The sequence below is a fragment of the Streptomyces sp. NPDC050738 genome (assembly GCF_040654175.1).
GTDB lineage: Bacteria > Actinomycetota > Actinomycetes > Streptomycetales > Streptomycetaceae > Streptomyces.
Genome location: NZ_JBFAHN010000005.1, coordinates 1 through 56,876, shown reverse-complemented (window position 1 = coordinate 56,876; position 56,876 = coordinate 1). Strand labels below are relative to the sequence as shown.

The following is a 56,876-nucleotide window of genomic DNA, read 5'->3' as shown; positions in this document are numbered from 1 at the left end:
CGTAGAAGAGCACGAACCCGGCCCAGATCCCGTCGTGCCCGGACGCCACGTGCATCGTCGCCCACGACGGGTTCTGCCAGAGCAGAAAGAGCCCCGTCGGCACCATCAGGACGGCGGCGAAGAGCAAGGTCAGCGCCAGATAGGGGTTGGCCGCCCGGCTGCGCGTCCGTACCCCCTCGCCGTGCACCGACCGTTCCCACCACTGCAGTTGGCGCCCCGCGGAGAGCGCGAAGGTCGCACCGACGGCGTACGCCCAGAAGAGCGCGGCCTGGATCTGGATCATGTGGCCCCCAGGGTCAGGCCGGTGGTGGTGATCGAGTCGGAGGTGGCCAGCGCCTGGTCGGCGCTGACGTCCGTCAGGAAGACGAACGGCGGCACCACGGGCGGCACAGGGAGCCCGTCCGGGGTGAAGGTCAGACAGACGATCCCTTCGATGCAGCCGCTGAACTTGGTGAGATAGAGCGTCACATGACCGCTCAGCTCCAGCGTGTCCGCCCCGAGGGCCATCTCGTCCCCGCCGTCATGGGTGGTGAGGCGGTAGTCGGTGAGCGAGGCGGAGTTCATCTTCAGCACCATGACCTTGACCGGGCCGCCCGCGCTGGGCACCTCCCGTACGCCCGCGAGCAGAAAGCCGTCGGGGGCGAAGAGCGTGGTGGTGATGGTCGGGGTGCTGCGCGGCACGACCACCGTGCCCGGCTCCGGCGCCTGCCTGCCGGGGGAGCCGAGCGCCGCCAGCAGGACGACGGGCAGCGCGGCCGCGAGCGTACGACTGCCGTGCCGGTCGGGCAGCGTTTCCTTCGCCCGTACGGGATTCCAGGAGAAGCCCATCGCGCTGCCCGCGATGCCCAGCCCCATGCCGAGCAGGAATCCGCCCAGATTGGTCGCCGCGAACGAGAGGACCGACAGGATGAGGGCGTTGATCGAGACGTAGTGGCGGGTGTGCGGCAGGAACCACAGGAAGGCCCCCGCGACCATCAGCGCGAGACCGATGCCGATCGCCGCGATCCCGCCGAGCCCCAGGCTGACCAGGATGGTCAGTGGCGAGAGCGGGACCAGGAGCAGTTCCAGGCCGCCGAGGATCAGCAGCAGTCCGGCCCAGAAGGGCCGGGTGCGCCGCCATGCCCGCACCTCGTGTCTGACGTCGGGCAGCGGAAGACGATCGTCCAACCACCCCATCGTCAGAAGCACTTCTTGCCGTTGAGGCTCACATCGACCTTGAGCCCCTTCAGATGGAAGTTCCCTCCGGTGGCCGACCAGGCATGGGACTTGACGCCGTCGACCTCGATGTCACCGGCCTGCAGGCCGAATTTCCCGGGCTCGCCCTTGACGCCGGGGACCGCGTCGAGGGTGGAGGCGTCCCGGCCGATCTGCGCCGTACCGAAGTGGGCGTCGCCGACCAGGTCCTCGCCGTCGATGACGAGACTGCTGGCGGTGACCTGGCCGGCATCCCCGCCCGCGGTCAGCTTGAAGACCACGGTGCCCACCGGGGTCTTCACCTCGGCCGCCTGACAGATGTCGGAGAGCGTGGCGTTGCCGATGCCCAGCAGGGCCACCGGATGGCCCTTGCCGTCGACGGCCCGGTCCGTCTGGACGTACGACGAGAGGCCGGTGCTGGTGAGTTTCCCCGACGAGACCTGAAAGCTGGTGCCGGAGACGGCGAAGGACGCGGCGAGCGCACCCTGGGCCATGACGGACGCCATGACGCCGACCGCGAGGATCGCGGGGACGGCGACGACGGCGGTCTTCTTCCATGAGGTACGGCCCTCGGGTAACGGCCGTTTGGCTGCGCTCACTTGGTCCTCCCGTACGTCTGCCATACTGCGGGAATCCTGAGGCAGTGGGAGACTAGGGCCGAATTTGAATAATAGTCAACAGCGCGGAACGACCGAGCGATCCCAGGTTCGACGCGCCGAACTCATCGCGACCGGGCGGAAGTTGTTCGCCGACACCTCGTACGACGCGCTCTCCATGGACGACATCGCCAAGCACGCGAGCGTCGCGAAAGGGTTGATCTACTACTACTTCAAGAGCAAACGCGGGTACTACCTGGCCATCGTCGAGGATTCCGTCGCCGAACTGGTGGCCGGTGCGGCCGGCCACACGGACCTGCCGCGCGCCGAGCGCGTGCACCGCACCATCGACGGCTATCTGGCCTACGCGCAGCACCACCAGGCGGCCTACCGCACCATCGTCACCGGGGGCGTGGGCTTCGACACCCAGGTGATCGCGATCCGCGACGCGGTGCGCGAGGAGCTGATCGCCACCATCGCCATGGGCGCGTACGGACGCCGGGAGATCCCGCTGCTCGCCCGTCTCGCGCTGCGCGGCTGGCTGAACACGGTCGAGAGCGTGACGCTCGACTGGCTGGGCCACCAGGAGCTGGAGCGCGACACGATCCGCGAACTGCTGGTGCGGATGCTGCGCAAGACGCTCGATGCGATCGGGGAGTTCGTCCCCGAATGCCCGGCCCCGCCACCGGCCGGAACATAGTGCGAGAGGTGGGGGAGCCGCCGGGCTCCCCCACCCCAAGTGTCATGCGGTGGCGGTCAGTTGACGGACTTGATCAGTTCGCCGTTGGAGGTGTCACCGCTGAGCTCCCAGAGGAAGGTCCCGCCGAGACCCTGCTGGTTCTTGTAGCTCATCTTTCCCGCGATCGTCGCCGGGGTGTCGTAACTCCACCAGTTGGAACCGCACTTGGCGTATGCGGTCCCGGCGATCGTACCCGTGGCGGGGCAGCTGGACTTGAGCACCTTGTAGTCCTCGATGCCCTGCTCGTACGTCCCGGGGGCCGGCCCCGTCGCCGTACCGCCCGGAGCGTCCTGGGTCACACCGGTCCAGCCGCGGCCGTAGAAGCCGATGCCGAGCAGCAGTTTGTCCGAAGGGACGCCGAGCGACTTGAGCTTGGTGATCGCCGCGTCGCTGTTGAAGCCTGCCTTGGGGATCCCCGTGTACGAGGTCAGCGGGGAGTGCGGTGCGGTCGGGCCCTGGGCGTCCCAGGCGCCGAAGAAGTCGTACGTCATGGGGTTGTACCAGTCGACGTACTGAGCGCCACCCGCGTAGTCGGCGGCCTCCAGCTTGCCTCCGGCCGAGGCGTCCGCCGTGATCGCGGCGGTGACCAGGCTGGAACTGCCGAACTTCGAACGCAGCGCGGACAGAACGTTCTTGATGGCCGCGGCGCCGCTGGTGTCACAGGAGAGGCCGCAGGCGTTGGGGTACTCCCAGTCGATGTCGATGCCGTCGAAGACATCGGCCCAGCGCGGGTCCTCGACGAGGTCGTAGCAGGACTGGGCGAAGGCGGCCGGGTTCTGGGCTGCCTGGCCGAAGCCGCCGGACCAGGTCCAGCCGCCGAAGGACCAGATCACCTTGAGACCGGGGTGGAGCTTCTTGAGCTTGCGGAGCTGGTTGAAGTTGCCGGCGACGGGCTGGTCCCAGGTGTCGGCGACGCCGTCGACGCTGCCGGACGCGTCGTACGTCTTCTGGTAGTCGGCGTAGGCGTCGCCGATCGCGCACTTGCCGCCGGTGACATTGCCGAAGGCGTAGTTGATGTGCGTGAGTTTGGCGGCGGAACCCGACGTCTCGATGTTCTTGACGTGGTAATTGCGCTGGTAGACGTCCCAGTCGGCGAAATATCCGACGACCTTGCTGCCAGCCGCGGCGGTCTGTGCCGTCTGTGCGGTCCGTGTCTGCGTGGCCTCTTCGCCGGCCGAGGCGCTGTGCGCCCCGAACAGCAGAGTCGCGCCGAGCACGCCCGTACAGGCTGCGGCGATGAACGCCCTGAAGCGGGCGCGGGAACGGTGTGGTCCGAACATCGTGTCACCTCGTGGGGGAGGGGAGCGTGGGGGGATGGTGCCGTAGACCCTTATTTGACATGAACGCGCAAGGCGCTCGGGGTGAACGGTAGAAGGACTAGACCAGTGCGGTCAATGGTTCGGACCAATTCCGGCCCGTGACGGGAGTCCGCCGATCGGGCATACTCAAGCCGCCACAGCCGCTCTGGTCAGCCTCTTCCGCGATCCGGAAGGGCAGCATCGGTTGCAGGCCGAGACCCGGCGGCGCCGCCACACCCTGGCCGCGCGTACGCCGCAGCGCCCGACAGGGAGGAGAGCGTCGACATGCCCGACCGCGCCCCGCAGTTGGTGGACCGTCAGTTGCCCACCGAGGAGTCCCGGGACCTCATCGCCCTCGTGCGAGACATGGTCCAGCGCGAGATCGCACCCGGAGCGTCCGCCGAGGAGGAGGCCGGGCACTTCCCGCGCGAGATCTTCACGCTGCTCTCCGAGTCCGGACTGCTCGGACTTCCCTACGACAGCGAGTTCGGGGGCGGTGACCAGCCCTACGAGGTCTACCTCCAGGTGCTCGAAGAGCTCGCATCGGCCCGCCTGACCATCGGCCTCGGCGTCAGCGTCCACTCCCTCGCCTGCCACGCCCTGGCCGGCTACGGCACCAAAGAACAGCAGGCCGCCCACCTCCCCGCCATGCTCGGCGGCGGACTGCTCGGCGCCTACTGCCTCTCCGAGCCCGCCTCGGGCTCGGACGCGGCCTCACTGCGTACGAAAGCCGTGCGCGACGGAGCGGACTGGGTGCTCACCGGCACCAAGGCCTGGATCACCCACGGCGGATACGCCGACTTCTACACGGTCCTCGCCCGGACCGGCGCCGAGGGGCCCCGCGGCATCACGGCCTTCCTCGTCTCCGGTGACGCCGAGGGGCTGAACGCCGCCGCGCCCGAGAAGAAGATGGGCATGAAGGGCTCGCCCACCGCCCAGCTGAACTTCGACGGAGTCCGGGTCTCCGACTCCCGCCGGCTCGGCGAGGAGGGCCAGGGCTTCGCCATCGCGCTCTCCGCGCTCGACTCCGGCCGGCTCGGCATCGCCGCCTGTGCCGTCGGCGTCGCCCAGGCGGCCCTGGACGAGGCGGTCGCGTACGCCACGGGCAGGCAGCAGTTCGGCCGCCCCATCGCGGACTTCCAGGGGCTGCGCTTCATGCTCGCCGACATGGCCACCAGGATCGAGGCCGGCCGGGCGCTCTATCTGGCCGCCGCACGGCTGCGCGACGCGGGGCGGCCCTTCTCCCGGCAGGCCGCCATGGCCAAGCTCTTCTGCACGGACACGGCGATGCAGGTGACCGTCGACGCGGTCCAGGTGCTCGGGGGGTACGGCTACACCGTGGACTTCCCCGTCGAGCGCTATATGCGCGAGGCCAAGGTGCTGCAGATCGTCGAGGGCACCAATCAGATCCAGCGGATGGTCATCGCCCGCCACCTTGCGGGTCCCGAGACCCACTGACCTGGTGGGACCAGGCGGGGAACGCCGTGAGCCGCGACCACTCCCGGTCGCGGCGCCCCGGCAGGGTTCTGCCGTCGGTCTCCCAGCGGTGGACGATGCTCTGGTAGATCGGCGTCGCCGAGGAGAGCGGAATCGATTCTTCCGTTACGGGGGCGGTAAGGAGACGGCGCCGCCCGGTGCCGGCCGTGAAGTGCACAGGGGTCATACCGGGCAAACGCTCGATGGAGCGTCCAGGTCACGGCTTCCGCGGCTTCGCGGCTCTGGCTCCGGGTGAGGTTTCTGACGTACCGTCAACTTCCTTGCCGCCCAGGAGGTACGCCGTGACCGTGGACCGACCCGTTGCGCTCGACGAATACCCCATCCACCAGGCGCCTTTGTCGATGAAGCATGTCGCCACAGGTGACCGGAACGCCTACGACCGCTGCATCTTCCATGTCTTCGACCACGAAGGCAGGGCGCTGCTCATCGTCGGATTGGGTGTCTATCCGAACACAGGAGTGATCGACGCCTATGCGACGCTGAGGCGCGGAGACCAACTCCTCGCCGTACGGGCCTCCGACGCCCTCACCGACGACCGGATGAACCTCGCCGTGGGCCCCCTGCGGATCACCGTCGACGAGCCGCTGCGCCGGCTGACCCTGCACTGCGACGCCGACCCCGGCGATCCGGACTCCCTCGCGTTCGACATCGAGTGGAGCGCGGACTTCCCGGCCGTCTGGGAGCCCCACCACGTCCAACGCCGGGGCGAGCGGCTGATGCTGGAGGGCCGCCGCTACGTCCAGGCGGGCAGTTGTACGGGGACGATCCGCGCCGGCGGCGAGGAGATCCAGCTTGCCGCGGGGGAGTGGACCGGTACCAGGGACCGCAGTTGGGGGGTGCGGCCCATCCCCGGCGAGGAGGGCGGCCGTGCGGCCGAGGACCACCGCCCCGAGGGCTTCCACTGGCTCTGGATCCCGGTCCGCTTCGCCGACCGCTTCCTCATGGTCATCGCCCAGGAGGACGCCGACGGCTACCGGACGCTGAACGAGGCACTCCTCGTACGCGACGCACTGCCCGATGCCCAACTCGGCTGGCCCCGCGCCGACATCGCCTACCGCCCCGGCACCCGCCACCCCGAGCGCGCCGTGATCCACCTGACCGACCCGGCGGGCAAACCCATGGAGCTGGGCGTCGAAATCCTCTGCTCCTCACCCCTCGCGGTCGGTGCCGGCTACCCGCCCGCCGCCGACTGGCAGCACGGCACCTGGCAGGGGCGCGGCTGGACCGACCGGCGCGGGTACGACCTCTCCGACCCGGCGGCCCACCCCATGGCGGCCTTCGGCGTCACGGACCACGCGGCCCGCTTCACCCTCGACGGGCAGACCGGCCACGGCATCTTCGAGCACGGCAGTTTCGGCCGCCACGACCCGAGCGGATTCACCGGGTACGACTCGGTCGCCCCCTGACGCCCGTCCCTCACCCCCTGAAGCCCCGCGAGCGAGGAGCACCGCCATGACCACGGCACCCCGCCCCCGCACCACCACCCGCGATCCGCAGGAGCTCGGCCGCCGGCTGACGGCCTGGTTCTCCGGGCCGCTGCCGGGCGCACGCCTCGAAGGCATCACCGTCCCGGACTCCAACGGCATGTCCAGCGAGACGCTCCTCTTCGACCTGGTCCATCCCGATGCGCCGGTACGGGCCTGCGTGCTGCGCCTGGCCGCCGACCCGGCCGCGTACACGGTCTTCCCGTCGTACGACATGGAGCGCCAGCACCGCGTCATGCGTCTCGTCGCCGAGCACACCGACATACCGGTGCCGCTCGTGCGCTGGCTCGAAACGGATCCCGGGCCCCTCGGCGCGCCGTTCTTCGTGATGGACCGGGCCGATGGCCGGGTCCCGCCGGACGTCATGCCGTACACGTACGAAGGGAACTGGCTCCACGAGGCGACGGACGGCGAACGCGCCCACCTGGAGCGCGAGACGGTCTCCGTGCTCGCCCGGCTGCACAGCCAATTCCCGCCGAAGGAAGCCGAGTTCCTGCTTCCGGAGGGCTCGGGGAGTCCGCTGCGGCGCCATGTGGCGGCACAACGGGCCTACTACGCCTGGGTGGTGAAGGGCTTCGCACCCTCACCGCTCATCGAGAGCGCCTTCGACTGGCTCGAGGCGCACTGGCCGGACGACGAAGGGCCGGCGGTCCTCGGCTGGGGCGACGCCAGGATCGGCAACATCATCTACGACGGCTTCGACCCCGCCGCCGTACTCGACTGGGAGATGGCGGCCTGCGGCCCGCGCGAACTCGACCTCGGCTGGGCCGTCTATCTGCACCGCTTCTTCCAGGACCTCACCGAATCGTTCGGCCAGAGCGGCCTGCCGCAGTTCCTGCGCCGCGAGAACATCGAGCGCGAGTACGCCACGCTCACCGGCCACACGCCCCGCGACATGGAGTTCCACACGCTCTACGCGGCCCTGCGGCACGCGATCGTGATGCTCAGAATCGCCTACCGCCAGGTCCACTTCGGTGAGGTCGAGGTGCCGGAGAACCCGGACCTGATGATCCTGCACCAGGCCACTCTGGAGGCCATGGTGCACGGAACGTACTGGTGATCAGGCGGCGCGCCGCATCTGCGGAACCCTCATCGGACGCGAGCCCGGACCGCCCACGTGCGAGAAGGGCTGCGTACGCCAGTCGAGCCCCTGAGGGAGCGTCAACAGCAGCGCGGTGTCCTGCTCCTGGACCTCCAGGGTCTCGTCAGCGGGCTTGGCGTCCGCGGCCGGACGGCCGGTCCCCGTGCACGCCGTGAGCCCGAACGGGTTCCACGGGCTGGCGCAGAGCGCGTGCTGGGGCAGGACGTCCTCGTCCGCCAGCAGCGCGATCGGCTGCGCGCAGTCCGGGCAGATGACCCGGAACATCTCAAAAGTGTCGTACGCGTCCAGCTCGGTGTCCGCATCGGTGTCGATGCCGGCGGATGCGAAGGATGCGGCGGGATCAACGGATTTCAGGTTCTGCATGGAGACTCCCCCTTGGGTGGGCCGACCAGGCGCAGTGGCCTCGACCACAGCAAGCACTTCCCGTCAGGCCCGCGCGGTAACCGCTTCACCCGTACGGACACGGCCACAAACCTGTGGCGTTCGTCACATGCCCGCCGTAGGTGCCCCTTCCGGGTTGCCGCCGACTGTGCCGGAAGCGACCCGGGGCCATAGGTTGATCCGCATGGAGGAGCTGGATCGTCAGATTGTGGAGCTGCTCGTCAAGGACGGGCGGATGAGCTACACCGACCTGGGCAAGGCCACCGGCCTGTCCACCTCGGCGGTGCATCAGCGCGTCCGCAGGCTGGAGCAGCGCGGAGTGATCCGCGGTTACGCCGCGGTCGTCGACCCGGAAGCCGTCGGCCTGCCGCTCACCGCGTTCATTTCGGCGAAGCCCTTCGACCCCAGCGCTCCGGACGACATCGCGGAGCGGCTCGCCGGCGTCGCCGAGATCGAGGCGTGCCACAGCGTCGCGGGCGACGAGAACTACATCCTCAAGGTCCGCGTCCCCACCCCGCTCGCCCTGGAGCACCTGCTGACCCGGATCCGTTCCCTGGCGGGCGTCTCCACCCGTACGACCGTCGTCCTCTCCACGCCGTACGAAGCCCGCCCGCCGCACATCTGACCCCCGGTACGGACCATGGGCGCGCAGGCGCGAGACTGGACCCCATGACCGAGCGCACCGCCTCCCAGGCCGACCACCGCACCGTGCTGCTGCGCGGTGGAGACATCCACAGCCCCGCCGACCCCTTCGCCACCGCGATGGTCGTCGAGCGCGGCCATGTCGCCTGGGTCGGTTCCGAAGGAGCGGCGGACGCTTTCGCCGGCGGTGTCGACGAGACGGTCGACCTCGAAGGGGCCCTGGTGACCCCGGCGTTCACGGACGCACATGTGCACACGACCGCCACCGGCCTCGCGCTGACCGGCCTGGATCTGTCCCGGGCCCGGACGGCGGCCGAGGCGCTCGCTCTCGTACGGACCCATGCGACGGCCCGTCCCGGCGACAAGGTCCTGCTCGGCCACGGCTGGGACGCCGCCCGCTGGACCGGCGAGCAGTCGCTGTCCCGCCGGGCGCTCGACGAGGCGTCGGGCGGCCGTCCGCTCTATCTGCCCCGGATCGACGTCCACTCCGCGGTGGTCTCCACCGCCCTCCTCGACCTGGTGCCGGGCGTCACCGAGCTCGCCGGCTACCGCCCGGACGCTCCGCTCACCGGAGCCGCCCACCACGCCGTGCGCGCCGCCGCGCATGCAGCGGTCACCCCGGTGCAGCGCACCGAGGCGCAGCGCGCCGCGCTCGCCCACGCCGCCTCGCTCGGCATCGGGGCGCTCCATGAGTGCGGGGGCCCCGAGATCTCCGACGAGGACGATTTCACCTCACTGCTGAAGCTCGCCGCCGACGAGGCGGGGCCGAGGGTCTTCGGCTATTGGGCCGAGGAGATTGCACACGCCAAGGATGCCGAGCGCATTCGTGAACTGGGTGCGATCGGCGCCGCCGGCGACCTTTTCGTCGACGGCTCCCTCGGCTCGCACACCGCCTGCCTCCATGAGTCCTACGCCGACGCCCTGCACACCGGCACGGCCCACCTCGACGCACACGCCGTCGCCGCCCATGTCGTCGCCTGCACCGAGGCGGGTCTCCAGGCCGGCTTCCACGCCATCGGCGACGCCGCCGTCACCGCTGTCGTCGACGGGGTGCGCGCCGCCTCGGAGAAGGTCGGCCTGGCCCGGATCCGCGCGGCCCGCCACCGCGTCGAGCACGCCGAGATGCTCACCCCCGAGACGATCGCCGCTTTCGCCGAACTGGGCCTGACCGCCTCGGTCCAGCCCGCCTTCGACGCGGCCTGGGGCGGCGAGAGCGGCATGTACGCCGACCGCCTCGGCGCCGACCGGGCCCGCACCCTCAATCCGTACGCCGCCCTGCTGCGCGCCGGAGTCCCCCTCGCCTTCGGCTCGGACAGCCCCGTCACCCCGCTCGACCCCTGGGGCACCGTGCGCGCCGCCGCCTTCCACCGCACGCCCGAGCACCGGGTCTCGGCTCGCGCCGCGTTCACCGCCCACACGCGCGGCGGCTGGCGGGCGATCGGCAGGGACGACGCGGGTGTGCTCGTACCCGGTGCTCCCGCCGACTACGCGGTCTGGCGTACGTCCGAACTGGTCGTCCAGGCACCCGACGACCGGGTCTCCCGCTGGTCCACCGACCCCCGTTCCGGCACCCCGGGGCTGCCCGACCTGACCCCGGGAGCCGAACTCCCGGTCTGCCTGCGGACCGTGGTGTTCGGACAAACGGTCTTCGTAAGGCCGAACGAGTGACATCGGGACATTTCGTACCGCCGATCGACTTCTGGCGGGCTCTCCGGTCACCTGCGGATCTTCCGTACTGACCTGGTGATTTGGGCCAACACCGCAGGTAGCGCGACTGTTGACAGAAAGCGGTCACCGGCGGGTAGGTTCGGCCGAGTCCACCACAGGACGTCCGGCCGGCAAACCTCCACGCAGTCGTCGAACGCCGCTGGGTCATGGGGTGGTGTGCCGGACCGGCGCACCGTCACCGGGAACCAGGTTCAGCGCCCGCGCCTCGGGGGCGAGGGAAGGTTTCGGCAAGGCCGGATGGTGGGACCCGGGTGGGGCCCGGGGTTCAGTAGACAACGGCTCTCGGTCGACCCGCAGCCAGCGGGTCCCAGGTCGGCCCGAAGGACGCCGGGCCCCGATCCGCAGTACCCCGATCCACACTCCACGCGGCGCAAGCGAGCGTCGGCGGCGGCCTCCGGATGTGCGCTCGATATGGTGGTGCATCAGCGCATGGACAGTAAGGGGCAGCAGTGAACGACGGCGGTCAGCGGCGATACGGTCCGCTCGGCAAGGCCTTGGTCATCATCCCGACCTACAACGAGGCCGAGAACATCAAGCCGATCGTTGCCCGGGTCCGTGCCGCGGTGCCGGACGCGGAGGTGCTGGTCGCCGACGACAACAGCCCCGACGGCACCGGCAAGATCGTGGACGAGATCGTCGCGGGCGACCCCCAGGTCCACGTACTGCACCGCAAGGGCAAGGAAGGCCTCGGCGCCGCCTATCTCGCGGGCTTCCAGTGGGGCATCGACCACGGCTTCGGCGTTCTCGTCGAGATGGACGCGGACGGCTCGCACCAGCCCGAGGAACTGCCCCGGCTGCTCACCGCCCTGAAGGGCGCGGACCTCGTGCTCGGCTCGCGCTGGGTGCCGGGCGGCCGCACGGTCAACTGGCCCAAGTACCGGCAGTTCATCTCCCGGGGCGGCAGCACGTACTCCCGGCTGCTCCTCGGCGTATCGATCCGCGACGTCACCGGCGGCTTCCGTGCCTTCCGCAAGGAGACCCTCGAAGGGCTCGGCCTCGACGAGGTCGCCTCCCAGGGGTACTGCTTCCAGGTCGACCTCGCCCGCCGCTCGGTCGAGGCGGGCTTCCATGTCGTCGAGGTTCCGATCACCTTCGTGGAGCGCGAGATCGGCGACTCCAAGATGAGCAAGGACATCGTCGTCGAGGCGCTGTGGCGCGTCACGGTCTGGGGCGTCGGCGCCCGTGCGGGAAAGCTGCTCGGCCGCAAGCCGTCCTGATCTCCCGCTTACGCCGTCGCGGCGCGCGTCCAGGCACACTGGGAGCATGACGACCGGCGCACCGCCCCCGACAGTTCCCAAGCGCTCACGCGCCCGCACGATCGTGCCTCTCGCCATCGCCGTGTGGCTGGTGCTCGAGATCTGGCTGCTGACCGTCGTGGCGAGTGTCACGAGCGGACTCACCGTTCTGCTGCTTCTGGTGGGCGGCTTCGTACTGGGCGCCGCCGTGATCAAGCGAGCGGGCCGCAGGGCCTTCAGGAGCCTCACCGAGACGCTCAAGGAGCAGCAGTCGGGGGCCGCGCCCCCGGCGGGCGGCAACGGCGCGGAGAGCGGCGGCAACGGCTTTTTGATGCTGGCCGGTCTGCTGCTGATGATTCCGGGGTTCGTCTCCGACGCGGCCGGGCTGCTGTGCCTGCTGCCGCCCGTGCGCTCCCTGCTCAGCCGCTTCACCGAGCGCTCACTGCAGCGCCGGATGAACGCCGCGGCGCCGGGCACCCTGGGCGGCGCCTTCCAGCAGGCGCGCATGCACCGCCCCGACGGCAAGGTCGTCCAGGGCGAGGTCATCAGGGAGGACCGCCCCGGCCCCCGCCGGGACGAGGGCCCCCGCCCGCCCCTCACCTCCTGACACAGCAAGAGCCGCCGGCCTCCACACACCCTGAAGTGTGTGGAGGCCGGCGGCTCTTGTGCGTGCTGTTGTTCGCGAACGCCTCGGCGTTACGCGGACTTGCGGCTGTCCCGCGGGTGCACTGCGATGTTCATGGCACCGGAGCGAAGGACGGCCAGCCTCTCGGCCAGCACCTCCTCGAGCTCCTCGCGGGTGCGCCGCTCCATGAGCATGTCCCAATGCGTACGCGCAGGCTTGCCCTTCTTCTCCTCAGGGCCGTCCCCGTCTACCAGGAGTGCCATGGCGCCGCATGCCTTGCACTCCCACTCCGGCGGAATGTCCGCCTCTACAGAGAACGGCATCTCAAAGCGATGTCCGTTCTCGCATGCGTACTCCACCGCCTGGCGCGGGGCCAGGTCGATGCCGCGGTCGGTCTCGTAGCTGGTCACCACGAGGCGCGTACCGCGGAGAGCTCGCTCACTCATGAATCGTGCCTCCCGGGCTTGTCGCCCACAGGACAGGTGTCGCTGTCGTCGTCATCCGGTCAACGTCCGGTCGCCGGTAAAGATTCCCGTTGCCGGTCATGCGTCGCCCGTCGTGCCGCCCCTTGTTGTACCCACCAGTGCCCGCTTTGTCACATCTGATCGAAGATGTCACCCTGCGTCTTGGCGTAATCACCACGCAGTAACGGTCCGCCTGGCAGACCAAAGGCGTACACTAGCGGCCTTTTACTTCAAGGTCTAAATCCGGTCCGGCACGGCGTTTCCCGCAGCCGCCACCGCCTGCCTCACGGGTACCCGCGCAAGCAGGAAGAAACCGAGCAGGAAGAAGACCACGAGCGAGATGATCGCGTCCCGGTAGCTGCCCGTCAGCTGGTACGCCAGACCGAACACCAGCGGCCCCAGCCAGCTCAGGCCGCGGTCGCTCATCTCGTACGCGGAGAAGTACTCGGCCTCCTTCCCCTGCGGCACCAGGTGGGAGAACAGCGACCGGGAAAGTGCCTGGCTGCCGCCCAGCACCGTCCCGATCGCGGCGGCGAGGAGAAAGAACCAGACGGGCGCACCCGCGGGGAGGAAATATCCCGCGGCCAGAATCAGCGCCCAGACGGCGAGTGAGCCCAGGATCGTGTTCTTCGCGCCGTACGTACGGGCCATTCTGCCCATGCCGAGCGCCCCGGCCACGGCGAGCACCTGCACGATCAGGACAGCGGTGATCAGCGTCGTCTGGTCGAGACCGAGTTCCTCGGAGCCGAAGATCGACGCTTGCGAAATCACCGTCTGGACGCCGTCGTTGTAGACCAGATAGGCGAGCAGGAAGGAGAGCGTCAGCGGATGGCGCCGCATGTCCCGCAGTGTCGCCACGAGTTGCCGCCATCCGGCTCCCACCGCACCCGCGCCGTCGGCCCGCTCCACCCGCCGGTCGCGGAGCCTGCGCAGCGGGACGAGTGTGAAGGCGCCCCACCACACCCCGGCCGAGGCGAGACAGATCCGTACCGCCGCGGCCTCGGAGATGCCGAAGCTGTCGTGGCCCGAGTACAGGATCAGATTGAGGACCAGCACGAACGCACCCGCGGTGTAGCCGAAGGCCCAGCCGCGCGAGGAGACCGCGTCGCGTTCCTCGGGTCCGGCGATCTGGGGGAGATAGGCGTTGTACAGCACCATCGAGACCGAGAGCGACGCATTGGCGACGATCAGCAGGAACGCGCCGAGGAGATAGCGGTCGCCGTCCAGGAAGAACATTCCGGTCGTGGCGATCGCACCGGTGTACGCGGCGACGGCCAGCAGCGGCTTCTTGCGGCCGCTGCGGTCCGCCGCGGCGCCCGCCAGGGGCATCACCAGGATGGCCACGACGACCGAGAGGGAGACCGCGTACGCGAAAACCGAGCCGGCCCGCACCGGAATGCCCAGCGGATGGACGAAGCCTTCCGCGTCCGCGGCGGTCTTGGCCACGGAGGTGAGATACGGCCCGAGGAAGACGGTGAGCACGCTCGTCGAATAGACGGAGCAGGCGAAGTCGTAGAAATACCAGCCGTGTTGCTCGCGTCTGCGGGCGCCGCCGACCGCCGTGCTCCCCACCGCCCGCGCGGTCTTTTCCGCCTCCGTGCTCAACTGGCGCCCCCGTCTCTCAGATCCACGCTCCCCGCTCGGTGAGTACCGTGCGCAAAGTCTCGAGCTGATCGGTCATGATGCCATCCACGCCCAGGTCGAGAAGCCGGTGCATCCGGTCGGGGTCGTTGACCGTCCAGACGTGGACCTGCAGTTGGCGGGCGTGCGCGGCCCGTACGAAGTGCCGGTCGACCACCCTGATTCCGTTGTGGGACTCCGGCACCTGGGCGCTGACGGCGCTGCCCCGCAGGGGCGCGGGCAGACCGTAGGAGCGCAGCCGCAGCGCGAGGATTCCGCTCATGCCGTACGAGGTGGCCAGGCGAGGGCCCGCGAGGCGCTGCGCCCTGGCGACCCTGCTCTCGGAGAAGGAGCCGACGCAGACCCGGTCCCAGGCATCGGTCCTGCGGATCAGTGCGATGAGAGGGGCGAGCGCGGACTCGGTCTTGAGGTCCACGTTCCAGCGGGCCGCGGGGAACTCTTCGAGGAGCTCCTCGAAGAGCGGAAGCGGCGCGTGGCCTGCCACCCTGGCACGACTGACCTCGCTCCAGGGGAGCTCGGAGATCAGGCCGCCCGCGTCCGTCACCCGGTCCAGAGTCGCGTCGTGGAAGGCGACGAGCCGGCCATCCGCCGTGGTGTGCACATCCGTCTCGAAGTAGCGGAACCCCGCTTCGGCGGCGCGCCTGAAAGCGGTCGCGGTGTTCTCCAGGCCGTCCGCCGCCCCGCCGCGGTGGGCGAACGGGATGGGCGCGTCATGGTCGAGGTAGGAGTGGCGTGTGCGGGTCACCGGCGCAGTATGGCTCAGCTGTGTGTCCCGGACCTGAAGCGGTGGGCCCGCTTGTCCGGCTGGGGGTCCGGGGGTGATCCCCCGGGCTGATGCAGCGCCTGCTCCGGTGTACCGCCGGCGACGACCGTGCTGCCTTCGTCCGGCGCCGGAACGGCGAAGACGCGCAGGAAGAACTGGGCCAGTGGACCGATCGCCAGGGCGTACGCGACCGTGCCCACCCCCAGGGTCCCGCCGAGCAGGAACCCCGAGACCACGACGGCCACTTCCAGGGCGGTGCGTACCTGCCGTACCGACCGGCCGGTGATCCGGTTGAGGGCGGTCATCAGGCCGTCGCGGGGGCCGGGGCCGAAGCGGGCGGAGATGTAGAGGCCGGTCGCGACGCCGTTGAGCACGATCCCCGCGACCGTCAGCGCGATACGGGCGGCAAGGCCGTGGGTCTCGGGGAGCAGGGCGAGGGTGGCGTCGATCGCGATGCCGATGGCGAAGACATTGGAGACCGTGCCGAGCCCTGGGCGCTGTCTGAGCGGGATCCAGAGCAGCAGCACCGCGGCTCCGACGATGATCGCGATCTCACCCATGGTCAGGCCCGTCAGCTCGGCCAGCCCCTGGTGCAGCACACCCCAGGGCTCGAGACCGAGACCGCCGCGCACCAGCAGCGCCGAGCTCGCCCCGTAGAGGGCCAGGCCGACATAGAGCTGCAGCAGGCGCCGGGTGAGATTCCTGGACATGGCGTGCCCCCGTGTAGTGATAGTGGACCGATGCATGACACTCTGTGGCTTGGAATCAGATGCCAACCATGGCCAATTCGGGGAAGGTGGACTGAAATCCATGGCTCAGTGGACTTCAGCGGTCGGACCGGCTCAGCTGGCCCGCCAGCTCAACGCCCAGCAGTCCCGCCCCGCCGGGCCCGGAACCCGCAAGCCCCCCGCCTACCGGGCGCTCGCCGACGGCATCCGGCTCCTCGTCCTGGAGGGTCGCGTCCCCGTCGCCGCCCGGCTCCCCGCCGAGCGCGAACTGGCCCTGGCGCTCGCCGTGAGCCGCACCACCGTGGCCGCAGCCTACGAGGCGCTGCGCGCCGAGGGCTTCCTGGAGTCGCGCCGGGGCGCCGGCAGCTGGACGGCGGTGCCCGCGGGCAACCCGCTGCCCGCGCGCGGCCTGGAACCGCTGCCGCCCGAAGCCCTCGGCTCGATGATCGACCTCGGCTGCGCCGCCCTGACCGCGCCCGAACCCTGGCTCACCCGGGCCGTACAAGGCGCCCTGGAAGACCTCCCTCCGTACGCGCACACGCACGGCGACTACCCGGCAGGGCTGCCCGCGCTGCGCCAGATGCTCGCCGACCGCTACACCGCACGCGGCATCCCGACGATGCCCGAGCAGATCATGGTCACCACCGGAGCGATGGGCGCCATCGACGCGATCTGTCACCTCTTCGCGGGCCGGGGCGAGCGGATCGCGGTCGAGTCGCCTTCGTACGCCAACATCCTGCAGCTCATGCGGGAGGCCGGATCGCGTCTGGTGCCCGTCGCGATGGCCGAGGGGCTCGGCGGCTGGGACCTGGGGCGGTGGCGCCAGGTGCTGCGTGATGCCGCGCCGCGCCTCGCCTACGTCGTGGCCGACTTCCACAATCCCACCGGCGCGCTCGCCGACGAGGACCAGCGGCGTCAGCTGGTGGAGGCCGCGCGGTCGGCCGGCACGGTCCTGATCGCCGACGAGACCATGACCGAACTCCGCCTCGACGCGGACGTCGACATGCCGCGCCCCGTCTGCGCCTTCGACCCGGCGGGCTCCACCGTGCTGACCGTCGGCTCGGCGAGCAAGGCCTTCTGGGCGGGCATGCGCATCGGGTGGGTACGGGCGGCGCCGGACGTGATCCGCAGTCTGGTGGCGGCCCGGGCCTACGCCGACCTGGGCACCCCCGTACTGGAGCAGCTCGCCATCAACTGGCTGATGAGCACCGGGGGCTGGGAGGAGGCGGTCGCCATCCGCTGCGCGCAGGCGCGGGAGAACAGGGACTCTCTCGTCGCCGCGGTGCGCAGGGAGCTGCCCAGCTGGGAGTTCGACGTCCCGAACGGCGGTCTGACCCTGTGGGTGCGGACCGGCGGGCTCTCCGGATCCCGGCTGGCCGAAGTCGGCGAGCGGGTGGGGGTACGGGTCCCCTCGGGGCCCCGTTTCGGTGTCGACGGGGCCTTCGAGGGTTACGTACGGCTGCCGTTCACGGTCGGCGGCCCGGTGGCCGACGAGGCCGCCCTGCGGCTGGCGGCGGCCGCGAGGCTGGTCGAGACCGGTGCGGGCACCGGTGCCGAGTCCCCGCGGACCTTCGTCGCCTGACTCAGTTCTCGGCCGCCGCGGCTTCCACGGGCGCCGAGTCCAGCGGGACCTGGCGCTGCGGGAGCAGATCGAGCACCGCCTGGCGGTGTGCCTCGCTGGTGGCGTCGTCGAACGGATCCGGCGTGGCCGGGACCTGGAGGCGGAGCACAGGACCTGTGCCCAGGCGGGCATAGCCCCGGCCGGGCGGGACGGCCGCGGCGGGCGTGGTGTGCGGCGGGGCGCCGAGCACCGCCTCCACCTGCTCGGGCGAGGCCTGGCCGAGCACCACCCGGGCGCGGGTGTGCTGGCGTACGGGGTCGCTGAGCGTGTCCAGGGTGTCGAACTGCTCGGCCACGACCACGGTGACGTTGGCCGCCCTGCCGTGCCGCAGGGGGACCTGCAGCAGCTGCTGCGGATCGGTGCGTCCGTCGGCGGCGGCGAGGTGGCCGAAGATGCTGGGCCGGTCGAGGAGGATCCAGAGTGGGCGTCTGGTGTCCTCGGGAACGGCGTGACCCGCCTGCCTGGCCCGGTTGGCCGAGATCAGCCGGCGCTCGGTCTCGTGCGCGGCCCATTCCAGGGTGGCCAGGGCTCCGGCCAGACCGCACTCGACGGCCAGGACGCCGCTGCGTCCGGTGAGGCAGGCGTACTCGCCCGTACCGCTGCCCTCGATGATCAGCACGTCGCCGTAGCGCAGCGTCTGCAGCGCGATCGACCGCATCAGCGACGTGGTGCCGCTGCCGGGCTCGCCGACGACCAGCAGATGAGGCTCCGTCGAGCGTGCTCCCGTACGCCAGACGACCGGCGGCGCGTCGAAGGTCTCCTCGCCGTCCGTCACCGGGACGGTGCGCTGCACCGCGCCCGCGTCGGTGAACCCGAGAACCGTTTCTCCGGGGGTGGTGACGAAGGGCTGGGCGGCGATCGAGGTGGACAGGGCGGGCAGCACGCTCATGACGAGGTGGTTGCCCTCCTCGTCCCAGGCGAAGTGGTATTCGCGGCCGCGCCCCGACTTGGCGTGCAGGAGCTGCTCGATCCGGGCGCGGGAGGCGGCTTCGCCGTCGGGGAAGTACGCGGGGTACTTCACGTGCAGCGTGCTGATCCGCCCGTCCTCGTCGAATTCATAGTCGCTGAAGGCCTTGTCCCACTCGCCGCCGTGGGCGAAGAGCGGAGCGGGGTCCTCCGGCACCGAGAAGTACGGCACCAGGGCCTCGTAGAGGGACTGCAGGCGCCCGGTCTCCGCCTCGTCGGGACCGGTCTGCACCGGGACGCGTTCCCGGCCCTTCCAGGCGGCCGCGGCCATCACCGTGATCAGGGCCAGCAGTGGCCCGTACGGGATGAGCGCGACCACCAGGACGCAGGCGGCGGCCAGGAACAGCGCGGGACCGCGCCGCTCCTTGGGCAGGGACGCCCATTTCTGCCGCCCGCCGGCTACCAGTTTCCGCAGACCACGACTGATCGTGATCAGCGGATGCAGGACGTCGGTGGCGCTGTCGGCGGCCGTTCGCGCAATCTCGCGGCTGCGGGTGATCGAGGCACTGCTGCTGCTCAGAATGCGGGGGAGTGGTCGCCGGGCCACGTCTGTCTCCAGGGGTGATGGGGGTGGTGGGGAGAGGTCAGAACTTGATCCCGCCCAAGAGGCTGGCGAGGCTCGCGCCTCCGGCCTTGATGCTCGGGGCGATGGCGGTGCCCGCGAGGTAGAAACCGAAGAGGGCGCAGACGAGCGCGTGTGACGCCTTGAGTCCGTCTTTCCTGAAAAAGAGGAAGACGATGATTCCGAGCAGCACCACGCCTGAGATCGACAGGATCATGAGGGGTTCTCCTGGTTGTGGGGACAGTCACCATGAGTTCTTCCAGGCTCACAGAAAGTATCTATGCGATAAAAGGTGCAAATGGGTGGTTTTGCGAGAATTTCACTGGACTGGAGTACGTCGGTCCGCCACTCGGGCGGATGGTGTGCTGCTGGTCACGACGGTGATCACGGTCGCGGTGATCTTTGCCACCGCCGGGCCGGGTCATGTCCTCCGGCGGGCAGTACCCTGGCGATTCACTCGTACGGCTGTGATGTCGTGCTCAGCAGAGAGGCGGTCCGTCCGATGGGCGAGGCACCGGATCCCGAGGTCATCGAGCTGGCGACGAAGGTCTTCGACCTGGCGCGCCGGGGCGAGGCCGAGCCGCTCGCCGCGTATGTGGACGCGGGAGTTCCGGCCAACCTCTGCAACGACCGGGGGGACTCGCTCGTGATGCTCGCCGCCTACCACGGCCATGCCGCCGCGGTGGAGGCCCTGCTGGCGCGTGGCGCGGATGCGGACCGGGCCAACGACCGCGGGCAGACCCCGCTCGCCGGTGCCGTCTTCAAGGGTGAGGACGCGGTGATCCGCGCACTGCTCGCCGGTGGCGCGGATCCGGCGGCCGGAACACCGTCCGCGCTGGATACCGCGCGGATGTTCGGGAAGACGGAGCTGGTGGAGCTGTTCAGCGCCTCATGAGAGCGCTGCACGTAAATGTGGTCGCGGCGGTCAATACGGCTGGGTCATCATGACGTCGCGGGCCCGATTCGGGCCACCGACGAGAGGCAGGAAGATGGTCTACACCAAGCAAGAGACGGCGGGCAGCCGAGCATGTTGTCGCGCGGCCAGGTAATCCACGATTTCCGGTTGCGTCGACAGCTTGATGTGAGGCTTCTTCCATGTTTGATCCAGTCATAGCGCCGAGCGGCACGTTGCTCGGTCTCCTCCAGAGGGGCCGGGGCGACGGCACGCTGCACGCGCTCGCAGCGCCCCGCGCGGAAGCGCTGGCGGCTCTGAACCACTGTGTCGTGAGCGATCCCCGCCACGACTGGCAGGTCGAGAACCGCTCTCTGTACTACGCCCGCCTGTATCTGGATCTCGACGGCGGGCTCGAAGAGATCGCACTGCACCTCTTCGGCGCCGAGGACCTGCTCGACGGCGAGGACACCAGGACCGGACTCGCGCTCGCCGTGCTCGGGCACCTTGCCTCGTACGGCAGGAACGACGCCCTGGGGCTGCTGCGGCGCTACGCCGCGACCGGCGCCAATTGGGCCTGGGCTCTCGACGAACTTGCCCTGCGCGACGACGACGCGGGGCTGCGCGCCCTGGCCGCGCCCGTCCTGGCCAGATACCCCCGTACCCCCGAGGGCGAGGCCGAACTGGCCGCCGCCGTACGGGACTCCTTCGAGCCCCGCCCCTGGCGGCTGTGGGCGCAGGATCCGCGGGAGTCGGTCGGGACGCGCGTGCGGGCGGCGCAGGAGCAGGGCTCCTTCGACCGATGGCAGCGGCAGATGCGACCGACCGGGCCGAGGCCCGGCTGGAGCGTCCAGGCCGTCTTCGACTGGGCGCAGCAGGGGCTCGACCGCGGCACGGAGCTGCATCTGCCCGCGGCGCGGTGCCTGACCGCCGTCGCGGGGCCCGAGGACCGGGCCTCGATCGTGGAGGCCGCACGCGGTGGCACGGACGGGGCGCGCGGCGCTTCGCTGCACTACCTCGCCGAGTCGCGGGACCCCGTCGTACTCGATCTCATCGAAGGCGCCGTCAACACCGGAAGCCGTACCGTCGCCGAAGCTGCCGTGTCCGCCTTCGAGCGGATGTGCGGCGAGGATGCCGTGGACCGGGCGCGCGGCTGGGTCCACCGGCCCGATGCCCTTGGCGGCTCCGCCGCAGGGGTGCTCGCCTGCCGGGGCGGCGCGCAGGACGCCATGCTGGTGCTCGGTGCGCTGCGGGAGACCGTACGGGCCGACGGTCCCGACGCGCCGCTGCTCTGGACGCTCGTCGACGGCGCGGGGCGGCTCGGCATCGCCTGTGCCGCACCCGTACTGCGCCATGTGTACCGGGAGACCGCCTCCTCGCACCTGCGCGGCAACGCGGCCCGTGCGCTCGCCTCCACCGATCCGTCCTTCGGCTCCGGCTTCGCGGTCGAGTGCCTGTGGGACTGTGAGGAGACGACCAGGGAAGTGGCCGCGCACCATGCCGAGACCGGTGATGTACGCGTGGTGGACCGGCTGCGCAGGCTCGCCGCCGATCCGGCCGAGGAAGCCGAGGTGCAGACGGCTGTACGCAGTCGGATCACCCCCGAAGGCAGCGCATTCTGAACGAAGTTGACCGGGATCGAGCGCAAAAGCTCATGGGACGTTCGACGCGAGGAAAGATCCTCGTTGGCCCAGCCACCCCGGGCGCGGCGACAACACACATATGCGTGTCGTCATCGTCACCGAATCCTTCCCGCCCGACGTCAACGGTGTGGCCCACTGCACCCTGCAGACCGCCGCACACCTCACCGCGCGCGGTCATGAACCGCTCGTCATAGCCCCGGCAGCGGCCACAGCCGCCGCTGATGCCGGCGCACCCTGCCCTGTCGTACGTGTGCCGTCCGTGCCGCTGCCCGGATACCCGCAGGTACGCCTCGCGCTGCCGACCCGGCGGATCGCCGCGGCACTGGTCGCGCACCGTGCCGAACTCGTCCATCTGGCCAGCCCGTTCGTCCTGGGCGTACGCGGTATGGCCGCCGCCGCACGGCTCCGGATTCCGGCCGTCGCCGTCTACCAGACCGACCTGGCCGGCTATGCCCGTACGTATCTGGGCACCGGGGAGACCACCGCCTGGCGGCGCATCCGTGCCGTGCACAGCGCCGCCGACCGGACTCTCGCCCCCTCGACGGCGGCCCTCCAGGAGCTGCGGGCGCACGGGGTGCCGCGCGTGCGGCTGTGGCCCCGTGGCGTCGACACCGATCGGTTCCGGCCCGGGCGGCGCAGCGCCGCGCTGCGCCGGGAGCTCGCGCCGGGCGGGGAGCTCATCGTGGGCTACGTCGGGCGACTGGCCCCCGAGAAACACGTCGAGCTGCTCAGCGGGGTCTGCGGGCTCGAGGGCATACGCCTTGTGGTCGTCGGCGACGGGCCGAGCGAGCCGTCGCTGCGGGCCGCGCTGCCGGGCGCCGTGTTCCTCGGGCGCAGGACCGGGGGCGAACTCGCCCGGATCTTCGCCTCGCTGGACGTCTTCGCGCACACCGGACCGTACGAGACCTTCTGCCAGACCGTGCAGGAGGCCATGGCGAGCGGAGTGCCCGTCGTCGCCCCCGCCGCCGGCGGGCCGATGGACCTCGTCGACCACGGCAGGACCGGACTGCTGGTGCCGCCCTGGGACGCCGACGCTGTACGGACCGCCGTCTGGGCGCTCTCCGGCGACCCCGGGCTCAGGCAGGCCTACGGAACGGCGGGCCGCGCGGCGGTCGAGGGGCGGACCTGGGCGGCCGTGGGGGATGCCCTGCTGGGCCACTACGCCGAGGTGCTGGCCGCACGGACGGCGGTTGCGGCATGAGCGGGGCGCTGCGCATCGTGCGGCTGGCGAATTTCGTCACTCCGGCCTCGGGCGGTCTGCGCACCGCGCTGGCCGAGCTGGGGAAGGGGTATCTGGCGGCCGGTCACGAACCTGTGCTGGTGGTTCCGGGTGCGTACGAGAGCGACGAACTGACCGCGCAGGGGCGGGTGATCACCCTGCCGGGGCCGGTGCTGCCGGGAACCGGCGGCTACCGGGTGCTCGCCGACCGGCAGCGGGTGCGCGCGGTCCTCGAAGGGCTGGCGCCCGACCGGATCGAGGTTTCTGACCGTACGACGCTGCGGTGGACGGGCGAGTGGGCGCGGCGCGGCAGGGTGCCCTCGGTGATGGTCTCGCACGAGACCGCCGACGGGGTGCTGCGGACCTGGGGAGTGCCGCCGGGTGTGGCCGCGGGCGCCGCCGACCGGCTCAACCGCCGTAGCGCGTGGGCCTATTCGCGCATCGTGTGCACGACGGAGTGGGCGGAGCGCGAGTTCGTGAGGATCGGGGCGCGCAATGTCCTGCGAGCGCCACTGGGCGTCGATCTGCGGCGGTGGAGGCCGGGGCGGCGCAGTGCCGTGCTGCGGGCCCGGCATGTGCGCGGCGGTGCGGTGCTGCTCGTCCTGTGCTCGCGGCTGTCCGTCGAAAAGCGGCCGGGCATCGCCCTGGACGCGCTGCGCGTGCTGCGCCGGCGCGGCGTGCGGGCCACGCTGGTGGTGGCCGGGGACGGGCCGCTGCGCAGGTCACTGGAGCGCAGGGCCCGCGTCGAGCGGCTGCCCGCCGTGTTCCTGGGGCATGTGGCCGACCGGGAGGAACTGGCGGATCTGCAGGCCGCCGCTGACATCGCCCTGGCACCGGGGCCCGCCGAGACCTTCGGGCTCTCGGCGCTGGAGTCGCTGGCCTGCGGCACGCCGGTCGTCGCGAGTGCCACCTCGGCGCTGCCCGAGGTGGTGGGGGACGCGGGGGTGGCCGCCGTGGACACCGGCCGGGGCTTCGCCGACGCCGTGCAGGAGCTGCTTCGGCGGGACGCGGCGTCGCGTCGCGGGGCGGCCCGGGCGCGCGCCGAACTCTTCGGGTGGCAGCGGTCGGTGGATGCCTTTCTCGCGGCGCACGAGGCGCCGGAGCGGGTCCGTACGGGGGAGGTGCGATGAAGACGTTCCGCTTCGCGGCGCTCGGCGACTCGCTGACCGAAGGGGTCGGAGATCCGGTGGACGGCGGCTGGCGCGGGTGGGCGGCGCTGCTCGCCGCCGGGCTCGCACCGGCCGAAAGCCCGGTGGAGTTCCGTAACTTCGCGGCGAGCGGGGCGCAGACCGGCGATGTGGTGGCACGGCAGTTGCCCGCCGCCCTGGAGTTCGGGCCCGATCTGGTGTCGGTGGTGGTCGGGGTGAACGACACCTTGCGCTGCACCTTCGACATCCACGAGGTCGCGGCCCGACTCGACCTGCTCTGCGGGGAGTTCGCCTCGCGCGGGGCGCTGCTGATGACCGCGTGCCTGCCCGATCCCGGGACGATGCTGGGCCTGCCCGGTGTGCTCGGGCGGCCGCTGGCCAGACGGCAGCACGCCGTCAACGCGGTCGTGCACGAGCTGTCGCGGCGGTACGGAGCCGTGCATCTGCATGCTGCCGACGGCGAGTGGGTGAGCGACCGGACGATGTGGAGCGCCGACCGGCTGCATCCGGGGGAGCGGGGGCACCGGATGCTGGCGGTCCGGTTCCATGCGCGACTCGCCGACGCGGGGCTCGAGTTGGGCGAGGCACCGGCGTCGGAACCGGAGCAGTCCGGACCCACCCGGTCGGCGAGCCTCTTGTGGCTGGCCACGGCGGGGACGGGGTGGCTGGCGCGGCGGTGCACCGATCTGCTGCCGCAGCTGATGCGGCTCACGGCGCAGGAGATACGGCACCGGGCGCGCGGCACCAGCCTGGGGCTCGATCTGGGGACCGCGCACGCGGTGGCGTCCGCGCTGTCCGCGCTTCCGGGTCCTGAGGCGGTCTGATCAGGTGCGACGGAGGAGGGGCAGGAAGATCACGGGGGTGCCGGGTGCGGCCTGGGCGGCCGCCGGGAGGTGTTCTTCGGGGACCACGCCGAGCACCGGATAGCCGCCGGTGACGGGATGGTCGGCGAGGAAGACGACAGGAAGACCGTCGGGCGGCACCTGGACGGAGCCCAATGTCATGCCCTCGCTGGGGAGTTCGCCGGTTCTGCTGCGCTTCAGGGGCGGGCCCTGGGTGCGCAGTCCGATGCGATTGCTCGCCGAGGACACCTGGTAGCGGGCCCGCGCGAGATTCCGCACGGCGGGTGGGGCGAACCAGTCGTCGCGCGGACCGAGGTGCAGCGGCAGGACGAGCTCGGCGGGCGGTGCGGGCGTCGCGAGCGCGTCGACGCCGGTGGAGGGCGCGTGCGGGGCGCCGAGCCCCAGCGTCAGGCCTGCGGTGAGCGGTGCGGGCCCCAGGCCGGACAGGAGGTCGGTGGCGCGGCTGCCGAGTACGGGTTCGGCGTCGATGCCGCCGCGGACGGCGACGTAACTCCGTACGCCCGTCACGGCGCGGCCCACATCGAGGACGGATCCGGCGGGGACGCGGAACGCGGCGCCCCAGGGCGCGGGCCGGCCGTCGACACGTACCGGACAGGGAGCCCCCGTCACCGCCACCGTGACGGTGACCGCGGCCCGCAGGGCGGTGCCGTCGACCGTGGTCTCCAGGGTGGCCGCCTCCGGGGCGTTGCCCGTCAGGAGATTGGCGAGGCGGTGCGCGCGGGGATCCAGGGCGCCCGAGCGCGGGACACCCAGGTGCGCGTGGCCGGGCCGGCCCAGGTCCTGGACCGTGGTCAGGGCTCCAGGGCGTACGACTTCGAGGCTCATCGCGCCGCCCCGAGCAGGGTGAAGCGGACGCGCGTGCCGGGCGAGAGGAGCGCCGCGGGCTCGCGCGAGGAGTCCCAGAGGACCGTGTCCGTGGAGCCGATCAGCTGCCAGCCGCCGGGGGAGGAGCGGGGGTAGACACCCGCGAACTCGCCTGCGAGGGCGAGCGATCCGGCGGGGACCGCGGTCCGCGGGGTCGCGCGGCGGGGCAGGTGGAAGCGGGCGGGGAGACCGGTGAGATAGCCGAAACCGGGGGCGAATCCGCAGAAGGCGACGCGGAAGGCGGTGCCGGTGACGATGCGGGGCACGTCGTCGGGGGAGACGCCCCAGAGGCCGGCGACCTCGGCCAGGTCGGGGCCGTCGAAGCGCACCGGGACGTCGGTCTCCGGGCCGTCCGCCGCGGACAGCGCGGGGATGTCCCAGTGGGCCAGCTGCCCGGCCAGTTCGCGCGGCCGGTCGAGGCCGTCGAGGAGAACGGTCCTGGCGGCGGGGACGATGTCGCGTACGGCGGGGAGCGTGCCGGCATCCCGGCGGCGGAGCAGCTCGGCATGGAGTGCCTCGACGTTCTGGGCCGAGCCGAGTTCGACGAGCAGGGCGTGCTCGCCCATGGGCAGCGTCTTCATCCGTATGCTCACGCGAAAGGCTCCAACTCGACGCCTGCTGCGGTCAGTTCGCGGCGCACGCGCTGGGCGAGTGCGGCCGCGCCGGGTGTGTCGCCGTGCAGGCACAGGGACTTCGCGTGCACGGCGAGTGGTTCGCCGGTGATCGCGGTCACCGACCGGTCGCGCGCCATGGTCAGCGCGCGGGCGACGACCGCGTCGCCGTCGTGGATCACCGCACCCGGCTCGGTGCGCGGCACCAGCGTGGACCGGGCGGTGTACGCGCGGTCGGCGAACGCCTCCTCGACGGGCGGCAGCCCGGCCTTCGCGGCGGCGGCGAGGAGCAGCGACCCGGGCAGGCCGAGCACCGGCAGCCCGCCGCCCGCGATCCGTACTCCCGCGACGACGGCAACCGCCTGGTCCTCGTCGTGCACCGTGCGGTTGTAGAGCGCGCCGTGCGGTTTGACGTACGCGACCCGGGATCCGGCCGCGCGCGCGAAAACCTCCAACGCGCCGATCTGATACGCCACTTCGTCGGCCAGCTCGCCCGCGGGGACGTCCATGGCGCGCCGCCCGAAGCCCGCCAGGTCGCGGTAGGAGACCTGCGCGCCGATCCGGACTCCGCGCTCGGCGGCCAGTTCGCAGACGCGGCGCATCGTGGACGGGTCGCCCGCATGGAATCCGCAGGCGACGTTGGCGCTGGTGACCACGGAGAGCAGGGCCTCGTCGTCGGTGAGCGTCCAGCGGCCGAAGCCTTCGCCGAGGTCGGCGTTGAGGTCGATCGTGGTCATCTCGGTCCTTCCTGGAGCCGGAGCGCGTCGAGGACGGTCCGGCAGGCGTCCTGGAGATAGCGGTGCAGCTCGTCCTGCGCATCGGCCGTACGTCCTGCGGCCAGCAGGTCGGCGATGGTGCGGTTGCGGCCCAGGAACGGTTCGTGGAGCAGACGCTGCGACGGCGTGGCGACGAAGGCGAGGCGCTGTTCCGTGAGGAGTCCGGCCAGACAGGTGTCGGTGCGCGGGCTGCGGGCCAGGGCGCCCAGCGCCTGGTGGAAGCGGAGGTCGGCGGTGCCGACACCGGGCCAGTCGGTCGCCTGGGCGCAGCTCTCGCCGTCGGTGACGGCCGCGCTCACGGCGTGCAGGTATGCGGCGGGGGCTGTCTTCGCCGCCTGTACGCCCGCGGATTCCAGGGCGGTCCGTACGGCATAGATGTCGGCGATGTCGGCAGCACTCGGCCGCGCGACGAAAACGCCGCGATTCGGCTCATGGGCGACCAGACGGCCGTGGGCGAGCAGCCGGAACGCCTCCCGCAGCGTGTTGCGCGAGACGCCCATCGCCTCGCCCAGCGCTTCCTCGGAAAGCCGCGTCCCCGGGGTCAGCGTCCCCTGGGCGATGCGCTCGCGCAGGAGGTCGGCGGTGCGCTGTGCGGTGCTCGCCATGGGGACTCCGGGACGCCGTGGGATTGTTCAACAAAAGCTTAGCCCGGTCGCGGCAGGCCTGTCGCGGGCGAGGTTCCGCCGGCTGCCGAATCGTTTGAGTGAGCTGCCCCATCCGCGCCGTTTCGACCGTTGTCAGTGGGAGGACCTAATCTGTCCGTCGTGACATCGCCTGCCTCGACCGCCTCGACGGAATTCATTCCGCCCCAGCTCAGCGCGGGGCCGCGGCCCGCACAGGGCCCGGCCGCCGACGAAGGGCTCGCGCGGCGCCTTCGTGCGCTCGCGTGCACCGCACCACTGCACGACCTCGACGTACGCAAGGCCAATCTGGCCGGTGAGTACTCGGTCTATGCGATGGCGGAGGTCGCGCTCGCCGCCATCGACCTGGTCACGCTCAACATGGACTTCGACACCGGTGCCGACCACGACCAGATAATCGCCAGGCTGCTGCCGCGCGTCGCGGCCCAGGCCCCCGGGCGTCCCGCCGCCGAGCACGAACGGGTCGCCCGCTGGGTCCTGGAGAACCTGATCAATGTGGGGAGCGTCGACCGGGGCTTCCGCGCGGTCTATGGGACGTTCGGGCCCGACGGTGCGTACACCCGGCGCGATTACGACTTCAAGCTCGTCGAGGAGGTGCCCGGCCACGGCGGCACCGTCTATCTGCGCACCACCGACGAGGCGGTCAACGTACTGGTCGGCGCGCTCGACACCGATGTGACCAGCGCCCAGATCGCCGCCGAGGTCAAGCTCGAAGTGCTGATCAACCGCGGACGGCTCGCCGACGCCCAGCTCGCCGCCGAGCAGGCCAGATACCGCACCGTGCAGTACGCCGAGACGCTCCGCAGGACCCTGGAGGCGACCCGGCGCAATGTGCGCGCGGTCGACTGGCTCAACGCCGTCCCGGACATGATCGCCGAGGCGCTCGACCACGTCGCCGACCGGTACCGCCACGAGAACGCGATCCTCACCAACATCCGCAAGGCGCGCGACGAGGCCGAGACAGGCTTCGACCCGAAGACGGCGGAACACAAACGGCGGGCCGCCGAGCTGGTCGACATCGTCAAGGACTGCATCCGCCGCCACACCCAGCTGCAGTCCAGGCTCCTCGAAGCGGGCCCGCTGTTCCGCGCCGAGCAGGACCGGCAGGCCTTCGCCGCACCCACCACGAGTGCAGGTCTCGACCTGTACGGACAGCTCCTCGCGCCCCTGCTGCCGCTGCCCGTGGAACAGGCGCGCCGGGTCACGGACGCGTTCTTCGCGCGCGGCACGGGGCTGCGCACCCCCGTGTCCGTACGCATGGGCGACCTGGTCGACATACTGCTGACCCCGCCGACCGAGCGCGAACACCTGGGCGCGGAGATGCCCGAGCCCGATCTGATCGCCACCCCCGACGACAGCCGCTTCAGCGAGGAGCAGCTCGCGAGCGCCATGGAGCTCCTCGACCTGGAGCACGACGCACCGCGCAGGCTCTCCGGTCTGCTCGCCGAAGCGCGCAGGCGCGATCCCGAACTGCCGTATTTGGTGGCCCTGCTGGCGATCCACGCGGCCAGCCCGCCGGTCGGCACCGCCTACCGGCAGGGCGAGGAGCGGCTGCTGTTCGCCGTCGACGACGGGACCGAACTCGACGACCCCGAGTTCGGCGGCGCCGACCTGATCGTGGGGACCGCCCTCCTCGACACGGCCTCGATGGCCGCGGGCCGGACGGAGGCGGCATGAGCATGAGTTGCGTACACGACCGAGATGCCAGTACGGACATGACCGAGGAGCCGCAGCCGTGAGCGAGAGCCACGCCGAGCACACCGCGTGGAGCGAGCCGGCCACCACGGACACCGTGGAGGCCCACCGGACTCCCGCACCACCCGCCGCCGTCACGCCGGCCGATGCCGCGGACGCCGCGCGGCTCGTCGCCTTCGGGCTCCAGCCCAAGCTGCAGCCCGCGCGCGACGCCGACTATGCGGAGCTGCTGCGCCGTTACCGCGACGAGTCCGCCTTCGCGCGGCTCGCGGACGCGGTCGCGGCCGGCCTCGGCCTGATCGTCCTGGAAGTCTCGACCCGGGCAGGGATGGCCGTGACGGCCGGGGAGGACTCGGTCTTCGCCGTACGGATGGGCGACTACGCCCGGCGCACGGCCGCGGACTCCGCCGACCGCTTCCTGCACGGGCTCGCCCACCTGGCCGTCGCCGCGATGTCCTTCCCCCGCCCCGAAGACCTCGCCGACGACGGCTACATCGGGCGCATCACGGTCAACGGCGTCGACGCGTTCGTACGCCAGGCCTGCCGGCGCCTCGAGGAGCGCGCCGACGAGCTGGGCGAGAACACCGACCCGGCCAGCGAGGCCCCGGGGCTCGAAGCGGCCTGGCGGATCTACGCCCGGCGCAGCGCCACCGGCGCCACCAAGGACGCACGGCGGCTCGCCGGATCCACCACCGGGATCGTGGGCAAGGCCGTCGCCTTCCTCACCGACTCCGGATTCCTGCAGCGCACCGGTGACGACGCCGGAGGCGCGTACCGCACCACCGCCCGCTACCAGCTCCAGGTCCGCGACATGGCCGGCACCGCCGCCATGGCCGAACTCCTCGAACTGGGTGTGGTCACGGTGACCGACGGCACCGCCACGCTGGTCATGCCGTCCGACCCCGAAGACCTCGAACTGGCCGCCGACGCCGGTCTGCCCTTCCACTCCTGAACTGACGAGAGTCCGCCGCCATGTACGAGCTGTCCCGGGTCCGTCTCTACTCCATCGGACCTGCCGGTGCGCGCTACGCCGACACCGTCCTCGACCTGCGCGGAGTGGGCGCGCCCGTGCCCCATCCGGCGCCCGCGCAGGCGGAGTTCTTCGCCGAGGAGCCGGTCGGCCCGCCGCGCCGGCCCGCCCCGGCCGGAGTGCTCTTCCTGGAGAACGGCGGCGGCAAGTCCGTACTGCTGAAGCTGATCTTCTCGGTGATGCTGCCCGGTCACCGCAACACCCTCGGCGGCGCCAGCTCCGGCGTCCTGCGCAAGTTCCTGCTGGCCGACGACTGCGGGCATGTCGCGCTGGAGTGGCAGCACACGATCACCGGCGAGACGGTCGTCGTCGGCAAGGCGAGCGAATGGCGGGGGCGGCAGGTCTCCAACGACCCGCGGAAGTTCGCAGAGGGCTGGTACTCCTTCAGGCCCGGGCCCGGACTCAGCCTCGACTCGCTGCCTGTCGCCGAATCCACCGCCGTACGACCGCCGGTGGAAGGTGCTTCGGGGGCGCGCGGGCGGCGCCGCACCATGAAGGGTTTCCGCGACGCGATCACCGAGTCCGGCAAGGCCTACCCGCATCTGGACGTGCACTGGGAGGAGATCCACGACCGCTGGAACGAGCACCTCGGCCACCTGGGTCTCGACCCCGAACTCTTCCGCTACCAGCGGGAGATGAACGCCGACGAGGGCGAGGCGGCGGGCCTCTTCGCCGTCAAGAAGGACTCCGACTTCACCGACCTGCTGCTGCGCGCCGTCACCGACACCCGTGACACCGACGGCCTCGCCGACCTGGTCGGCGGCTTCGGCAACAAGCTCGGCCGGCGCGCCGAACTCACCGCAGAACGGGACTTCACCGCAGGCTCCGTCGACCTCCTCGGCCGGATCGTGGAGGCCACCGCCACCCGCGCGCGGGCCAGGGACATCCACGCGGGCTCCGAGCGCCGTACACGCACCCTTGCCCGCAGGCTCTCGGCCCGCGCCGCCGAGGAGCGCGGGCGCGCCGCCGACCTCGCCCAGCAGGTCACCTCCGCGGCCCACACGGTCACCGAGGCCGAGTCGGTCCGGGGCCGCTGCTCGCTGATCGCCGCCGAACTCGCCTACCGGCACGCTTCGCTGGCGCTGACCGTCGCGGAGAAGTCCGCCGCGGCGCAGCGCAAGGAACTGGCCGACGCCCGCACGCTGCACTCCGCCTGGCAGGCGGCCGAGGTCGTCCTCCGCTCCCGTGCGGCCGCCGACCGTTCGGCCCGGGTCGCCGTGGCGATCCGCGAGGCGGAGCGGGACGCCGCGCCCGCGCTGGCCGCACGCGCCACCGCTGCCGTCGACCTCGTACGGGCACTGCACACGGCCGCCGAGGGCGGCGAGCGTGTCGCGGGCGAGCAGGAGGAGCGCTCCGCCGCACTCCAGGAGGCCGGCGAGGCCGCGCACCGCGATGCCACCGCGGCCGCCACCGAGGCGCAGCGCGCCCGCAGCGAGGCAGGTCACCTGCGTCAGCGGCTCGCCGAAGTCGAGCAGGAGACCGCCGAGGCCGTACGGGCGGGATGGCTCGACGACACCGCCCCCGACGCCGACCCGGCCCGCGCCGCGCTGGCGGCCAGCGACGCCGAGAAGACCGCGGTCGCGGCCTGGGACGCGGCACGCGAGGCGGCCCGTACGACGGGCGACCGCGCCAAGGAAGCCGCAGCCGAGGAGAACCGCGCCGCTCTCGTGGCCGCCCGGGCCGCGGACGCGGCGACCGCCGCCGAGCATGCGTACGAGGCGGAGCGCCGTACGGCACAGTCCATCGCGGCGGACGCCCGCCTGGGCGAACTGCTCAGCCTGCCGCCGGCGGTCGCCGCCGGGCTTCCCGGGCCCCGCCGTGGCACGGCGGACACCGAAGGCGCCGAGAGTGCTGCCGTCAGCGGCGAAGTGCCTTTCACCGCAGAGGAGTTGGACCGCAGCGCCGATGAGCTGCGGAGCCTGCTGGAGACGGGCGTCACCGGCGCCGAGCGGCAGCTCTTCGAACTGCGCACGGCTGCCGCCGACGACGCCCGGATCCTGGGGGCATTGGGCGACGGCGGGCTGCTGCCGGCCGGTCCCGACGTCCTGGCAGCCGTCGAGTACCTCGGCGAGCACGGCATTCCCGCTCTGCCGGGCTGGCGCTACCTCGCCCAGGCCGTCGACCCGGCCGACCACGCCGCGGTCCTCGCCGCCCGCCCCGAACTGGTCGACGGTGTGGTCATCACCGACGCCGCCGCGCACACCCGGGCGCGCGAAGTCCTCAGCGGCGCGGCCCTGTTGCCGCGATCCGCCGTCGCCGTCGGAACCACCGCCGCCCTCCTGGCGCCTGTTCCCGGGGCGGGGACGGGCGTCGACGGTGATGTCTTCCTCGTACCGCCGAATCCGGCCATGCACGACGAGCACGCAGCCGACGAGGAGCGTCAGGCGCTCCGCTCCCGTACGGCCGAGCGCGACGAGGAGATCCGTACCCTCGCCGCCCGGCTCGCGGGCGACCGCACGCTCGCCGCCCGGCTGGGTTCCTGGCGCGCGGACTGCCCGCCCGGGATGCTCGCCGAGCTCGCGGAGACCGCCGGGTCCGCCCGCGCGACGGCCGAGACGGCCGAGGCCGCCCTCGCCGAGGCCCGTACCGTACGGGCGGAGACCGAAGAGGCCGCCGCCGACGCCGCGCGGGTACGGGACGAGCGCCAGGACACCGCGCAGCGCGCACGGCGCGTGGCCGACGTGCTGGCCGGGCTGGCCTTCCGGCTGCGCGAGCGCGCCGGATGGCAGGCGAAACTCCGCGAACTGGCGGACGAGGCAGCCGAGTCGGAGGCGCGCGCCACCACCTGTCTGGAGCGGGCCAGGGCCGCCGACGAGGACCGCAGGGCCGCCCAGCGCACCGCCGACGACGCGCACCGCACGGCCCGCGCCCTGCGCGCGGAGCGTGCCGAGATCGCCGGTGTGCCCGAGAACATCCCCGACCCGGAGCCCGGCGCACCGCGCACGGCCCTGCCCGCCCTGCGCGAGGCCTACCGGGCCGCGTCCCAGCTGTACGAGAAGGTCGGGGTGGGCGCCGACCTCCGAGCAGAGCAGGCCAGGGCAGAGAGCGACGAGAGCGCGGCCCTCGCCGAGCTCGACCGGCTGACGAACAAGGTCCGCACCCGCGCCGCCCAGCTCCTCGAATCCACCGACGGCGCCGACGGGCCGTCCCGGCAGGCGGCCGCGGCCCGCGCCGAATCCCTCGTGCAGATGCTGGAGACCAGGGCCTCGACCGCGAGCGAGCACCTCGGGCGGCTGCGCGGCGAGGCCGAACGCCTCGCCCCCGCCGACGGCCAGGACATGCACACCGGGCTTCCCGACGAGAAGGTGCCGGCCGACGCGGATGCCGCCCAGGTTCTGCTGCGGACCGCCACGGCCGAACTGGCCGCCTGCACCGACGCACTGGAGACGGCCCGCGCCGCCCACGCCGAACTGCTGCACGCACACCGGGTGTCGGAGGACGCGGCGGGCGGCTTCGAGGAGACCGCGGCCCTGCTGCGCGATCTGCTCCGGGACCACCACGAGGACGAGGCGGACGAAGCCCCCGAGCCGTACCCCGGCACTCTGGACGAGGCGCGTGGATCCGCCACCGAGGCCCGCCGCTCACTGCGCGGCTGCTCCGCAGACCTCTCCGCGGCCGAAGGTGCCGTACGGGAGGCGAGCGACATCCTCGTACGGCACGCCAACTCCACCCGCTACGAGCAGGTGCGCACCCCCGCCCGCCAGCAGATCCGCGAACTCCCCGCCTCCGCGCTGCCCGAGCACGCCGAGAAGTGGGCCGCGGCCTTCGCACCCCGGCTGCGTGTCCTCACCGACGAACTCGAGCAGCTGGAGCGCAACCGCGACTCCATCGTCGACCGGCTGCGCGGCCTGGTGGAATCCGCGCTGACCACCCTGCGCTCCGCCCAGCGGCTCTCGCAGCTGCCCGAAGGCCTCGGCGAATGGTCGGGCCAGGAGTTCCTGCGGATCCGCTTCGAGGAGCCGGACCAGGCGACCCTCACCGAGCGCCTCGGCGAAGTGATCGACGAAGCGACCCGCGCCGCCCTCAAGAAGAACGCGGCGGCAACCCACGCGGAGGGCCGCAGGGACGGAATGTCGCTGCTGCTGCGCGGTGTTCAGGCAGCACTGGAGCCCAAGGGCATCGCCGTCGAGATCCTCAAGCCGGATGCGGTACTGCGCGCCGAGCGGGTCCCCGTCGGGCAGATGGGCGACGTCTTCTCCGGCGGCCAGCTGCTGACCGCCGCCATCGCCCTGTACTGCACGATGGCCGCTCTGCGCTCCAACGACCGTGGCCGCGACAAGCACCGTCACGCGGGAACGCTCTTCCTCGACAATCCGATCGGCCGCGCCAACGCCACGTATCTGTTGGAACTCCAGCGGGCGGTCTCCGACGCTCTGGGCGTCCAACTGCTCTACACCACCGGGCTCTTCGACACCACGGCGCTCGCGGAGTTCCCCCTGGTGATCCGGCTGCGCAACGACGCGGACCTCAGGGCCGGGCTGAAGTACATCAGCGTGGAGGAGCACCTGCGGCCCGGACTGCCGCAGCAGGACCCCGAGGGCGAGGTCGTGCACGGCGAGATCACCGCGACGCGGATGTTCAAGCGCACCACGGCAGCCGCCGGGCAGGACGCCTGAGCGGGCGGGCAGGCGCCCGCATCACACCCGTTGCGGGACCCGGCGGGACCCGGCGGTGCTCAGGACTGCGGCGACAGCCGGCCGGAGCCCCGCCGGCGTATCCGCTCGGCGTCCCGCACTTCCTGTCGCGCCGCCCCCCGGGCCTGGCGGCGCTCGCGCCGCAGCCGTCGTGCCGTACTGCTCGGGACCGACACCACACCATTGCGCTGGTTCCACACCTGACGCGTGACCCAGACGTCCAGCACGCTCCAGGTCGCGACCACCGTGCTGGCCACACTGCTCACCACCATCGGGAAAGCCAGCCAGGAGCCGGTGATGGTCGACAGGAACGCCACCATCGCCTGGATCGTCGTCAACGAGACGATCAGCACAGCGCGCACCGCTGACGTACGCACAGGATCGGGCAACCGTGGCCGCACAGCGGGCTCTTCGACCCACAGCGGACGCAGCGTGTCCCTTTCGCCGCCCTCTTCGAAGCTCATGGACCCCTCACTCCCCGGCGCAGTCCGACACCCCTACGGCTGCCCGGCTTGCGACGTTTTACGCGCCGCTCCGTCCCTCGTACAGAAAGACGAACGGCCCGCTCCGAAAATTCCCGGCCAGGGACAATCCCGGTCATCCATCCCCACAAAGCGGGTGTGAGGCAGGTGGCATATGGTCAACAGCCGTGCCATTGGCCGAAAATGGCCCGGACGTGTCTTCGAGTTACCTGTGTGGCAGTAGTAGGCTCACGCCGTTTGTTGCCGGATTACCACCCCGCCTCGCGGGGTTGAGCTGGGGGAGGCCATGCGCTTTCGCGGGAAGTCCATCCGCCGGAAGATCGTGGCGTTGTTGCTGGTCCCACTTGTCGCTTTGACGGCAATATGGGCCTTCGCCGTTTTCCTCACCGGGCGGGACGCCCTTCAACTGATGCGTACGGGAAGCATCGTTGAGGATGTGGGCTACCCCCTCGTCGACTCCGTCCAGGAGATCCAGGAAGAACGGGCACTGACGCTGCGCTATCTCGCGGACCCGGGGGCCTCTGACGTCCTCACCGCCCTGCGGCAGCAGCGCCTGTCCACCGACTCGGTCCTCGCCACGCTGCGCAGCAACGCGGAGCACAGTGACGGGAGTTCGGACCTCTCGAAGAGCGACGCGAATCAACTGAGCTCCATCCTGGACGGATTCGCGGCCCTCGGCGCGCTGCGGCAGAACGCGGGAGACCACTCGGTCACCCGTCGCGATGCCTACGCCCAGTACAACCGGCTCGTCGACCCGGTCCTCGACTTCCTGCTCGCCCTGCCGACGCTCAACAACTCCGAGCTCGACAAGCAGGCCCGCGCACTCATCGGCATCAGCCGGGCGCGCGAGGCACTCTCCCGCGAGGACGCGCTCTTCGGCTCCGCACTGGTCGCCGGGCGCATGGACCCCAGGGACCTGCGCGACATGGAGGACCTGTCCACCGCGCGGACGGTCTACTACACCGTGAGCCTGGCCCAGCTCCCCCGGCATGACCGCGACGCCTTCAACGCGTACTGGAAGGGCCCCAGGACGGTCTCCCTGCGCAACGCCGAGACCAACGCCTTCACCGCGGGATCGGCCGGAGCCGCGCATTCCATCCCCGCCGACCGCTGGAAGGCGACCGCGTCGACGGCCCTCAGCGACCTCGACCGGATGGGCACCGACGCGCGCGCGTCCTTCAAGGACCGGGTCAAACCGGCCGCCGTCAACGTCATCGTCAAACTCGCGGTCGCCGCCGCCCTCGGCATCGCCGGTCTGACGGTCTCCCTCATCGTGTCCGTACGCATCGGCCGCGAACTGGTCCGCGACCTGCGCCGCCTCCGCAAGGAGGCCCACGAGGTCTCCGGGGTGCGCCTCCCCAGCGTGATGCGCCGTCTCGCGTCGGGCGAACTGGTCGACGTGGAGACCGAGGCACCGCGCCTGGACTACGAGAAGGACGAGGTCGGCCAGGTCGGCCAGGCCCTCAACACCCTCCAGCGCGCCGCGGTCGAAGCAGCCGTACGCCAGGCCGACATGCGCCGCGGAGTCTCCGAGGTCTTCGTCAACCTCGCCCGCCGCAACCAGGTCCTGCTGCACCGCCAGCTGACCCTCCTGGACACGATGGAGCGCCGCACCGAGGACACCGAGGAGCTCGCCGACCTCTTCCGCCTCGACCACCTCACCACCCGCATGCGCCGCCACGCCGAGGGCCTGGTGATCCTCTCCGGAGCATCGCCCTCCCGCCAGTGGCGCAAGCCGGTCCAGCTGATGGACGTCGTACGGGCGGCGGTCGCCGAGGTCGAGGACTACGAGCGCATCGAGGTACGAAGGCTCCCGCGCATCGGCGTCGGCGGCCCCGCGGTCGCCGACCTCACCCACCTGATCGCCGAACTCCTCGAGAACGCCACGGTGTTCTCGCCCCCGCACACAGCGGTCCAGGTGCACGGCGAGCGCGTGGCCAACGGCTTCACTCTCGAAATCCACGACCGCGGCCTCGGCATGCCCGCCGAAACACTCCTGGACGCCAATCTCAGGCTCGCCGAGACCCCCGAGTTCGAGCTCTCCGACACCGACCGGCTCGGCCTCTTCGTGGTCAGCCGTCTCGCCCAGCGCCAGAACGTCCGCGTCTCGCTGCAGCAGTCGCCGTACGGGGGGACGACCGCCGTGGTCTTCATCCCGGTCGCCCTGCTCACCGATGCCGCCGACATCGACACCAACGGCGTCGGTTTCCGTCTCGACCGCAAGGCCCCGGGACCGGCCGCCGAGCCGAAGGCGCGTGGCGCGCTGTCCCCGGTCCCGGCCGGGCTCCAGAGCCCGCTGCCCGTCATCGACGGGCCCGTCGAACTCGAGCCGCCCATCGACGTGTTGTCGTACGAGCAGACACCTTTCGGGGACGAGGACAGCGAGCCGGGCGGAATCTTCCGCGGCCGCGAACAGCACCAGCAGGCGCCCGACCAGGCACCCCGGGCGAGCGAGTCGGCACGCCCCGACGCGACCGTGCCGCTGCTGCCCAGGCGCCGCAAACCGCAGCCGCCCACCCTGGTCTCCGACCACGGCCGGCGGGTGGACGTACCGGCTCCCCGGGCCGCCGAGCCCGCGACGGGTCCTGTACCGGCCGCATCGGTGGACGCCCTGCCCCGCAGGGTGCGCCAGGCGAACCTGGCGCCGCAGCTCAGGGAAGCGGCCGCGAGCGAACCGCCCGCGGACATCATCGACGACACCGAACGCGACGCAGACGAAGTACGCAGCCGGATGGCCTCGCTCCAGCGCGGCTGGCAACGGGGCCGCGAGCAGAACGGTGAGCACGTCACCGGCGGCCCGGCCGACACAGCACCAGGAAACACATCGGAGGGGACCGGTCGATGACCGCATCGAACGCCGCAGCACAGAACGCCACAGGGAGCTCCGGTGAGCTCAACTGGCTTCTCGACGAACTCGTCCAGCGAGTCGGCTCCATCCGCAAGGCGCTGGTGCTCTCCGGCGACGGTCTGCCCACCGGCGCCTCCAAGGAGCTGACCCGCGAGGACAGCGAGCACCTGGCCGCCGTCGCCTCGGGCTTCCACAGCCTGGCCAAGGGGGTCGGCCGCCACTTCGAGGCGGGCAGGGTCCGCCAGACCGTCGTCGAGCTCGACGACGCCTTCCTGTTCGTCACGGCGGCCGGGGACGGCAGCTGTCTGGCCGTGCTCTCCGACGCCGACTCCGACGTCGGCCTGGTCGCCTACGAGATGACGCTGATGGTCAAGCGCGTCGGCGCCCACCTCGCGACCGCGCCACGTTCCGGCCTGATAGCCGGAGGGTGAGTGGGATGCGATGAGTGATCCGGCCCACTGGTTCGACGACGACGCGGGACCTGTAGTCCGTCCGTACGCGATGACGCGCGGCCGTACCAGCAGCGCGAGCAGGCACCGGCTCGACCTGATCGCCCTGGTCGTCCCGGAGCCCGCGGCGGACGACCCGGGCCGGGACCAGCGGCTCTCGCCCGAACACGTGGACATCGTGGAGCGCTGCAGCGACGCACCGCAGTCCATCGCCGAGCTCGCGGCGGGACTCGATTTGCCCGTCGGCGTGGTCAGGGTCCTCGTCGGCGATCTCGTCGACGACGAACTCGTCCATGTCACCCAGCCCGTACCGCCGGCCGAACTGCCGGACGTCAGCATCCTCCGTGAGGTAATCAATGGCCTTCGGGCGCTCTAGCCGCAGAACGCCGTCCATCGAGCCGGTGACGCTCAAGATCCTGGTCGCGGGCGGCTTCGGAGTCGGCAAGACCACCCTGGTGGGCGCGGTCAGCGAGATCAGGCCGCTGCGCACCGAGGAGAGGCTCAGCGAGGCCGGCCGGCCCGTCGACTCGGTCGAGGGTGTGGAACAGAAGAGCACCACCACCGTCGCCATGGACTTCGGCCGCATCACGCTCCGCGAGGACCTGGTGCTCTATCTCTTCGGTACGCCGGGCCAGGACCGCTTCTGGTTCCTCTGGGACGAACTGGCCCAGGGCGCGCTGGGCGCCGTCGTCCTCGCCGACACCCGCCGCCTGGAGGACTGCTTCGCCGCCGTCGACTACTTCGAGCGGCGCTCCATCCCCTTCACCATCGCCGTCAACTGCTTCGACGGGGCCGACCGTTACCCGGGGGACTCGATCCGCTCGGCGCTCGACCTCGACCCAGGCGTGCCGGTGATGATGTGCGACGCCCGCGACCGCGAGTCGGTCAAGGCGGTGCTGATCGCCGTCGTCGAACACGCCATGGCCCAGGCGGGCAGGGCGCGTGAGCACGCCACCACCTGAGCACGCGCCGATGCGGCCCGTACCCCCGCCGACCGGGGTACGGGCCGCAGCTCGTGGGTCACGTACCTACTGCGCGTCCTCCTCCAGCCAGCCGAAGGAACGCTCCACCGCCTTGCGCCAGTTGGCATACTCGCGCTCGCGCACGGAGCCGTCCATCCGCGGCGTCCACTCGACGTCGCGCTGCCAGTGCGCCTTGAGCTCGTCGAGGTCCGACCAGACGCCGGTGGCGAGCCCGGCCGCGTACGCCGCGCCCAGACATGTCGTCTCCGAGACCTTGGGCCGGATCACCGGAACACCCAGCACGTCCGCCTGATGCTGCATCAGGAGGTTGTTGGCGGTCATGCCGCCGTCCACCTTGAGCGTCGTGATCTGCACCCCCGAGTCCTGGTACATGGCGTCCACGACCTCGCGGGTCTGCCAGCTGGTGGCCTCCAGTACCGCGCGCGCCAGATGCCCCTTGGTCACATAGCGGGTGAGGCCGGTGATGACACCGCGGGCGTCCGAGCGCCAGTAGGGCGCGAAGAGGCCGGAGAAGGCGGGCACGATGTACGCGCCCCCGTTGTCCTCGACGCTCGCCGCGAGCGTCTCGATCTCCTCCGCGTTGCGGATGATGCCGAGCTGGTCGCGGAACCACTGCACCAGAGCGCCGGTGATCGCGATCGACCCCTCTAGGCAGTAGACCGGCGCCTCGCCGCCGATCTTGTACCCCATGGTGGTGATCAGCCCGCTCTTCGAAGGGACGGGCCGGTTACCGGTGTTGAGGAGCAGGAAGCTTCCTGTGCCGTACGTGTTCTTCGCCGTGCCCGTGTCGTAACAGGCCTGCCCGAAGATCGCGGCCTGCTGGTCGCCCAGCGCCGAGGCCACCGGCACGCCGGCGAGCTGGCCGACGGCCGTCCCGTACACCTCCGCGGAGGACTTGATCTCCGGGAGGACCGCCTCGGGGACGTTCATCGCGGAGAGGATCGAGGCGTCCCACTGGAGGGTCTCGAGGTTCATCAGCATGGTGCGCGAGGCGTTGGTGACGTCGGTGACATGGACCCCGCCGTCGGTGCCGCCGGTGAGGTTCCAGATCAGCCAGGAGTCGATGGTGCCGAAGGCGATCTCGCCGCGCTCGGCGCGCGAACGCAGTCCGGGTACGTTGTCGAGCAGCCAGGCCGCCTTGGGCCCGGAGAAGTAGCTGGCGAGCGGCAGCCCGGTGAGGTCGCGGAAGCGGTCCTGGCCGTCCGTGGCGCCGAGTTCGTTGCAGAGTGCGGCCGTACGGGTGTCCTGCCAGACGATGGCGTTGTGCACGGGCTTTCCGGTCGCCCGGTCCCAGAGCACCGTCGTCTCGCGCTGGTTGGTGATGCCGAGCGCGCTGAGCTGGTCGGCACGGAGCCCCGCCTTGGCGAGCGCTCCGGCGACCACTGCCTGGACCTTCGACCAGATCTCGGTGGCGTCGTGTTCCACCCAGCCGGGCTTGGGGAAGATCTGGCGGTGCTCGCGCTGGTCGACGGCGACGATGGCCCCGTCATGATTGAAGATGATGCACCGGCTCGATGTGGTGCCTTGATCGATCGCTGCGACGAACTTGTCCGTCATTGCTGTCCCCTTCGTCAAAAGACGTGTCGGGTGCGTGTCGGGAGTCGTGCCGGGTGCCGGTCAGAAGGCGACGTTGTAGATGAGCCCGGCGAGGGCCCCGCCGATCAGTGGCCCCGCGACCGGCACCCATGCGTAACTCCAGTCCGATGAACCCTTGTTGGGGATCGGCAGCAGGGAGTGGACGATGCGCGGTCCCAGGTCACGGGCCGGGTTGATGGCGTAACCCGTGGGCCCGCCGAGGGAGAGGCCGATGCCGACCACGAGGAGGGCGACGATGAGTACCGTCGTACCGGACTCGCCCAGGCCCTTGGTGAGCCCGAAGGCCAGGATCGGCAGGACGAGCGCGATCGTGGCGATGATCTCGGACATCATGTTGGCCACCGGGTTACGGATCTCCGGTGCGGTGGAGAAGATACCGAGCGTCGGAAGCGCGGTCTCGGTGTCGCGGTTGGCCTGGAACTGCGCGAAGTACGCGAGCCAGCACAGGACGGCGCCCAGCATCGCGCCCACCATCTGCCCCAGCAGATAGACCCAGACCTTGTCCCACTTGCCGGTGTCGACCGCGATGCCGATCGTCACGGCCGGATTGAGGTGCCCGCCCGAGAGCGGGGCCGCGGTGTAGGCCCCGGCGAGAACACCGAAGCCCCATCCGAATGCGATGGCCACCCAGCCGGCGGCCTTCGCCTTCGAGTGGTTGAGCGTGACGGCGGCGCAGACGCCCGCGCCGAACAGAATCAGGACGGCTGTACCGATGATCTCGCCGACGAAAATATCCCCATTGCTCATGGCGGCTCCTTGTCCCTAGCCCGGGACGAGTGGGCCCCGGTCCTCCGTGCAGGGTGCGTTTCCCATGGCTACGGAGCCGGTGACGGGCGTTCCCGCGCCCCGCCCGGCCGCCGTGGCGCGCGTGCCGTGTCCATGACGGGCGCACCGCGTCCGGCGGCGCCGACAGACAACGCGAAGTGTTCACCGGTGGTGATGGAGCGTCAAGGTCGTGGGACGAACGGGCCGCCGGTGGCCGGGAATCCTCTTGCCAGGGCGCTGCTCAGCGGACGGCGATCACCGACGATCCGTGTCCGAAGAGCCCCTGGTTGGCAGTGATCCCGGCGCGCGCACCGGCCACCTGCCGCTCCCCGGCCTGCCCGCGCAGCTGCCAGGTCAACTCGCATACCTGGGCGATCGCCTGGGCCGGGACGGCCTCCCCGAACGACGCCAGACCGCCGCTGGTATTGACCGGTACACGGCCGCCGAGCGCGGTCGCCCCCTCGCGCAGCAGCTTCGCGCCCTCGCCCTCGCCGCAGAGCCCGATGTCCTCGTACCACTGCAACTCCAGCGCGGTGGACAGGTCGTAGACCTCGGCGAGCGACAGGTCGTCGGGACCGATGCCCGCTTCCTCGTACGCGGCCCGGGCGATCGAGGCGCGGAAGGACTCCCCGGACGGTTCCACGGCCGCGCCCGAATCGGTCGCGATGTCCGGCAGGTCGAGTACGGACTTGGGGTAGACGGGGGTGTTGGTCGCGACCGCGCGGATACGGACGGGATCCGGCGCCCCGTGGCGGCGCGCGAACTCCATGCTGCTCAGCACCAGCGCCGCGGCACCGTCGGAGGTCGCGCAGATGTCGAGGAGCCGCAGCGGGTCGCAGACGACCGTGGATGCGGCGACGTCCTGGGGCGTGACGGCCTTGCGGTAGCGGGCGTTGGCGTTGAGCAGCCCGGCTGCCGCGTTCTTCACCTTCACCTGGGCGAAGTCCTCTGGCGTATCGCCGTACAGGGCCATCCTGCGGCGTGCGTAGAGCGCGAAGTAGGCCGGGTTGGTGGCTCCGAGGAGCCGGAAGCGCAGCCAGTCGGGGTCATCCGGGCGCTCGCCGCCGGCCGGGGCGAAGAAGCCCTTGGGCGCGGAGTCGGCGCCCACCACCAGGGCGACGTCCGCCAGGCCGGCGAGGATCTGGGCCCTGGCCGTGGAGACGGCCTGCGCCCCTGAGGCGCAGGCGGCGTACACGCTGGTCACCCGCGCGCCCTGCCAGCCGAGGGCCTGGGCGAAGGTCGCCCCGGCGACGTACCCGGGGTATCCGCCGCGCACGGTGTCGGCGCCGACCACCGACTGCACGTCCTGCCAGCCGATCCCGGCGTCGGCGAGGGCGGCGCGGGCCGCGATCGTTCCGTACTCGACGAAACTGCGGCCCCATTTGCCCCAGGGGTGCATGCCGGCCCCGAGTACCGCTATGTCGCCTGCGCTGCCGGTCATTTGTGCGCTCCCGTCGGCTGCCAGTGCCAGGTGGTCCAGGTGGTGTCGGCGTCCTCGCTGAGCACCCCGGGGACGACCTCCACCTCCATGCCGACGGTCAGGTCCGCGAGCTCCACGCCCGGGGCCGCCTGGCCGAGGACGACCATCCGCTCGGCCTCCAGCTCCACCGCGAGCAGGACGTACGGCTTCCACTCGGCGGAGGGATCGGAGACGTACGGCGCTGGCGGCCGGTAGCGCCCGTCGGTGTACGACCAGACGCGGCCGCGCGGGGAGAGCGGCACCTGGACCAACTCGCCTCCCGTACAGGCCGGGTTGCGGCAGAAGGAGTCCTCGCGCGGAAAGAAGACCGCCGAGCAGGCCGAGCAGCGGGTACCGAGGAGACGGAAGCCGTCCTCTTCGGCGTCGTCGGTGAACCAGTCGGCCACCACGGGTGTACGCGTGCGCGTCAAAATCCCTCCCGGCATCAATGATCTGACGGTACGTCAGGAGTTTGCCACGCGACGGCGGAGAACCGGAAGTGGCCGGTTCGCGTCCGAAAGGAAGTGAAGGAGCGGCCGGAACCCACGGGGGTGGTCCCGGCCGCTCCTTCATCCGCACCGACGCGTCAGTGGTGCCCGGCCACCGACCGCCGCGCGACAGGGAAGTTGAAATACGTGTCGGGGAAGAGCTCGGGCTTGTACGTGTAGTGCCACCACTCCTCCGGGAGATTCACCAGCCCCTCGGCGCCGAGCGCATCGCGCAGCAGGTCACGGTTGGTCCGCTGGACGCCCGTGATGCGTGGGTCGTCGGTGTGCGAGAGGGTGTCGAAGCAGTCGAATCCGGTGCCCATGTCGATCGAGTTGTCCGGGAAGCGCTGCGCCTTCGGCGCGTAGCACGGAACCAGTTCCTGGCCGGGCCGATAGGGGCGCGTCGGCATCGCGGGCAGCCGCACCAGCGTCAGGTCCATGGTGGAGCCGCGGCTGTGCCCGGACTTCTCCGCGATGTAACCGTCCGCGAACAGACGGGTCTTGTCGACCTGCGGATAGAACTCCGCCTTCATCTTCTCGTCGTCCAGGTCCTTGGCCCACCGTACGAAGTGATCGACGGCCCGCTGCGGCCGGTAACAGTCGTACACCTTCAGCGAATACCCCTGCCGCAGCAGCTTCGTCTGCGCCCGGTGCAGAGCCTGGGCCGCGGGCCTGGTGAGGATGCAGAGCGGCTGCTGGTAGCCGTCGACCGGCGCGGCCACGAAGTTGTGCTCGTACGGGTAGCGCATCTCCTGGATGATCGTCGGGTCGACGGAGCTCAGCGCCACGAACTCCTTCGGGGCCTTGGGCTCGGGCGTCGCCCGGGCCGTGGGGGAGAGGGCGGTGACGGCCAGCAGCGTTGCTGCGGCGGTCACCAGGGCACGTACAGCGGAAGTCATTCGTGTCATGGGCACTCCATCTATCAGGTCAACGGCCTTCGGGGAAAGGGCGATCGGATACAGTCCGCGCCCATGAACTACCGCAATCCGCTCCCTGTCGCCGTCGCCCTCCAGCCCGTCCGGGACAACGACAGAAGGGGCCTCGTCGTCATCACCCGCGCCATCGAGCCGCGCAGCGGCGGCCTGGCCCTCCCCGGCGGCTACATCGACCACCTGGAGGACTGGCGGCACGCGGTCGTACGGGAACTGCACGAGGAGACCGGCATCGAGGCCGCCCGGGAAGACGTACGCCTGGCCGACGCGATGAGCGCCCCGGACGGCTACCTGCTGCTCTTCGGCCTCCTGCCCGAGCGCGCGCCGCAGGACCTCCCGCCCTCCGTGCCCACCGACGAGACCGCAGGCTGGCACGCGCTCTACACCCCGCAGGACCTCGCCTTCCCCCTGCACACGGCGGCCCTGCGCACGTGGTTCGCAGGCGGGTACACCCCCTAGACGCCCTGGACCCCCCGCACCCGTACCGGATACCGAGGCTCGGTCGCGCTTCCTTCGACGACCTGCTCCACCACCACCCGCCCCCGCACCAGCTTGGTGGTGAACCGCTCGACCGTCGCTTTCTCCCACCCGTCGCCCGTGTCCGCCACGACGATCCCGCCCCCGGTACGTCCCGCGGCCGGAGCCCACACCTCCAGTTCGAGCGAGCCGTCCGCGTCCCGCACCGGAATCACCGAACCGGCCCTCGCCAGTACCGGGATACGGGAAAGCGGCGCATCCAGCAGCACCTGCCCGGGCCCCTCGTGCGCCTGCCCCGTAGCCGTGTCGTACCACCGCCCGCGCGGCAGCCGCACCGCCCGCCGATCGCTCCCGCGCTCGAGAACCGGCGCCACCAGCAGCGCGTCCCCCAACAGGAACGCGTCCTCGCAGTCGCGCAGCGCCCGGTCGGCCGACGCGCCCCACCACAGCGGCCGCACATAGGGAGCCCCGGTCAGCCGCGCGAGGTGCGCCAGCGTCATGAAGTACGGCCGCAGCCGCTCCCTCTCGACCAGCGCGGCGCGCGCATGCTCCAGCACCCGCGGCCCGAACTCCCACGGCTCCCGCCGCCCCGCCCAGATGGCCGAATGCGTACGGAACAGCGGCAGATACGCGCCCAGTTGGAACCACCGCAGAAACAGCTCCGGGGACGGCCGCCCGTCGAATCCGCCCACATCGGGCCCCGAATACGGCACCCCGCACAGCCCGAGCCCCATCACCAGCGACAGCGAGGCCCGCAGCCCCGGCCACCCGGTCGTCACGTCCCCCGACCAGGTGCCGCCGTAGCGCTGCATGCCCGCCCACCCGGACCGCGAGAAGAGGAAGGGCCGCTCGTCGGGACGGAGCGCCCGCAGCCCCTCGTAGCCGGCCATGGCCATCGTCAGCCCGTACACATTGTGGGCCTCGCGATGGTCCCCGCCCCGCCCCTCCAGATCGTGCCGGGACGACCGGGGCAACGTCGGATCCCCGAAAGCGGCAAAGGAGGCGGGCTCGTTCATGTCGTGCCACACCCCGGAGAATCCCTGCGCGAGGCGCTCCTCGTACAGCCCGCCCCACCACTTCCGCACCCGAGGAGCCGTGAAGTCGGGGAAGACGCACTCGCCCGGCCAGACGACGCCGCGCGCCGGCCGCCCGCGTGTGTCCCGTACGAAGGCATCGACACAAGCCCCGCCCTCGTACACCGCGTTCCCCGCCTCCGCCTTCACCGCCGGATCGACGATCGACACGAGCCGGACGCCCTCCGCGCGCAGATCCCTGGCCAGCCCCGGCAGATCGGGAAATCGCTCGCGGTCCACGGTGAAGACCTGATGCCGGTCGTAGTGGTCGATGTCGAGATGCAGCGCGGCCAGCGGAAGATCCCGCTCCCGGTAGGCCGCCGCGATCCGCCGCACCTCGTCCTGGCTGCCGAACCCCCACCGCGCGTGCTGAGGCCCCAGCGCCCACGACGGCGGCAGCGCGGGCGCACCGGTCAGCGCCGTCCACCCCTGCAGTACGCGCGCGGGCGTGCCGGCCACCACCCAGCAGCGCAGCGGTCCGCCGCCCATCCGCAGCTCACTGGTCCCCGGCCGGTCGTGTCCCGACCCCTCGCCCTCCTCGCCCTCGGACAGCACCACCCTCCCCTCCCACGTGTTGTCGTGGAAGCAGAGATGGGTCCCGGCATCGGCCACCACCAGCTGCACGGGCATGGTGATGTACAGCGGATCGTCACCGCGGTCGAATCCCCCGCGCGGATCGGTGTTCCACAAGACGTACGCACCGTCGCGCAGCCGGGGCCCCGCGCCCCGCCCGCCCAGGCCGAAGAACCGTGCGTCGGCGGGCACTTCGGACCGCTGCACCCACCGCGCCTGGCCGCCACCGGCCGGCTCCCACCAGCGCGGCGGCAGTTCCCGCCGCAGTACGACACCGCCCGGAGTCAGCAGTTCGATGGCCCCGTGCCGCGACACGGCGACCGTCAGCCGCTCCGAGACCACCCGCCAGCCGCCGTTCTTGTCCGGTTCGAGGAAGGCCCGCGCATCGGGCTCGGGGCCGCCCCCCGTGATCGCGTACGAGGGCAGCGGCCCGGCCCCCTCCCAACCCCAGAAGACCGCGCCCCCCACCCCCACCGTGACCTGCAGCTCGGCGCGCGCGAACCGCACCACACCGCCCCCGGGCCGGGGCTCGACACCGGTCATCACACCCGGCACGCGTGCCCGCTCCGCGCCGCGCGGCGGCAGCTCCCTGGCATCCGTACGCTGTCGTCGCCACGCGGAACGCACGGCGCGCAGTCCCTGCATCGTTCCGACTGCCTTCACCGAGCGCACCAGGTCAGAGACGTCCATGCCGCTCACCCTGCCACCGACCACCGGCGCCGCGAGGTCCGTTCAACTTCCGTTCACCCGCGGTGGCACCACCGGACCCCACGCCCCACCATGGGCTGAGCACCCTGGTGCACAAGACGATCACGTGGCATCGTCCCTGACAGCCGCGTCACGCGCACACCCCCGCACGTGCGCGCGACCCACGCAGACCACGCGTACAGTCCGGGAGCCGCACCATGACCACAGCGAACGCCGCACCTCTCTGGCAGCCCAGCCAGGAGCGCATCGACAGCGCCACGATCACCCGTTTCCAGGCCTGGGCGGCAGAGCACCACGGCGCCCCCGCCGAGGGCGGCTATCCAGCGCTCCACCGCTGGTCGGTCGATGATCTGGACAGCTTCTGGACGGCAGTGGCCGAGTGGTTCGACCTCCGCTTCTCGACTCCGTACGACACCGTCCTCGCCGACCGCTCCATGCCCGGCGCGCAGTGGTTCCCCGGAGCCACCCTCAACTACGCCGAACACGCCCTGCGCACCGCCGAAGACCCCTCCCGCGCGGACGACCCCGCCCTCCTCCACGTCGACGAGACGCATGGCCCCCAGCCCGTCAGCTGGTCGGAGCTCCGCCGCCAGACAGGAGCGCTCGCGGCCCGGCTCCGAGCCCTGGGCGTACGCCCCGGAGACCGCGTCAGCGGCTACCTCCCCAACATCCCCCAGGCCGTCACCGCCCTCCTGGCCACCGCCGCGGTCGGCGCGGTCTGGACCTCCTGCGCCCCCGACTTCGGCGCCCGTGCCGTCCTCGACCGCTTCCAACAGGTCGAACCCGTCGTCCTGTTCGCCGTGGACGGATACCGCTACGGCGGCAAGTCCCACGACCGTACGGAAACCGTCGCCGAGCTCCGCCGCGAACTCCCCACCCTCCGCGCGGTGATCCACATCCCGCTCCTGGGCACGGAGGCCCCCGAGGGCGCCCTCGACTGGTCAGAGGCCACAGCCGGCACCACAGCCCCCGTCTTCGAGCAGGTCCCCTTCGACCACCCCCTCTGGGTCCTCTACTCCTCAGGCACCACAGGCCTCCCCAAGGCGATCGTCCAGTCCCAGGGCGGCATCCTGATCGAGCACGTCAAGCAGATCGGCCTGCACTGCGACCTGGGCCCCGGCGATCGCTTCTTCTGGTACACCTCCACCGGCTGGATGATGTGGAACTTCCTCGTCTCCGGCCTGCTCACGGGCACCACGATCGTCCTGTACGACGGCAGCCCCGGCTTCCCCGACACCGGAGCCCAGTGGCAGGTCGCCGAGCGCACCCGCGCCACCGTCTTCGGCACCTCGGCGGCGTACGTCATGGCCTGCCGCAAGGCCGACATCCACCCCGCCCGCGACTACGACCTGACCTCGGTCAAGTGCATCGCGACCACCGGCTCCCCGCTCCCGCCCGACGGCTTCCGCTGGCTCCACGAGGCGGCGGGCGACGACGTGTGGATCGCCTCGGTCAGCGGCGGCACCGACGTCTGCAGCTGCTTCGCCGGCGCGGTGCCCACCCTCCCGGTCCACATCGGCGAACTCCAGGCCGCCTGCCTGGGCACGGACCTCCAGGCCTGGGACCCCCAGGGCAAGCCCCTCATCGGCGACGTCGGCGAACTCGTCGTGGCAGCCCCCATGCCGTCCATGCCGATCCGCTTCTGGAACGACCCCGACGGCAGCCGCTACCACGACAGCTACTTCGACACCTACCCCGGCGTCTGGCGTCACGGCGACTGGATCACGATCACCGACCACAACTCCGTGGTCATCCACGGCCGTTCGGACTCCACCCTCAACCGCCAGGGCGTCCGCATGGGCTCCGCCGACATCTACGAAGCAGTCGAACGCCTCCCCGAGATCAAGGAATCCCTGGTCATCGGTCTGGAGGAACCGGACGGCGGCTACTGGATGCCGCTCTTCGTCCACCTCACCGAAGGCGCAACGCTCGACGACAGCCTCCGAGCGCGCATCATCAGCACCATCCGCACCGAGCTCTCGCCCCGCCACGTCCCGGACGACATCATCGAGGTCCCCGGCGTCCCGCACACCCTGACCGGAAAACGCATCGAGGTCCCGGTCAAGCGCCTCCTCCAGGGCACCCCCCTGGACAAGGCGGTCAACGCGGGCTCGGTCGACAACCTCGACCTCCTCCGCTTCTACGAGACCCTGGCCCGCACGCGCCGCTAGAGGGTGTCGCCTTCCTCCGCCTTGCAGCTGCACGCACCGGACCACCGCTCACCAGCAGTGAAAGCATCAACGCCGAGCAAGAGCGACCTGATCCGCCGGACACCCCCTAACCCCCGTACGTGGCCTCGGACTCGCCCAGCACCTCGGCGAAGTCCGAGGCCAGCCGCACCGCGTCGCCCACCTCCAGAGTGGCCGTCGTGATCCGTACAGCCGTAGGCGTGGCGATACGGAACCGAGCACCCGCCGCCACCCACCACCCGCGCGACCGCAGCCCGTTGACCACAGCGGACTCGTCCCGCACCGGCACCCACACATTCAGCCCACTCGCTCCGTGCGCCCCGATCCCGCGCCCGCCGAGCTCCCCGATCAGCGCCTCGCGCCGCTCGCCGTACGTAACCTCCGCACGCTTCACCAGCGCCCGCGCACCGGCATCGGACATGGTCCGCAGAACCGTCTCCTGCAGTACGTGACTGACCCACCCGGACGTGAGCAGCATGCGCCCCTCGTGCCGGGCCAGCGTGGTCGCGTCGCACGCGAGCGCCGCCCACCGCAGGTCGATCCCCAGATGCTTGGAGACGGTCCGCACCTGCGCCCACCGGGGCAGACCCCCCGACGCCAGCGCGTGCGAAGCGGCCCCCGACACCTCCGCGTTGTGGTCGTCCTCGACGACGAGCACCTCCGGATACGCGCTCAGCACCTCCAGCAGAGCCTCCTGCCGCTCCGCCGAGAAACAGCCGCCCGCCGGACTCTGCGCCCGAGGGCTGCACACCAGCGCACGGGCCCCCGCCCGCAGCGCGCCGCGCAGTGCGTCGGGCCTGATGCCCTGGTCGTCCACCGCCACCGGAGCCATCCGCAGCCCCAACGCCGGTACGAGATCGAGCAGATGATGAAATCCGGGATCCTCCACGGCCACGATGTCCCCGGGCTTCAGCTCCACCGAGAGCAGTCGTGCCATGCAGTCCAGCGCCCCGTGCGCGAAGGTCACCTGCCCGTCCGGCACCCCGTCGCGCGCGAACCACGCCCTGGCCGCCTCCTCGAGCCCGGCGAGTCGGGGCGAAGCCCGGTGGGAACCGTTCACCGGATCGACCCGCTCCGGGGGCAGCAGCACCGGCAGGAACGCCGTGTCCGGATGCCCGCCCGCCAGATCCCGCACCCCCTGCGGCACCCGCGGCGGCCGCCGCGCCCCCACGGCGGGAGCCTGCGCCACTACCGTCCCGCCCCGCCCGCGCGTCACCACGATCCCGCGCTGGCGCAGCTCCTTGTACGCGGTCGCCACCGTTCCCGCGCTGACCCCGAGCTCGTCGGCGAGCCGCCGCACCGGAGGCAGGGCCTCTCCCGGTCCGAGCCCGCCCTCGGCCACCGCCTGCTCGACCGACGAGGCAATCCCCTTGGCGGTCGTACCACTGATCGCATATTGTGCTGCCACGTAGCAAAGTATGTATCAATACAAAAGTGGAAGTCAAGGGGGAACAGTGAGCTTCAGTCGTCGCCGGGCCGCACTGTACGCAGGGATACCAGGAGGCCGCGACGGCCGCCGCATGCTGTGGATCGCGCTGATCAACAAGGCGGGCACCGGCCTCTGGATGGGCGCGGCCGCCCTGTACTTCACCCTGGTCACCGGCCTTTCCGTCACCGAAGTCGGCCTGCTCATGGGGATATCGGGAGCCGCGGGCATCGCAGGAGCCCCATTCGCCGGCCACCTCGCCGACCGCTTCCCCGTCACCCGGGTCCTCATCGGCGCCCAACTCCTGCAGGCAGTGGCTCTGTTGGCGCTCCTCACCACCGACAGCTTCTCCCTCCTCCTGCTCTACTCCGCCCTCACGAGCCTCGCCGATCGCGGCTCCAACGTCCTCACCAAGCTGTACGCGGCCCGGATCGCGGGCCCCGACCGCACCCGCTACCAGGCAGTGCAGCGCACCGTGTCCAACGCAGGCTGGGCCATCGGTGGCCTGGCAGGGGCAGGAGCCCTCGCCGTGGGCACCACCCACGCCTACCAGGCCCTGCTCATCGGCAACGTCATCAGCTTCCTCGCGGCGGCGGTGCTCACCGTCCGCTGCGCCGAGCCGCCTTCCCCTTCCCGGACGGTCACCGACTCCTCACAACCGGCCCCGCCCGCCCCACCCTCCAGCCCCTGGCGGGACCGCACCTACCTCCTCTTCACCGCCACCGAGGCGGCACTCTTCCTCGACGACGCGGTACTCCAGGTCGGCATGCCCCTGTGGATCGTCCACTCCACCGACGTCCCGCACGGCATGATCCCGCTCCTGATGGTCCTCAACTGCGTCCTGGTCGTCCTCTGCCAGGTCCCGCTCTCCCGCTTCGGCGGCACCCCCGACAAAGCAAGTGCGCTCCTCCTCCCGCTCGTCGCCGTCTTCGCCGTCGGCTGCGCCGCCATGACCGCCTCGGTCGCGGGCGGCACCTGGCTCGCGATCACCGCCCTCACCGTCGCGGCCGTCGCCTTCACCTTCGCGGAGATACTCCACTCCATCGCCTCCTGGGAGCTGTCCGTGGCACTCGCCCCCGACGACGCCCAAGGCGCCTATCTGGGAGTCCACGGCCTGTCCTCGTCGGCCCAGCGCAGCGGAGGCCCCCTGCTGGTCACCGCGGTCATTGCCGCGGGCGCCTTCGCCTGGCCGCTGCTCGGCGCAGGCGTGGTCGCCACGGTCGTGGCCCAGCGCCGTCTCGTACGCAACAGGCTGCCCCGCCGGGCACTGTCAGTGACGTCGGTTACGGTGAGTGAGCATTGATCGCAGAGCTCAGGGGGAGCCATGGGACAGACGAAGAGCAGGAAGTACACGACCAACACGAGGAATCCGTCCAGGTCCATGCGACGCGCACTGCGCCGTGAGGCGCCGAGCACCGTCGGCCTGCTCGCGGACGAGCAGGACTTCGCGGAGATGCGGCGGTACGCCACGTTCACCTTCGACGACCACCCGGCCTATCTCGCACAGGTCGACGGCCTGCTCAGAGCTCTCGCCGCGCAGGGCCTGCACGCGACGGTCGCCCTCTTCGACCCGCAGGATTACGCGGAATTCTGCGACGCGTCCGGACTCGACCCGGACTCCGCCGACAGCAGGACGCGGTTCACGGCGGACATCGCGGCAGCCGGAGCATCCGTCCCCTACAGCGGCCAGCCCATCGAGCACCTCGTCCCGCAACTGATCAACGCAGCGGTGAACCAAGCCACTTGGGAGTACGCGACGATGCTGCTCGCCGAGGTGGGGGAGTGCGCGGAGTGCGGCGAGGACATCGGAGAGTCCTCCTACGGCCACGCCTCCCGTGCGCTGCTGCACCTGCTCGACGGAGCGGGCTCCGGCATCCACCATCTCGTCTGCAGTGTCCCGACGGAGGACGAGCCGCTCCTGGCGGTCCTGCACGCGGAACGCCTGACGGGAGAGCCCGCCAGGATCGACCACGCGGACGGAGCCGCGTTCCTCACGGTCCTGGCCGCCGGAATCGCGATCGAGAGCCCCGGCGGAGTGGTCCTGCGCACCCGCAGGCCAGGCCGGCCCGACCAGGTCCACGGCTGGAAACTGGACCGTGGTCACCTGGCGCCCCTCACCGCGGGCGAGGTCTTCAACGCGTACTGCACGGACGCGGAGACGGGTGACCCGGTCGCCCCCGAATCGGGCGTCGAGTACTGCGCGGGCTTCCCGCTCCCGGAGGAGGAACCCCGTCACTGAAAAGCCCGAGGGGGGCTTTCCACCGGATCCGGCGGAAAGCCCCCCTCGGGACCGACCTCACATCACTCTGCTTGCCCGGTCACTCGCCGGACAGCACCGCCTGAGCGGCGACACGAGCCTCTTCGGCGCTGTCAGCGGCCCGCGCGGCAGCAGCAGCGCGCTCGCACTGGGCGAGCGTGTACTTCGCCAGCGTCGCGCGCACATACGGAATCGAAGCGGCGCCCATGGAAAGGCTGGTCACACCAAGTCCGGTCAGCACGCAGGCGAGCAGCGGATCGGAGGCGGCCTCGCCACACACACCACAGCTCTTGCCCTCGGCAGAGGCGGCCTCTGCCGACATCGCGATCAGGTCGAGCAGCGCGGGCTGCCACGGGTCCTGCAGCCGGGACACCGCACCGACCTGACGGTCGGCGGCGAAGGCGTACTGCGCCAGGTCGTTGGTCCCCAGCGAGAGGAACTCGACCTCCTGCAGGATCGACCGCGCCCGCAGAGCAGCGGACGGAATCTCCACCATCGCGCCGAACTTGGCCTGCAGCCCGGCTTCCCGGCACGCGTCGGCGAATGCCTTGGCGTCGATCCGGTCGGCCACCATCGGCGCCATGACCTCGAGGTACACCGGCAGCCCCTCGGCCGCCTTGGCCAGCGCGGTCAGCTGGGTGCGCAACACATCGGGGTGTTCGAGGAGCGAGCGCAGCCCGCGCACACCGAGGGCCGGGTTCGGCTCGTCGGCCGGCGTCAGGAAGTCCAGCGGCTTGTCGGCGCCCGCGTCGAGCACCCGCACGACCACGCGGCCCTCGGGGAAGGCCTCCAGCACCGCACGGTACGAAGCGATCTGCTTCTCCTCCGACGGGGCCTTGGCCGAGTCGTCGAGGAACAGGAACTCGGTACGGAAAAGACCGACGCCCTCGGCACCCGCCTCGACAGCCGCGGGCACATCGCCCGGACCGCCGACATTGGCGAGCAGCGGCACCTTGTGGCCGTCGGAGGTGGCACCGGGCCCGCTCGAACCGGCCAGCGCGGCCTTCCGCGCGGCCGCGGCGCTCTCCATCTCCGCGCGCTTCTCGGCGCTCGGCTCGACGAAGATCTCCCCGGTGCTGCCGTCCACGGCGATGACCGTGCCCTCGGCCAGCTCACCGGCGCCCGGCAGAGCGACGACGGCGGGAACCCCGAGCGCACGCGCCAGAATGGCGCTGTGGCTGGTCGGCCCACCCTCCTCGGTCACGAACCCGAGCACCAGCGCCGGGTCGAGCAGAGCGGTGTCGGCAGGAGCAAGGTCCCGCGCGATCAGCACATAGGGCTCATCGCTGTCGGGCACGCCCGGCATCGGAACACCGAGCAGCCGCGCCACGATCCGGTTCCGTACGTCGTCGAGGTCCGCGACGCGTCCCGCCATGTACTCACCGGCGCCGGCCAGCAGCTCCCGATAGTGCGAGAACGCGTCGTACACCGCCCGCTCGGCGGTGGACCCGACGGCGATCCGCCGGTCGGCATCAGCCATGAGCTCCGGGTCCTGGGCAATCATCGCCTGGGCCTCGAGCACGTGCTGTGCCTCGCCACCGGCCAGATTGCCGCGCGCAATCAGGTCAGCTGCCACAGCTTCCACGGCCTGCCGAGCGCGCCCCTGTTCGCGGTCGGCCTCCTCCGTCGGAATCTGCTTGGCCGGCGGCTCCAGAACCGCCGTACCCATGTGCCGAACCTCGCCGATTGCCACACCGTGGCTCACGCCGACGCCTCGCAGCGTTGTCTGCATTTCACCCGTCTCCGATTGTTGCGGCGAACCGTTTCGCCGCGGTGGATGTCCAACTCGCCGTCATGACGGCGCCGAGGTCACTGCCAGCCGAACAGAACGTCGTCGACCTTGACGTCGCCGTCCTCACGGACGTCGGTGAGTGACTCTGCGGTGGCCTCGAGCGCCACGATCGGGCACACGGGAGACTTGCCCGCGGCCTCGACGGCTGCCGGGTCCCACCGGACGATCTCCTGGCCGCGCGTCACCGTGTCACCCTTGTTGACGAGGAGCTCAAAGCCCTCACCGTTGAGCTGAACGGTGTCGATGCCGAGGTGCGTCAGCACCCCGTGCCCCTGGTCGTCGACGACGACAAAGGCATGCGGGTGCAAGGACACGATGATGCCGTCGACCGGAGACACGGCCGCAGACGGCTCGCGTACGGGGTCGATAGCGGTGCCGGGGCCCACCATCGCGCCGGAGAACACGGGGTCCGGCACTGCGGCGAGTCCGATGGCGCGTCCGGCAAGCGGGGACGTCACGCTGGTCATAGGGAGCCTCCCAGGGGGTGGAGATTCGTGTGCCGCCGTCGCTACCTGTCCAGGACGGCGTACTGTTCAGAAGGGTAAGTCATAAGAAGTCCCGGTTCCGCCTGAGAGCGACCGGTTGGCGGACCTAGGGGCGTACCGCAAACGATTTGCCTCGTCTGCTGCCACCCTGTACTGTCGTACTCCTGCCTGACCCCAACGCGACTTTGAGTCGGGGGTCGGCGGCCTCTAATTAGCCCAGATCCTAACCCGGATTCCGCTTCTGCATGTCTGCAGAATTGGTGGTCAGGGAGAGCGAAAAGGCCTGATAGAGTGGTGGAACACCGAATGGGAAGCGCCCGGAGGGCCCAGTGAAATGGGACCAAAGGAAGCGTCCGTTCCTTGAGAACTCAACAGCGTGCCAAAAGTCAACGCCAGATATGTTGATACCCCGGCCTCATCTTCGATGGGGTTGGTGGTTCCTTTGAAAAAGCCCTTCCCTTTGCCGGGAAGGCAACACAGCGAGGACGCAGTGAACGAACAGTCCTATTCCGACTGCTCGTTCCGCTCTTCCGATGTGTGATCCCGATTACGGGAAAACATTCACGGAGAGTTTGATCCTGGCTCAGGACGAACGCTGGCGGCGTGCTTAAC

Annotated in this window: 49 protein-coding genes and 1 pseudogene (1 of these 50 running past the window's edge); 25 read left to right on the top strand and 25 right to left on the bottom strand. The window is 71.1% G+C overall.

Translation table 11 applies throughout. The features are described from left to right. The 3 genes in view from AB0H78_RS14620 to AB0H78_RS14610 are tightly spaced (at most 2 nt apart) and all read right to left on the bottom strand, a layout consistent with a single transcriptional unit that may run on beyond the window. Window positions 1–283, bottom strand: partial view of a hypothetical protein gene (locus AB0H78_RS14620; protein ID WP_363234730.1) — the 5' end (the start) only. The gene continues 614 nt to the left of window position 1, outside the view; only the first 283 of its 897 coding nucleotides appear in the window; the start codon lies at window positions 281–283; its stop codon lies beyond the left edge, outside the window. Beyond that, window positions 280–1,176: a DUF6114 domain-containing protein gene (locus AB0H78_RS14615; RefSeq protein ID WP_363234729.1), complete on the bottom strand. Its 897-nt coding sequence runs from the start codon at window positions 1,174–1,176 to the stop codon at window positions 280–282. Before AB0H78_RS14615 ends, AB0H78_RS14620 begins: the two co-directional genes overlap by 4 nt. A gap of 2 nt (window positions 1,177–1,178) precedes the next feature. Further along, window positions 1,179–1,793, bottom strand: coding sequence for a DUF6230 family protein (locus AB0H78_RS14610; RefSeq protein ID WP_363234728.1), 615 nt, complete (start codon window positions 1,791–1,793; stop codon window positions 1,179–1,181). A 64-nt stretch (window positions 1,794–1,857) separates the two neighbouring features. On the opposite strand from AB0H78_RS14610, the gene AB0H78_RS14605 reads away from it, so the two are divergent. Continuing rightward, the gene (locus AB0H78_RS14605; protein ID WP_363234727.1) at window positions 1,858–2,490 is read left to right on the top strand and encodes a TetR/AcrR family transcriptional regulator; all 633 of its coding nucleotides are present in this window, start codon (window positions 1,858–1,860) and stop codon (window positions 2,488–2,490) included. A 56-nt stretch (window positions 2,491–2,546) separates the two neighbouring features. Here the strand turns inward: AB0H78_RS14605 and AB0H78_RS14600 are convergent, their stop codons facing one another. Further along, complete coding sequence (locus AB0H78_RS14600; RefSeq protein WP_363234726.1) at window positions 2,547–3,809, bottom strand: glycoside hydrolase family 18 protein; 1,263 nt, start codon at window positions 3,807–3,809, stop codon at window positions 2,547–2,549. Between the two features lie 303 nt (window positions 3,810–4,112). Here AB0H78_RS14600 and AB0H78_RS14595 point away from each other — a divergent pair, with 303 nt between their 5' ends. From AB0H78_RS14595 to AB0H78_RS14585, 3 genes are all read left to right on the top strand, one after another. Next, window positions 4,113–5,285 carry an acyl-CoA dehydrogenase family protein gene (locus AB0H78_RS14595; RefSeq protein ID WP_363234725.1) on the top strand — a complete coding sequence of 391 codons (1,173 nt, stop codon included), beginning with the start codon at window positions 4,113–4,115 and terminating at the stop codon, window positions 5,283–5,285. Between the two features lie 320 nt (window positions 5,286–5,605). Then, window positions 5,606–6,730 (top strand): hypothetical protein, encoded by a 1,125-nt coding sequence (locus AB0H78_RS14590; RefSeq protein ID WP_363234724.1) that lies wholly within the window; start codon window positions 5,606–5,608, stop codon window positions 6,728–6,730. Window positions 6,731–6,776: 46 nt separating this feature from the next. Further along, window positions 6,777–7,868: a phosphotransferase family protein gene (locus AB0H78_RS14585; RefSeq protein WP_363234723.1), complete on the top strand. Its 1,092-nt coding sequence runs from the start codon at window positions 6,777–6,779 to the stop codon at window positions 7,866–7,868. Here AB0H78_RS14585 and AB0H78_RS14580 read toward each other — a convergent pair whose 3' ends face one another. Continuing rightward, on the bottom strand, window positions 7,869–8,273 hold the full coding sequence (locus AB0H78_RS14580) for a hypothetical protein (protein ID WP_363234722.1): 405 nt from the start codon (window positions 8,271–8,273) through the stop codon (window positions 7,869–7,871). 202 nt (window positions 8,274–8,475) lie between these two features. Here AB0H78_RS14580 and AB0H78_RS14575 point away from each other — a divergent pair, with 202 nt between their 5' ends. The 4 genes from AB0H78_RS14575 to fxsA all read left to right on the top strand — a co-directional run bounded on the left by AB0H78_RS14575 (window position 8,476) and on the right by fxsA (window position 12,503). After that, window positions 8,476–8,916, top strand: a complete 441-nt coding sequence (locus AB0H78_RS14575; protein WP_363234721.1) for an Lrp/AsnC family transcriptional regulator — start codon at window positions 8,476–8,478, stop codon at window positions 8,914–8,916. 44 nt (window positions 8,917–8,960) lie between these two features. Then, window positions 8,961–10,601: an amidohydrolase gene (locus AB0H78_RS14570; protein WP_363234720.1), complete on the top strand. Its 1,641-nt coding sequence runs from the start codon at window positions 8,961–8,963 to the stop codon at window positions 10,599–10,601. 509 nt (window positions 10,602–11,110) lie between these two features. Beyond that, window positions 11,111–11,878 carry a polyprenol monophosphomannose synthase gene (locus tag AB0H78_RS14565; RefSeq protein ID WP_363234719.1) on the top strand — a complete coding sequence of 256 codons (768 nt, stop codon included), beginning with the start codon at window positions 11,111–11,113 and terminating at the stop codon, window positions 11,876–11,878. Between the two features lie 46 nt (window positions 11,879–11,924). Next, window positions 11,925–12,503 carry an FxsA family membrane protein gene (gene fxsA, locus AB0H78_RS14560; protein ID WP_363234718.1) on the top strand — a complete coding sequence of 193 codons (579 nt, stop codon included), beginning with the start codon at window positions 11,925–11,927 and terminating at the stop codon, window positions 12,501–12,503. An 89-nt stretch (window positions 12,504–12,592) separates the two neighbouring features. On the opposite strand, the gene AB0H78_RS14555 is transcribed toward fxsA, so the two are convergent. The 4 genes from AB0H78_RS14555 to AB0H78_RS14540 all read right to left on the bottom strand — a co-directional run bounded on the left by AB0H78_RS14555 (window position 12,593) and on the right by AB0H78_RS14540 (window position 16,099). Next, on the bottom strand, window positions 12,593–12,967 hold the full coding sequence (locus AB0H78_RS14555; RefSeq protein WP_329114219.1) for an RNA polymerase-binding protein RbpA: 375 nt from the start codon (window positions 12,965–12,967) through the stop codon (window positions 12,593–12,595). 255 nt (window positions 12,968–13,222) lie between these two features. After that, window positions 13,223–14,590, bottom strand: coding sequence for an MFS transporter (locus tag AB0H78_RS14550; RefSeq protein WP_363234717.1), 1,368 nt, complete (start codon window positions 14,588–14,590; stop codon window positions 13,223–13,225). A 16-nt stretch (window positions 14,591–14,606) separates the two neighbouring features. After that, a complete protein-coding gene (locus tag AB0H78_RS14545) occupies window positions 14,607–15,371 on the bottom strand; it encodes a glycerophosphodiester phosphodiesterase (RefSeq protein WP_363234716.1) in 765 nt (254 codons plus the stop codon). Window positions 15,372–15,385: 14 nt separating this feature from the next. Further along, complete coding sequence (locus tag AB0H78_RS14540; protein ID WP_363234715.1) at window positions 15,386–16,099, bottom strand: hypothetical protein; 714 nt, start codon at window positions 16,097–16,099, stop codon at window positions 15,386–15,388. 100 nt (window positions 16,100–16,199) lie between these two features. Between AB0H78_RS14540 and AB0H78_RS14535 the strand changes: the two genes are divergently transcribed. After that, the gene (locus tag AB0H78_RS14535; protein ID WP_363234714.1) at window positions 16,200–17,699 is read left to right on the top strand and encodes a PLP-dependent aminotransferase family protein; all 1,500 of its coding nucleotides are present in this window, start codon (window positions 16,200–16,202) and stop codon (window positions 17,697–17,699) included. A gap of 1 nt (window position 17,700) precedes the next feature. Here the strand turns inward: AB0H78_RS14535 and AB0H78_RS14530 are convergent, their stop codons facing one another. Together AB0H78_RS14530 and AB0H78_RS14525 are read right to left on the bottom strand one after the other, a co-directional pair. Further along, a complete protein-coding gene (locus AB0H78_RS14530; protein WP_363234713.1) occupies window positions 17,701–19,251 on the bottom strand; it encodes a hypothetical protein in 1,551 nt (516 codons plus the stop codon). 37 nt (window positions 19,252–19,288) lie between these two features. Further along, entirely contained in the window at window positions 19,289–19,483 is a 195-nt protein-coding gene (locus tag AB0H78_RS14525) for a hypothetical protein (protein WP_018534760.1), read from the bottom strand. A 285-nt stretch (window positions 19,484–19,768) separates the two neighbouring features. On the opposite strand from AB0H78_RS14525, the gene AB0H78_RS14520 reads away from it, so the two are divergent. From AB0H78_RS14520 to AB0H78_RS14500, 5 genes are all read left to right on the top strand, one after another. Continuing rightward, the gene (locus AB0H78_RS14520) at window positions 19,769–20,161 is read left to right on the top strand and encodes an ankyrin repeat domain-containing protein (RefSeq protein ID WP_363234712.1); all 393 of its coding nucleotides are present in this window, start codon (window positions 19,769–19,771) and stop codon (window positions 20,159–20,161) included. Window positions 20,162–20,361: 200 nt separating this feature from the next. After that, window positions 20,362–21,780 (top strand): HEAT repeat domain-containing protein, encoded by a 1,419-nt coding sequence (locus AB0H78_RS14515; RefSeq protein WP_363234711.1) that lies wholly within the window; start codon window positions 20,362–20,364, stop codon window positions 21,778–21,780. Window positions 21,781–21,880: 100 nt separating this feature from the next. Continuing rightward, on the top strand, window positions 21,881–23,002 hold the full coding sequence (locus AB0H78_RS14510; protein ID WP_363234710.1) for a glycosyltransferase family 1 protein: 1,122 nt from the start codon (window positions 21,881–21,883) through the stop codon (window positions 23,000–23,002). Continuing rightward, window positions 22,999–24,150 (top strand): glycosyltransferase, encoded by a 1,152-nt coding sequence (locus AB0H78_RS14505; RefSeq protein WP_363234709.1) that lies wholly within the window; start codon window positions 22,999–23,001, stop codon window positions 24,148–24,150. Before AB0H78_RS14510 ends, AB0H78_RS14505 begins: the two co-directional genes overlap by 4 nt. Further along, on the top strand, window positions 24,147–24,992 hold the full coding sequence (locus AB0H78_RS14500) for an SGNH/GDSL hydrolase family protein (RefSeq protein WP_363234708.1): 846 nt from the start codon (window positions 24,147–24,149) through the stop codon (window positions 24,990–24,992). Before AB0H78_RS14505 ends, AB0H78_RS14500 begins: the two co-directional genes overlap by 4 nt. On the opposite strand, the gene AB0H78_RS14495 is transcribed toward AB0H78_RS14500, so the two are convergent. The 4 genes from AB0H78_RS14495 to AB0H78_RS14480 are packed head-to-tail and all read right to left on the bottom strand — an operon-like array spanning window position 24,993 to window position 27,887. After that, window positions 24,993–25,856 carry a biotin-dependent carboxyltransferase family protein gene (locus tag AB0H78_RS14495; protein WP_363234707.1) on the bottom strand — a complete coding sequence of 288 codons (864 nt, stop codon included), beginning with the start codon at window positions 25,854–25,856 and terminating at the stop codon, window positions 24,993–24,995. Then, a complete protein-coding gene (locus AB0H78_RS14490; protein WP_363235146.1) occupies window positions 25,853–26,476 on the bottom strand; it encodes an allophanate hydrolase subunit 1 in 624 nt (207 codons plus the stop codon). The genes AB0H78_RS14495 and AB0H78_RS14490 overlap by 4 nt, the downstream gene beginning before the upstream one ends. Window positions 26,477–26,484: 8 nt before the next feature. Continuing rightward, the gene (locus AB0H78_RS14485) at window positions 26,485–27,243 is read right to left on the bottom strand and encodes a 5-oxoprolinase subunit PxpA (protein ID WP_363234706.1); all 759 of its coding nucleotides are present in this window, start codon (window positions 27,241–27,243) and stop codon (window positions 26,485–26,487) included. Continuing rightward, window positions 27,240–27,887, bottom strand: coding sequence for a GntR family transcriptional regulator (locus tag AB0H78_RS14480; RefSeq protein ID WP_363234705.1), 648 nt, complete (start codon window positions 27,885–27,887; stop codon window positions 27,240–27,242). Before AB0H78_RS14480 ends, AB0H78_RS14485 begins: the two co-directional genes overlap by 4 nt. 159 nt (window positions 27,888–28,046) lie before the next feature. Here AB0H78_RS14480 and AB0H78_RS14475 point away from each other — a divergent pair, with 159 nt between their 5' ends. Genes AB0H78_RS14475 through AB0H78_RS14465 form a run of 3 tightly spaced genes read left to right on the top strand, consistent with a single transcriptional unit; the run spans window position 28,047 to window position 35,264 of the window. After that, a complete protein-coding gene (locus AB0H78_RS14475; RefSeq protein ID WP_363234704.1) occupies window positions 28,047–29,600 on the top strand; it encodes a hypothetical protein in 1,554 nt (517 codons plus the stop codon). Between the two features lie 58 nt (window positions 29,601–29,658). Beyond that, window positions 29,659–30,570: a hypothetical protein gene (locus AB0H78_RS14470; RefSeq protein ID WP_363234703.1), complete on the top strand. Its 912-nt coding sequence runs from the start codon at window positions 29,659–29,661 to the stop codon at window positions 30,568–30,570. A gap of 20 nt (window positions 30,571–30,590) precedes the next feature. Continuing rightward, the gene (locus tag AB0H78_RS14465; protein ID WP_363234702.1) at window positions 30,591–35,264 is read left to right on the top strand and encodes a hypothetical protein; all 4,674 of its coding nucleotides are present in this window, start codon (window positions 30,591–30,593) and stop codon (window positions 35,262–35,264) included. Between the two features lie 59 nt (window positions 35,265–35,323). Here the strand turns inward: AB0H78_RS14465 and AB0H78_RS14460 are convergent. Beyond that, window positions 35,324–35,710: pseudogene (locus AB0H78_RS14460) on the bottom strand (hypothetical protein); the annotation flags it as partial. 340 nt (window positions 35,711–36,050) lie between these two features. Here AB0H78_RS14460 and AB0H78_RS14455 point away from each other — a divergent pair. From AB0H78_RS14455 to AB0H78_RS14440, 4 genes are read left to right on the top strand one after another with little or no spacing between them, the layout of a single operon-like run. Next, window positions 36,051–38,609, top strand: a complete 2,559-nt coding sequence (locus AB0H78_RS14455; protein ID WP_363234701.1) for a nitrate- and nitrite sensing domain-containing protein — start codon at window positions 36,051–36,053, stop codon at window positions 38,607–38,609. Next, window positions 38,606–39,043, top strand: a complete 438-nt coding sequence (locus AB0H78_RS14450; protein ID WP_329114179.1) for a roadblock/LC7 domain-containing protein — start codon at window positions 38,606–38,608, stop codon at window positions 39,041–39,043. The genes AB0H78_RS14455 and AB0H78_RS14450 overlap by 4 nt, the downstream gene beginning before the upstream one ends. A gap of 10 nt (window positions 39,044–39,053) precedes the next feature. After that, window positions 39,054–39,437, top strand: a complete 384-nt coding sequence (locus tag AB0H78_RS14445) for a DUF742 domain-containing protein (protein WP_363234700.1) — start codon at window positions 39,054–39,056, stop codon at window positions 39,435–39,437. After that, window positions 39,418–40,023 (top strand): ATP/GTP-binding protein, encoded by a 606-nt coding sequence (locus AB0H78_RS14440; protein WP_363234699.1) that lies wholly within the window; start codon window positions 39,418–39,420, stop codon window positions 40,021–40,023. Before AB0H78_RS14445 ends, AB0H78_RS14440 begins: the two co-directional genes overlap by 20 nt. A gap of 66 nt (window positions 40,024–40,089) precedes the next feature. Here the strand turns inward: AB0H78_RS14440 and glpK are convergent, their stop codons facing one another. The 5 genes from glpK to AB0H78_RS14415 all read right to left on the bottom strand — a co-directional run bounded on the left by glpK (window position 40,090) and on the right by AB0H78_RS14415 (window position 45,260). Next, window positions 40,090–41,601, bottom strand: a complete 1,512-nt coding sequence (gene glpK, locus AB0H78_RS14435) for a glycerol kinase GlpK (RefSeq protein ID WP_363234698.1) — start codon at window positions 41,599–41,601, stop codon at window positions 40,090–40,092. 60 nt (window positions 41,602–41,661) lie between these two features. Continuing rightward, entirely contained in the window at window positions 41,662–42,387 is a 726-nt protein-coding gene (locus AB0H78_RS14430; protein ID WP_363234697.1) for an MIP/aquaporin family protein, read from the bottom strand. A gap of 259 nt (window positions 42,388–42,646) precedes the next feature. Further along, on the bottom strand, window positions 42,647–43,846 hold the full coding sequence (locus AB0H78_RS14425; protein WP_363234696.1) for a lipid-transfer protein: 1,200 nt from the start codon (window positions 43,844–43,846) through the stop codon (window positions 42,647–42,649). Then, window positions 43,843–44,274, bottom strand: a complete 432-nt coding sequence (locus AB0H78_RS14420) for a zinc ribbon domain-containing protein (RefSeq protein ID WP_363235145.1) — start codon at window positions 44,272–44,274, stop codon at window positions 43,843–43,845. The genes AB0H78_RS14425 and AB0H78_RS14420 overlap by 4 nt, the downstream gene beginning before the upstream one ends. Window positions 44,275–44,450: 176 nt before the next feature. Next, window positions 44,451–45,260 (bottom strand): M15 family metallopeptidase, encoded by an 810-nt coding sequence (locus tag AB0H78_RS14415; protein WP_363234695.1) that lies wholly within the window; start codon window positions 45,258–45,260, stop codon window positions 44,451–44,453. Between the two features lie 63 nt (window positions 45,261–45,323). On the opposite strand from AB0H78_RS14415, the gene AB0H78_RS14410 reads away from it, so the two are divergent. After that, window positions 45,324–45,743 (top strand): NUDIX domain-containing protein, encoded by a 420-nt coding sequence (locus AB0H78_RS14410; protein ID WP_363234694.1) that lies wholly within the window; start codon window positions 45,324–45,326, stop codon window positions 45,741–45,743. Here the strand turns inward: AB0H78_RS14410 and AB0H78_RS14405 are convergent. Next, complete coding sequence (locus AB0H78_RS14405) at window positions 45,740–48,097, bottom strand: TIM-barrel domain-containing protein (RefSeq protein WP_363234693.1); 2,358 nt, start codon at window positions 48,095–48,097, stop codon at window positions 45,740–45,742. The two genes, AB0H78_RS14410 and AB0H78_RS14405, sit on opposite strands and share 4 nt — an antisense overlap. A gap of 215 nt (window positions 48,098–48,312) precedes the next feature. Here AB0H78_RS14405 and AB0H78_RS14400 point away from each other — a divergent pair, with 215 nt between their 5' ends. Beyond that, on the top strand, window positions 48,313–50,286 hold the full coding sequence (locus AB0H78_RS14400) for an acetoacetate--CoA ligase (RefSeq protein ID WP_363234692.1): 1,974 nt from the start codon (window positions 48,313–48,315) through the stop codon (window positions 50,284–50,286). Window positions 50,287–50,392: 106 nt separating this feature from the next. Here the strand turns inward: AB0H78_RS14400 and AB0H78_RS14395 are convergent, their stop codons facing one another. After that, window positions 50,393–51,712, bottom strand: a complete 1,320-nt coding sequence (locus AB0H78_RS14395) for an aminotransferase class I/II-fold pyridoxal phosphate-dependent enzyme (RefSeq protein ID WP_363234691.1) — start codon at window positions 51,710–51,712, stop codon at window positions 50,393–50,395. A 46-nt stretch (window positions 51,713–51,758) separates the two neighbouring features. On the opposite strand from AB0H78_RS14395, the gene AB0H78_RS14390 reads away from it, so the two are divergent. After that, on the top strand, window positions 51,759–53,033 hold the full coding sequence (locus AB0H78_RS14390) for an MFS transporter (RefSeq protein WP_363234690.1): 1,275 nt from the start codon (window positions 51,759–51,761) through the stop codon (window positions 53,031–53,033). 21 nt (window positions 53,034–53,054) lie between these two features. Next, entirely contained in the window at window positions 53,055–53,969 is a 915-nt protein-coding gene (locus tag AB0H78_RS14385) for a hypothetical protein (RefSeq protein WP_363234689.1), read from the top strand. Window positions 53,970–54,048: 79 nt separating this feature from the next. On the opposite strand, the gene ptsP is transcribed toward AB0H78_RS14385, so the two are convergent. Beyond that, the gene (gene ptsP, locus AB0H78_RS14380; protein ID WP_363234688.1) at window positions 54,049–55,719 is read right to left on the bottom strand and encodes a phosphoenolpyruvate--protein phosphotransferase; all 1,671 of its coding nucleotides are present in this window, start codon (window positions 55,717–55,719) and stop codon (window positions 54,049–54,051) included. Window positions 55,720–55,796: 77 nt separating this feature from the next. Then, window positions 55,797–56,246, bottom strand: a complete 450-nt coding sequence (locus AB0H78_RS14375; RefSeq protein ID WP_363234687.1) for a PTS glucose transporter subunit IIA — start codon at window positions 56,244–56,246, stop codon at window positions 55,797–55,799. Window positions 56,247–56,876 lie beyond the last annotated feature (630 nt).

Excerpts from the sequence above, each read along its gene's own strand:
- AB0H78_RS14615 (WP_363234729.1), bottom strand. The coding sequence starts at position 1,176 with ATGGGGTGGTTGGACGATCGTCTTCCGCTGCCCGACGTCAGACACGAG.
- AB0H78_RS14600 (WP_363234726.1), bottom strand. The coding sequence starts at position 3,809 with ATGTTCGGACCACACCGTTCCCGCGCCCGCTTCAGGGCGTTCATCGCC.
- AB0H78_RS14595 (WP_363234725.1), top strand. The coding sequence starts at position 4,113 with ATGCCCGACCGCGCCCCGCAGTTGGTGGACCGTCAGTTGCCCACCGAG.
- AB0H78_RS14585 (WP_363234723.1), top strand. The coding sequence starts at position 6,777 with ATGACCACGGCACCCCGCCCCCGCACCACCACCCGCGATCCGCAGGAG.
- AB0H78_RS14580 (WP_363234722.1), bottom strand. The coding sequence starts at position 8,273 with ATGCAGAACCTGAAATCCGTTGATCCCGCCGCATCCTTCGCATCCGCC.
- AB0H78_RS14575 (WP_363234721.1), top strand. The coding sequence starts at position 8,476 with ATGGAGGAGCTGGATCGTCAGATTGTGGAGCTGCTCGTCAAGGACGGG.
- AB0H78_RS14570 (WP_363234720.1), top strand. The coding sequence starts at position 8,961 with ATGACCGAGCGCACCGCCTCCCAGGCCGACCACCGCACCGTGCTGCTG.
- fxsA (WP_363234718.1), top strand. The coding sequence starts at position 11,925 with ATGACGACCGGCGCACCGCCCCCGACAGTTCCCAAGCGCTCACGCGCC.
- AB0H78_RS14555 (WP_329114219.1), bottom strand. The coding sequence starts at position 12,967 with ATGAGTGAGCGAGCTCTCCGCGGTACGCGCCTCGTGGTGACCAGCTAC.
- AB0H78_RS14540 (WP_363234715.1), bottom strand. The coding sequence starts at position 16,099 with ATGTCCAGGAATCTCACCCGGCGCCTGCTGCAGCTCTATGTCGGCCTG.
- AB0H78_RS14535 (WP_363234714.1), top strand. The coding sequence starts at position 16,200 with ATGGCTCAGTGGACTTCAGCGGTCGGACCGGCTCAGCTGGCCCGCCAG.
- AB0H78_RS14525 (WP_018534760.1), bottom strand. The coding sequence starts at position 19,483 with ATGATCCTGTCGATCTCAGGCGTGGTGCTGCTCGGAATCATCGTCTTC.
- AB0H78_RS14520 (WP_363234712.1), top strand. The coding sequence starts at position 19,769 with ATGGGCGAGGCACCGGATCCCGAGGTCATCGAGCTGGCGACGAAGGTC.
- AB0H78_RS14515 (WP_363234711.1), top strand. The coding sequence starts at position 20,362 with ATGTTTGATCCAGTCATAGCGCCGAGCGGCACGTTGCTCGGTCTCCTC.
- AB0H78_RS14510 (WP_363234710.1), top strand. The coding sequence starts at position 21,881 with ATGCGTGTCGTCATCGTCACCGAATCCTTCCCGCCCGACGTCAACGGT.
- AB0H78_RS14505 (WP_363234709.1), top strand. The coding sequence starts at position 22,999 with ATGAGCGGGGCGCTGCGCATCGTGCGGCTGGCGAATTTCGTCACTCCG.
- AB0H78_RS14500 (WP_363234708.1), top strand. The coding sequence starts at position 24,147 with ATGAAGACGTTCCGCTTCGCGGCGCTCGGCGACTCGCTGACCGAAGGG.
- AB0H78_RS14495 (WP_363234707.1), bottom strand. The coding sequence starts at position 25,856 with ATGAGCCTCGAAGTCGTACGCCCTGGAGCCCTGACCACGGTCCAGGAC.
- AB0H78_RS14490 (WP_363235146.1), bottom strand. The coding sequence starts at position 26,476 with ATGAAGACGCTGCCCATGGGCGAGCACGCCCTGCTCGTCGAACTCGGC.
- AB0H78_RS14485 (WP_363234706.1), bottom strand. The coding sequence starts at position 27,243 with ATGACCACGATCGACCTCAACGCCGACCTCGGCGAAGGCTTCGGCCGC.
- AB0H78_RS14480 (WP_363234705.1), bottom strand. The coding sequence starts at position 27,887 with ATGGCGAGCACCGCACAGCGCACCGCCGACCTCCTGCGCGAGCGCATC.
- AB0H78_RS14465 (WP_363234702.1), top strand. The coding sequence starts at position 30,591 with ATGTACGAGCTGTCCCGGGTCCGTCTCTACTCCATCGGACCTGCCGGT.
- AB0H78_RS14455 (WP_363234701.1), top strand. The coding sequence starts at position 36,051 with ATGCGCTTTCGCGGGAAGTCCATCCGCCGGAAGATCGTGGCGTTGTTG.
- AB0H78_RS14450 (WP_329114179.1), top strand. The coding sequence starts at position 38,606 with ATGACCGCATCGAACGCCGCAGCACAGAACGCCACAGGGAGCTCCGGT.
- AB0H78_RS14445 (WP_363234700.1), top strand. The coding sequence starts at position 39,054 with ATGAGTGATCCGGCCCACTGGTTCGACGACGACGCGGGACCTGTAGTC.
- AB0H78_RS14440 (WP_363234699.1), top strand. The coding sequence starts at position 39,418 with ATGGCCTTCGGGCGCTCTAGCCGCAGAACGCCGTCCATCGAGCCGGTG.
- glpK (WP_363234698.1), bottom strand. The coding sequence starts at position 41,601 with ATGACGGACAAGTTCGTCGCAGCGATCGATCAAGGCACCACATCGAGC.
- AB0H78_RS14430 (WP_363234697.1), bottom strand. The coding sequence starts at position 42,387 with ATGAGCAATGGGGATATTTTCGTCGGCGAGATCATCGGTACAGCCGTC.
- AB0H78_RS14425 (WP_363234696.1), bottom strand. The coding sequence starts at position 43,846 with ATGACCGGCAGCGCAGGCGACATAGCGGTACTCGGGGCCGGCATGCAC.
- AB0H78_RS14415 (WP_363234695.1), bottom strand. The coding sequence starts at position 45,260 with ATGACACGAATGACTTCCGCTGTACGTGCCCTGGTGACCGCCGCAGCA.
- AB0H78_RS14410 (WP_363234694.1), top strand. The coding sequence starts at position 45,324 with ATGAACTACCGCAATCCGCTCCCTGTCGCCGTCGCCCTCCAGCCCGTC.
- AB0H78_RS14405 (WP_363234693.1), bottom strand. The coding sequence starts at position 48,097 with ATGGACGTCTCTGACCTGGTGCGCTCGGTGAAGGCAGTCGGAACGATG.
- AB0H78_RS14400 (WP_363234692.1), top strand. The coding sequence starts at position 48,313 with ATGACCACAGCGAACGCCGCACCTCTCTGGCAGCCCAGCCAGGAGCGC.
- AB0H78_RS14385 (WP_363234689.1), top strand. The coding sequence starts at position 53,055 with ATGGGACAGACGAAGAGCAGGAAGTACACGACCAACACGAGGAATCCG.
- ptsP (WP_363234688.1), bottom strand. The coding sequence starts at position 55,719 with ATGCAGACAACGCTGCGAGGCGTCGGCGTGAGCCACGGTGTGGCAATC.
- AB0H78_RS14375 (WP_363234687.1), bottom strand. The coding sequence starts at position 56,246 with ATGACCAGCGTGACGTCCCCGCTTGCCGGACGCGCCATCGGACTCGCC.